The following is a 55,317-nucleotide window of genomic DNA, read 5'->3' as shown; positions in this document are numbered from 1 at the left end:
GCAGGGCGCTGCAACACCCTTGCGATTATGGGGAGTTGACGATGAAGACCTCCTGGCGGAGCGCCTCACTCGTGGCGAGCGCCGCGGCGGTCCTGGCGCTGACGACGGCGTGCGGTCAGGACAGCCCACCGGCGGCCAGCCAGAACGTGGGCGCCACGGCCGCGCCCGGCGACTACGGAAACATCGGCTCGGGCACCGCGGGCGCGGCGGGCGGCACCGCGACGGGCCAGCCGGCGGCACCGAGCGCCTCCAGCCCGTCCAGCCCCGCCGGCAAGCTGTCCGTTTCCACCGCCGAGAAGGTCGGCAAGGTGGTCACCGACAGTCTCGGCCTCACCCTGTACCGGTTCGACCAGGACACCGAGCAGCCGCCCAAGTCGAACTGCGACGGTGACTGCGCCAAGACCTGGCCGCCGGTTCCGGCCGATGACGCCGAGGCCGGCGAGGGCATCGACAAGGCGCTGCTCGGCTCGGTCACCAGGGCCGACGGCACCAAGCAGCTCACGGTCGCCGGCTGGCCCGCCTACCGCTATGCCAAGGACGTCAACGCCGGTGACGTCAAGGGCCAGGGCGTGGGCGGCAAGTGGTACGCGCTCGCCCCCGACGGCAAGAAGGCGCAGGGAGGTGCCGGGGCCGGAGCGGAGGGCGGCGGCGAAGCGGTCCAGGCCGGGCTGTCCACGCGCAAGGACCCCAAGCTCGGCGAGATCGTCGTCGACAAGAACGGCATGACCGTCTACCGGTTCAAGAAGGACGAGGCCTGGCCCAAGCCGGTCTCCAACTGCACCGGTGAGTGCCTGGCAAAGTGGCCGCTCGTGGAGCCCGTCGACTTCTCCGACACCAAGGGCATCCAGAAGAAGGGCTACATGATCTTCGACCGGACCGACGGGGAGGGTCAGCAGCAGACGATCAACTGCTCGCCCATCTACACCTTCGCCGGCGACAAGGCTCCCGGCGACACCAACGGCCAGGGCGTGGGCGGCACCTGGTACGCCGTCCGGCCCGACGGAAAGCTGGTCGGCGCGTCGGAGTAGCAGGGAAACCTCCCCAGGGTTGATCAGCTCGCCCACCCGAAGCGCAGACCCGGTCCGCCCCTCCGTGCCCCACGGAGGGGCGGACCGTTGTGCTGTGCTTCACCTGAACTCAGCGAACCGCTGACACTCTCCCCCTCCCGCACCGGAACTCTCCGGAACGCCCCGGACACTGTTCGTCATATGTTCGAAGGGCATGCGCAGGGGTATCAATTCGGCACGTGCCGCAGGCAGTGACCGGGAACGGATGGTCAATTTCCGTTTCGGGTCGCTCCGTTGGCGGGCGATCAGTAGCCTCTGCTCGAACACCGGATCGCCTACGCCTTGGAGAGATAGATGGAGCGTCCCGCCTGGGCCCCACGAAGCATCGACATCTCGGTGCCCAGCGTTTCCCGGATGTACGACTACTACCTGGGCGGATCGCACAACTTCGAGGTCGACCGGGAAGCGGCCCGCAGGGCCATGGAGTTCATGCCGGGACTCCCCAAGATCATGCAGGCGAACAGGGCGTTCATGCGTCGCGCCGTGCGCTACGCGGCCGACCAGGGCATCTCCCAGTTCCTCGACATCGGCTCCGGCATCCCCACCTTCGGCAATGTGCACGAGGAGGCCCAGGCCGCCCGTCCCGGCGCCCGCGTGGTGTACGTCGACCACGACCCGGTGGCCGTGGCGCACAGCCAGGCGGTCCTGGAGGGCAACGAGGACACGGGGGTCGTCGCCGCGGACCTGCGCAAGCCCCAGGAGATCCTGCGCAGCCCCGAGGTGGAGCGGCTGATCGACCTGAATCAGCCAGTGGCGCTGCTCCTCGTTGCCATACTGCACTTCGTGGAAGACGAGGACGACCCGCACGGGGCCGTGGCCGAACTGGGCGAGGCGCTCGCGCCGGGCAGCCTGCTCGTGCTCACCCACGCCTCCTACGAGGGGATCCCGCTGCCGCCGGAGCGGGCCGGGGGTGCGGTGGACGTGTACAGGGACATCCGCAACCCGCTGATCATGCGCTCGCGCGAGGAGATCGCGCGGTTCTTCGAGGGGTACGACATGGTGGAACCCGGACTGGTGGCGATGCCGCGCTGGCGGCCCGACACCGCACCGGAGGACGAGGATCCGTATGCGTTCTCCGGGTTCGCGGGCGTGGGGCGTACGGCGTGACCGCGGAACCGGACGGGCCGGAGGGCAGACTGCGCCGGTTCGCGACGATCTGGAGCCGGGCCGTCTTCCCGGTGACCTCGACGTCGTCGACCCGTACCGAGTTCGAGGCGCAACTGCTGCCCCAGGCACGGCGGCTGAGCGAGGGACTCCTGGCCCGGACCTTCGACTCCGAGGCGGGCAGGGCGGTCGGAGCCGCCCTGGTGAACGCGCACTGCACCGACCCGGAGGCGCTCAGCCGCACCCTGGACTGCGTCGACGCCTACCTGGTCCTGTACTGCGGGGGTGACGGCGACCAGGAGGACCTGCGGGCCCGGTGCGCGCGGCTCCAGCACGCGATGGCGGCCGGTTTCGCCCGGGCGCTGCGCGAGCGGACCCTCGCCGAGCAGGAGGCCATCGCGCAGGCCGCCCTCCAGGCGCAGGGCGTGGTGGCGCAGGCCCTGCACGCGAGCGAGGCGCGTTTCCGCGCCGTCTTCGAGGGCGCGGCCATAGGAATCGGCATGGCCGACCTCGAGGGGAACATACTGCAGGTCAACGGCGCGCTGCTGCGCATGTTCGGGGTCTCCGAGCAGACGCTGCGCAGCCGCAACGTCCGGGAGTGGACCCATCCCGACGACGCTCCCCAGACCTGGCGGCTCTACGACGAACTCGTCCGCGGCGAACGCGAGCACTACCACCTGGAGAAGGCGTTCTACCGCCCCGACGGAACCGTCCTGTGGACCAATCTGACGGTCTCCCTGCTGCGCGACGCCGACGGCGATCCGCAGTACCAGCTCGCCCTCATGGAGGACACCACCGAGCGGCGGCTGCTCAACCTGCGGCTGCGCTACGAGGCCACGCACGACGCGCTCACCGGGCTGCCGAACCGCACGTTCTTCTTCGAGCGCCTGGAAAAGGCACTGGGCGCCGGGGAAGGCCAGCGGTTCGGGCTGTGCTACCTGGACCTCGACGGCTTCAAGACCATCAACGACAGCCTCGGCCACGCGGCCGGCGACCGGCTGCTGGTGGAGGTCGCCGACCGGCTGCAGTCCTGCGCCACGGCACCGGGCGAGATGGTCGCGCGGCTCGGCGGTGACGAGTTCGTGGCCCTGACCACCGGGCCCGACACTCAGCGGGACGTCGACGAACTCGCCGGGCGCATCATGAACGCGCTGCTGGCGCCGATCAGTGTGGACGGCCGGGAGCTCACCGTGCGCGGCAGCATCGGCATCGTCGAGGGCCCGGCCGGGGAGCGCAGCCCGGCGGAGGTGCTGCGCAGCGCCGACATCACCATGTACCGGGCCAAGTCGGCGGGCGGCAACCGCTTCGAACTCGCCGATCCGGAGGCCGACGCCCGGGCCATCACGCGACACGGGCTGACCACGGCGCTGCCTACGGCGCTGGAGCGGGGCGAGTTCTTCATCGAGTACCAGCCGCTGGTGCATCTCGGCGACGGCAGTGTCCGGGGCGCCGAGGCCCTGGTGCGCTGGCTGCACCCGCAGCACGGGGTGCTCGGGCCGGACCGGTTCATCCCGCTCGCCGAGCACACCGGCCTGATCGTGCCGCTGGGCCGGTGGGTGCTGGAGCAGTCGGTGCGCCAGGCCCGCGAGTGGCGGGAACTGCAGGGCGGCGCCGAGGCGGTGGGGCCGCTGCGGATCAACGTGAACCTGTCGCCGTGCCAGTTGACGCATCCCGGCCTGGTGCAGGACACGGTCGACATCCTGGAGCGCACGGGCGTCGCGCCGGACGCGCTGTGCCTGGAGGTCACGGAGTCGGCGCTGATCGGGGCGGACGACGATCTGCTCAAGCCGCTGCGGCGGCTGGCGGAGATGGGCGTCGACATCGCCCTGGACGACTTCGGGACGGGCTACTCCAACCTCGCCAACCTGCGCCGGCTGCCGGTCAGCATCCTGAAGCTGGACCGGTCCTTCACCCAGAGCATGCAGCAGTTCCCGGCGGATCCCGTCGACCTGAAGATCGTCGAGGGCATCGTCTCCCTGGCCCACAGCCTGGACCTGGCGGTGACGGTGGAAGGCGTGGAGACGGGAGCCCAGGCCGACCAACTGCGCATACTCGGCTGCGACACGGCCCAGGGCTGGTACTACGCGAGGCCGGGCCCGCCGGAGCGGCTGCACGAACTCGCGCTGGTGGACGCCACGGGGTGATGCCCTCGGGCCGCTGCGCGGAGCCGGGTCAGGCGCCCAGCCCGCGCAGCAGCAGCGCGAGTCCGCCCGTGAACTCCCGGTCGGCGCTGACCTTCCGGGCGTGACGGGCGGTCTCGGCCATGAGGGTGAAGGCGTCGGACGGCAGCTCGGCGATGGCGAGCGTGCCGTCTCCGGACAGCGGCCCGAGGTGCTCCAGCTGGATGGCGCCGATGAGGTACCCGAGCAGGCCCCGCAGCGCGATCACCCGCCGATCGCCGTCGAACCCCGCCTCGGTGAGCACGCCGAGCACGGACTCCGACCAGCGCAGCCCGGCCAGGGACCGGTGCCGGTGGGCGACGGTCAGGGGGACGATCTCCGGATGGGCGGCCACGGCGTCGCGCAGCCGCCCCATCAGCACCTCGATCCGCTGCTGCCAGGGCGCTTCGGGCCCGGGCGGTTCGGTGTCCACGGTGCCGAGCACGAGGTCGACGACGAGCCTTTCCAGCTCCTCCCGGTCGTCCACGTAGCGGTAGAGCGCCATGGTGCTCATGCCGAGTTCCTTCGCGACGGAGCGCATGGACAGCCCGGCGAGCCCGTCGCGGTCGATCACGGAGAGGGCGGCCGAGGCCAGCTGGGCGTGGCTGAGTGAGCGGGGACGTGGCATGACGACAATCAGCGTACGCCATACGCCTACCTTGTGAGAGCGTGCGGCACACGCCTACACTCCGTAAGAGTACGCCGTACTCCTACGAGGGAGCGACCATGCTCATGCGTATGCCCGCACGGCCGTTACGGCCCGGCTCCACCGTCGCCGGACGACACATCGCCACGGTCTCCGGCGGTCCCGTCGCCGTCCCCGACCCCGAGCGTCTGGTGCACCTGCAGTTCCGGCGGTTCGCCGGGTGCCCGGTGTGCCATCTGCATCTGCGGTCGGTGGTCCGCCGGCACGCGGAGATCGAGGCCGCCGGGGTGCGCGAGGTCGTGGTCTTCCACTCGCCCGCCGAGGAACTGCGACGGCACACCGGCGACCTGCCCTTCGCGGTCGTCGCCGACCCCGAGAAGCGGCTGTACGCCGAGTTCGGTGTCGAGTCGGCTGCTCGCGCGCTGCTCAGCCCACGTGCCTGGGGGCCGGTGATCGCGGCGGTGTTCCGCAGCGGGTGGGAGGTCGTCCGAGGCCGCGAGCGGCTCCCCGCGGCCGACCAGCCCGGTGGCAGGCTCGGGCTGCCCGCCGACTTCCTGATCGGCACCGACGGCAGAGTCCTCGCGGCCAAGTACGGCGAGCACGTCTACGACCAGTGGCCCGTCGACGAACTCCTGCACCTGGCGTCCTCTCACCGGCCGGCCGCCGGCCCCCCGGCGCGCTAGCCGCAGCCGTACGGCAAGCAGGGCGTCCGGTGCCGTTACGCTCCGCGAGGCTCACCGCTCCAGCAGCATGCGCTGCAACTCCCGCGCGGCCCGGGGCGGCGCCACGTCGCTGCGGTGGGCCAGCGCGATCGTCCGGTGCAGGCCGGGCCGGGCGAGGGGCGTCACCCGCAGGCCGCGACCCGACCTCGCCGCGACCATCCGGGGCACCACGGCGACGCCCAGCCCGGCTCGCACAAAGCCCAGCACCGCGTCCATCTCCCCGCCCTCGACGGCGAAGTCGGGTTCGAACCCCTCGGCCCGGCACGCCGCCACGGTCAGCTCGCGCAGGTCGTACCCGTGCCGGAACATCACCAGCCGCTCACTCTCCAGGTCGGAGACCCGGACGGTACGCCGTCCCTGCCCCGGCCTCGGCGCGTCCGGGGAGGAGACCACGACCAGGTCCTCCCGCAGCAGCTCCACCGTCGTCAGAGCCGGTGACGGCGTCGGCAGCGGAAGCACCACCAGCGCCAGATCCAGCGCCCCGCGCGCGAGTTCCCGCACCAGGTCGTGCGAGCCGCCCTCCTCGATCAGCAGCCGGATGCCGGGGTAGCGGTCGTGGAAGGCCCGCAGGACGTCCGGCAGCAGGCCCGTGCACACACTCGGCGTGGCGCCCAGGCGCACCCGGCCGCTGCGCAGCTGCGCCAGTTCCTGCACCTCGTGCCGGGCCGTGTCCGCGTCGGCCAGGATGCGGCGGGCGAGCGGGAGGAGCGCCTCCCCGGCGTCCGTGAGCGTGATGTTGCCCCGGGCGCGCAGGAACAGGTCCGCGCCCAGCTCCCGCTCCAGCGCCTTGATCTGCTGCGACAGCGACGGCTGGGCGACGTGGACCAGGTCGGCGGCCCGGGTGAAGTGCCGGGTCTCGGCGACGGCCACGAAGTACTGGAGCTGCTGGAACTGCATGCTCCCACCATAGAGGCAGCCTATGGAGTCAAGCCGGACCATGTCTTGGACCGATCGGGCGCCGATCCGTAGCGTGCTGTTCCATGGCTCTGGCAACGCGGACGGACCGGCGGCCGTCCTTCGCACGCACCGTGTGGGACTCCACCGTCGGCAAGAAGACCGTGATGGCGGTCAGCGGTCTGATCATGCTGCTGTACCTGGTCGTCCACATGATCGGAAACCTGAAGATCTTCTTCGGGGCGGGCGAGTTCAACGCGTACGCGCACTGGCTGCGCGTCGTCGGCGAGCCGTTCATGCACTACGAGTGGACGCTCTGGCTCGTCCGGATCGTGCTGGTCGTCGCCGTCGTCGCCCACGCCACCTCGGCGTACCAGCTCAGCCGCCGCGACATCAGGGCACGGCCCGGCAAGTACGTGCACAAGAAGGCACGGGCGAGCTACGCCACGCGGACCATGCGATGGGGCGGCGTCATCCTCGGCCTGTTCATCGTGTGGCACATCCTGGACCTGACGACCGGCACCGTGCACTCCGGCGGCTTCCAGGAGGGCCACCCGTACCAGAACGTCGTGGACACCTTCTCCACCTGGTACGGCAACGTCGTCTACATCGTCGCGATGCTCGCGCTCGGCCTGCACGTCCGGCACGGCTTCTGGAGCGCGGCCCAGACCCTCGGCGCCGGCAGCCGCACCCGCGACCGCGCCCTGAAAACCGTCGCAGGCGTCCTCGCGCTGCTGCTCACGGCCGGTTTCATCGCCGTACCCGTGGGCGTCATGACCGGAGTGGTGAGCTGAAGATGACTTCCTACACCGACTACACGACCGGGGAACCGGTCGCCGACACCAAGGCCCCCTCCGGCCCCGTCCACGAACGCTGGGACAAGCGCCGCTTCGAGGCCAAGCTGGTCAACCCCGCCAACCGGCGCAAGCACACGGTCATCGTGGTCGGCACCGGCCTCGCCGGCGGCTCCGCCGGGGCCACCCTCGCCGAACAGGGCTACCACGTCGTCCAGTTCTGCTACCAGGACTCGCCCCGCCGCGCCCACTCCATCGCCGCGCAGGGCGGCATCAACGCCGCGAAGAACTACCGCAACGACGGCGACTCCGTCCACCGGCTGTTCTACGACACCGTCAAGGGCGGCGACTTCCGGGCCCGCGAGTCCAACGTCCACCGGCTCGCGCAGATCTCCGTCGAGATCATCGACCAGTGCGTGGCCCAGGGCGTGCCCTTCGCCCGCGAGTACGGCGGGCTGCTCGACACCCGCTCGTTCGGCGGCGTGCAGGTCTCGCGCACGTTCTACGCCCGCGGTCAGACGGGCCAGCAGCTTCTCCTCGGCGCCTACCAGGCCCTCAGCCGGCAGATCGCCGCCGGGAACATCGAGATGCACCCGCGCACCGAGATGCTCGACCTCATCGTCGTCGACGGGCGGGCGCGCGGGATCGTCGCCCGGGATCTGGTCACGGGCACGATCGACACGTACTTCGCGGACGCCGTCGTGCTCGCCTCCGGCGGCTACGGCAACGTCTTCTACCTGTCGACGAACGCCATGAACTCCAACGCCACCGCGATCTGGCGGGCCCATCGGCGCGGCGCCCACTTCGCCAACCCGTGCTTCACCCAGATCCACCCCACCTGCATCCCGCGCACCGGCGACCACCAGTCCAAGCTGACGCTGATGAGCGAGTCGCTGCGCAACGACGGGCGGATCTGGGTGCCGAAGGCGAAGGGCGACCAGCGGCCCCCGAACGAGATCCCCGAGGATGAGCGCGACTACTACCTGGAGCGCATCTACCCGTCCTTCGGCAACCTCGTCCCGCGCGACATCGCCTCCCGCGCCGCGAAGAACGTCTGCGACGAGGGCAGGGGAGTGGGGCCCGGCGGCCAGGGCGTGTACCTGGACTTCGCCGACGCCATCGAGCGGATGGGGCGCAAGGCCGTCGAGGCCAAGTACGGCAACCTCTTCGACATGTACCAGCGGATCACCGACGAGGATCCGTACGAGGTGCCGATGCGGATCTACCCCGCCGTGCACTACACGATGGGCGGCCTGTGGGTCGACTACGACCTGCAGACCACCGTCCCCGGGCTGTTCGCGATCGGCGAGGCCAACTTCTCCGACCACGGCGCCAACCGGCTCGGCGCCTCCGCGCTGATGCAGGGACTCGCGGACGGCTACTTCGTCCTCCCCTCCACCATCAACGACTACCTGGCCCGCAACCCGCACCACGAGGCGGTGACCGACGAACACCCCGTCGTCCAGGAGGTGCTGGCCGAGACCCAGGACCGGCTCCACCTGCTGCTGTCCGTGGACGGCGACCGCACCCCCGACTCCTTCCACCGCGAGGTCGGTGAACTCATGTGGGAGTTCTGCGGCATGGCACGCACCGAATCGGGACTGCGCAAGGCACTGGAGCGCATCCCGCAGATCCGCGAGGAGTTCTGGCGGCGCATCAAGGTCCCCGGCACCGGCGAGGAGTTCAACCAGTCGCTGGAGAAGGCCAACCGCATCGTCGACTACCTGGAGCTCGCCGAGCTGATGTGCCTCGACGCGCTGCACCGCGAGGAGTCCTGCGGCGGCCACTTCCGCGAGGAGTCCCAAACGCCCGACGGCGAGGCCGCCCGCAAGGACGAGGAGTTCTCCTACGCCGCCGCCTGGGAGTTCACCGGCACCGGCGAGGCTCCCGTCCTGCACAAGGAAGACCTGGTCTTCGAGTACGTCCACCCCACCCAGCGGAGCTACGCATGAAGCTCACCCTGCGCGTCTGGCGGCAGAAGAACGCCGACGCCGACGGCACGATGTCCACGTACGAGGTGGACGGCATCTCGCCCGACATGTCGTTCCTGGAGATGCTCGACACGCTCAACGAGGAGCTCATCGTCAAGGGCGAGGACCCCGTCGCCTTCGACCACGACTGTCGCGAAGGCATCTGCGGTGCGTGCTCGCTCGTCATCAACGGCGACGCGCACGGGCCCGAGCGGACCACCACCTGCCAGCTGCACATGCGCTCCTTCGAGGACGGCGACACCATCGACGTCGAGCCGTGGCGGGCATCGGCGTTCCCGGTGATCAAGGACCTGGTCGTGGACCGGTCGGCGTTCGACCGCATCATCCAGGCCGGCGGGTACATCACCGCGCCGACCGGAGCGGCTCCCGAGGCGCATGCCACGCCGGTGCCGAAGCCCGATGCCGACCTCGCCTTCGAGCACGCCGAGTGCATAGGGTGCGGGGCGTGTGTGGCGGCGTGTCCCAACGGGGCGGCGATGCTGTTCACGTCCGCCAAGATCAACCATCTGAACGTGCTGCCGCAGGGGGCGCCCGAGCGGGAGACGCGGGTGCTGGACATGGTGGAGCAGATGGACGAGGAAGGGTTCGGGGGGTGCACGCTCGCGGGTGAGTGCGCCACCGCCTGCCCGAAGGGCATCCCGTTGATGTCCATCACCAGCATGAACAAGGAGTGGTTGCGGGCTGCGCGGAAGGTGAAGCGGTAGCACCGCTGCGGGGACGGTAGTCCGGCGGCTGCGGGTGGGGCGTGGCTGGTCGCGCAGTTCCCCGCGCCCGCTAGTGTCCCGGTTTTGAGTTCTGGTCTCGCCTCGTGAGTCGCCTTCCGTTTCAGATTCGGGCGTTTGCCAGTCGCGAGGTGGCTGGGGGCGGTGTCCTTAAGGCATGGGGGACACCAGGCTGGAGCCGCTCGTGCTGTCCGGGGAGGAGCGGTCGATCTTGCGGAACTGGGCCCGGGGCCGGTCGACGGCGCAGGGCCTGGCCCAGCGGGCCGCGATCGTGCTCGCCTGCGCGGACGGGCTGAGCAATACCGCGGTGGCGGCCCGGCTGGAGACCGACCGCAAGACGGTGCGCCGGTGGCGGACCCGGTTCCTGGCCGGGCGGCTGGACGGCTTGTCCGACGAGTCGCGCCCCGGGGTGCCAGATCATCGACCGGATCTGCCGCTACTGCGAAAGGATCTCCGGACCAGCTCACTAGGCCATCCGGGCCGCACCCGGGGCGCGAGCCGTTCAGCAACCTCACACCCGTTCTCTCTGCACATGACACGTGGCGGTCAGGCGGTGTCGGGAGAACAGAGGCGAAGGCCCGCACGACACCGCTCAGCGCCCCGCCCCGCCTCAGCGAACCGGCCCGTGACCAGGAGAGAGCCATGACCGGCGTACTGACCGTCGACCGCCCCGCGCAGCCCGCGGCCCCCACCCGCTACACCGTCACCCTCGCCCGCGACGAGGAGGACGTGCGGGCCGCCCAGCGGCTGCGGCACGACGTCTTCGCCGGGGAGCTGGGCGCCCTGCTGGCCGGCCCCCAGCCGGGCCTCGACGCCGACTCGTTCGACGCGTACTGCGACCACCTGCTCGTACGGGAGGAGACGACCGGCCAGGTCGTCGGCACCTACCGGCTGCTGCCGCCGGAGCGCGCGGCGGTGGCCGGACGGCTCTACTCCGAGGGCGAGTTCGACCTGAGCGCCCTCGACGGGATCCGCCCGCAGCTCGTCGAGGTCGGCCGCTCCTGCGTGCACCCCGACCACCGTGACGGCGCGGTCATCAGCCTCATCTGGGCCGGCATCGCCCGCTACATGGTCGACCGCGGCCACGAGTGGCTGGCCGGCTGCTGCTCCGTACCGCTCGCCGACGGCGGCACCCTCGCGTCCGCCACCTGGGACCGGGTGAGCGGCCGGCACCTCTCCCCTGAGGAGTTCCGGGTCCGGCCGCTGCTGCCGTGGACACCGGGCCCGGCGCCCGCGTCCCGCGTCGAACTGCCCGCCCTGCTGCGCGGATACCTGCGCCTCGGTGCCTGGGTCTGCGGCGAACCGGCCCACGACCCGGACTTCGGCGTCGCCGACCTGTACGTGCTGCTGCCGATGAGCCGCGTCAACGGGCGCTACCTGCGCCACTTCCTCTCCCTCGTTCCGGCCTGATGAGCGCCTGGCTGCCCACCGCGCCCTGCACGCCCGAGGCCTGTGTCCGGGTGCCGGCGGCCGTGCGGGCGCGGGATGTGCCGCGGGCCGTGCTGCGGCTCGGCGCGGTCGTCCTGCTCCTCCTCGCGGGGATCGCGCTGACACCCTTCGGCGCCCGGATACCGGCGTCGCTGGTCCGGCGCTGGTGCCGGTGGATCGTACGGGCCGCCGGCGTCCGGGTCCGGGTCACCGGCGCAGCCGTCCCCACCGGGGGTCTGCTGCTGGTCGCCAACCACATCTCCTGGCTGGACATCCCGCTGCTCGCCGCCGTACGCCCCGCCCGGATGCTGGCCAAGACGGAGGTGCGGCGCTGGCCCGTCGCCGGTGCGCTGGCCGCGCGCGGCGGAACCCTGTTCATCGACCGGGACCGGCTGCGGGCCCTCCCGGACACCGTCGCCCGGATCGCCGCGGCGCTGCGCGAGGGCACCGCGGTCGCGGCCTTCCCCGAGGGCAGCACCTGGTGCGGCCGGGCCCAGGGCACCTTCCGCCGGGCCGTCTTCCAGGCCGCCCTGGACGCCGGGGTGCCGGTCCAGCCGGTCCGCCTCGGCTACCGGCTCACAGACGGCAGGGCCACCACGGCCCCCGCGTACGTCGGCGAGGACACGCTGCTGGCGTCCCTGTGGCGGGTGACGACCGCCCGCGGCCTGATCGCGGAGGTCGAGGTACGCGACGCCCTCCCGCCGGGCGGCAGCCCCGACCGCCGCGCTCTCGCCCGAGCGGCCCAGTCGCAGGAGACGGCCGCGCCGGCCTGGACGCACACGGTGCTGGTGGCCTAGGGGGCTCCCGGACTTCGGCGGTAGAGGCGCCCGGATCTCGACGGGGCCCGTCGCGTGCGTCCTCGCCGCGCCTCGGTTTCCCCCTGCCGCCGGCGCGGGTGCGCGCTGCCGGACCTCAGCGGCCCCCGGACAGAGCGCGCGCCAGATACGGTGCCGTCCGGCTGTCCGCCGAGCGGGCGACGTCCGGGGGCGGGCCCGCCGCCACGATCCGGCCCCCCTCGTCGCCGCCGCCCGGGCCGAGGTCGATCACCCAGTCCGCGCCCGCGACGACGGACATGTCGTGCTCGACGACGACCACCGTGTGCCCGGCGTCGACGAGTCCGTGCAACTGGCGCATCAGGACGTCCACGTCCGCCGGGTGCAGCCCGGTCGTGGGCTCGTCGAGGAGGTACAGCGTGTGGCCGCGCCGGCCGCGCTGCAGTTCGCTCGCCAACTTGATGCGCTGGGCCTCGCCGCCGGAGAGCTCGGTCGCGGGCTGGCCGAGGCGGAGGTAGCCCAGACCGACGTCGAGCAGGGTGGCGAGGCTGCGGGCCACGGCCGGGGTGTCAGCGAAGAACTCCGCCGCGCTCTCCACCGTCAGATCCAGTACCTGCGCGATGTTCCGCCCCCGGTACGTCACCTCCAGCGTCTGCGGGTTGTAGCGGGCCCCGCCGCAGTCCGGGCAGGGCGCGTACGTGCTCGGCAGGAACAGCAGCTCCACACTGACGAATCCCTCGCCCTGACAGGTTTCGCAGCGCCCGCCCGCCACGTTGAAGGAGAACCGCCCGACGCCGAAACCGCGTTCGTGGGCCCCGTCGGTGGCCGCGAACACCTTGCGCACGACGTCGAAGAGGCCCGTGTAGGTGGCGAGGTTGGAGCGCGGAGTGCGGCCGATCGGCCGCTGGTCGACCGAGACCAGCCGGCCCACTCCCGCCGAGTCCTCCGTGATCTCGCCGATGAGCGTGGACTTGCCGGAGCCCGACACGCCGGTCACCGCGGTGAACACGCCGAGTGGGAACTCCGCCGTCACCCCGCGCAGGTTGTGCCGCGAGACCGGGCCGGTCTCGAGCCACCCGGTCGCCTCGCGCACGTCCCGGGCCGGGGTGGGGGAGTGGTCGAACAGGTAGCGGGCCGTCGCCGACTCCTCGACACCGGCCAGCTCCGCCACCGGGCCGCTGTGCAGCACCCGCCCGCCGTGCTCGCCGGCGTCCGGACCCACGTCGACCAGCCAGTCGGCGCCCCGCATGACGTCGAGGTGGTGCTCCACCACGAACACCGAGTTCCCGGACGCCTTCAGCCGCTCCAGCACCGTGAGCAGCGCCTCGGTGTCCGCCGGGTGCAGTCCGGCCGACGGCTCGTCGAGGACGTAGACCACGCCGAAGAGGCCGGAGCGCAGCTGGGTGGCGAGGCGCAGGCGCTGCAGTTCGCCCGCGGAGAGGGTGGGGGTGGGCCGGTCGAGACTGAGGTAGCCGAGCCCCAGCTCCAGGACCGGCGCGATACGGGACCGCAGGTCGTCGGTGAGGACCCGGGCGGCCTCCGAGGTCCCGTCGAGACCGTCGGCCAGCTCCACCAGCGGCAGTGCCGCCAGCTCGGCGATGGTCCGGCCGCCGAACGTCACCGCCATGGCCTCGGGCCGCAGCCGGCTGCCGCCGCACGCCGGGCAGGGCGCGCTGGTGAGGAACCGCTCGGCCTTGGCCCGCAGGGTCGGGCTCTTGGAGTCCGAGAACGTCTTCATCACGTACCGGTGGGCGCTCATGTACGTGCCCTGGTACGGCCGTTGGATGCGGTCGGCGTCCCGCACCGGGTGCACCGTCACCACCGGCTGTTCGGCCGTGAACAGGATCCACTCCCGCTCGTTGGCGGGCAGTTCCCGCCACGGCCGCTCCACGTCGTGGCCGAGCGCGTCGAGGATGTCGCGCAGGTTCTTGCCCTGCCAGGCTCCCGGCCACGCCGCGATCGCCCCGTCGCGGATCGACAGCGACGGGTCGGGGACCATGAGTTCCTCGCTCGTACGGTGCACCCGTCCCAGCCCGTGGCACTCCGGGCACGCCCCCACCGCCGTGTTGGGGGAGAAGGCGTCGGAGTCGAGCCGCTCGGCGCCGGGCGGGTAGGTGCCGGCCCGGGAGAACAGCATCCGCAGCGAGTTCGAGAGGTTGGTGACGGTGCCGACGGAGGAGCGGGAGGTGGGCGCCGCCCGGCGCTGCTGGAGCGAGACGGCCGGGGGTAGGCCGGTGATCTCCCCGACCTTCGGCGCGCCGACCTGGTGGATCAGCCGGCGTGCGTACGGCGCAACCGACTCGAAGTAGCGCCGCTGCGCCTCCGCGTAGATCGTGCCGAACGCCAGCGACGACTTGCCCGAGCCGGACACGCCGGTGAACACGGCCAGCACGTCCCGGGGGATGTCGACGTCGACGCTTCGGAGGTTGTGCTCCCGGGCTCCGCGGACACGGACGAACGGGTCATGGGGGTCGCGGGCGTGCATGGAAGACGACTCTAACCGGAGCTAACCGGAGGTGATCGCGGCCAGCCGCCGGTAGGAGTCCAGCAGGGCCTCACGGTCGTACGTGCTGGTCGTGACGAGGACCTCCTGGGCGCCCGTCTCCTTCAGCAGCGTCTCCAGCTCGTGCGCGACCTGCTCCTCGGTGCCGGCGATGTGGCCGGTCAGGCCGGACTCGTAGAAGTCGCGCTCCTTGCCGGTCATGGTGAGTGCCTCCACGCGCTCGGCGGGCGGCAGCGGCGGGAAGGTGCCGCGGGTGCGGGAGTGCGCCATGGACCAGGCCTCGGGGATGAGCAGCCGCCGGGCCTCCTCGGGGGTGCCGGCCACGGCGATGCTGCCCGAGACGACGACGTAGGGCTCCGGGGCCCAGACGGAGGGGCGGAACCGGTCGCGGTAGTGGTCGATGCCGCGCCGCATCTTCTCGCGGTTCCTGAGGTCGCCGATCACCATGGGCAGGCCCGCTCGGGCGGCGATGCCGGCGCCCTCGCCCATGGCCAGGACGAACGGCGGCACGGTCAGGCCCTCGGATGGGCGGGCGTGCACGCCGGTGGGGGAGGTGCCCCGGAACCAGCCGAGCAGCTCGTCGAGCTGGCCTTCGAAGTCCTCGGCGTCGCCCTTGTCGCGGCCGAGAACCCGGCGCACCCCGTCCGTGAAGCCGACGGACCGGCCCAGACCCATGTCGATCCGCCCGGGGAACAGCGACTCCAGCACCCCGAACTGCTCGGCCACGACCAGCGGCCGGTGGTTGGGCAGCATCACCCCGCCGGTGCCGACCCGGATCGTCCTCGTGGCGCCCGCGACGGCGGCGGCCAGCACGGTCGGCGCGGAACCGGCGACCCCGGGCACGCCGTGGTGCTCCGAGACCCAGACGCGGTGGTAGCCGAGCCGCTCCAGCTCCCGCGCCAGCCGCACGGTGTCGCGCAGCGCCTCGGGGTGGGTGTGCCCCTCGCGGGTGCGGGAGCGGTCGAGGACGGACAGGCGCACGAAATCCATACCAGGTTCTACGCCGGGCGGCCCCGCCGGTATTCCGCCGGCCGGCGTGGACCGTCGCCGGAAAACCGGGTGACCGCGTCCCGGCACGTCAGGACAATGTTCCGGTACCTCGTAACGAAAGGCGGCCGACCGTGACCGTCCCCAACGTCCTGCTCTCCGGCATCGTCGGATCGACCGCCTACGGCCTGGCCCGCCCGGGCTCGGACATCGACCGCCTCGGCCTGTTCGCCGCGCCGACCGAGGAGCTGCACGGTCTGCACCGGCCGAAGGAGTCCCACGTCAGCACGGCGCCGGACCGGACCCTGCACGAGGCCGCCAAGTGGTGCCGGCTGGCCCTCGGCGGCAACCCGACCGCGATGGAGCTGGTGTGGCTCCCGGACGACCTGTACGAGGTGCGCACCCCGCTCGGCGGTGAACTCATCGGCATCCGTTCGGCGTTCCTGAGCGCCAAGCGGGTCCGGGACGCCTATCTCGGTTACGCCACCCAGCAGTTCCGGCGGCTGGAGGCGCGCGGTGACGGTTCGTTCTCCGCCGACACACGCAAGCGCACGGCGAAGCACGCCCGGCATCTCAAGCGGCTGTGCGGGCAGGGCCTGGAGCTGTACACCACCGGGCGGTTGACGATCCGCGTCGAGAACCCGGACGAGTACCACGCCTTCGGCGAGCGCGTCGCCGCCGACCCCGCGGCTGCCCTGCCCCTGCTCCGGCACTACGAGGCCGCCTTCGACGAGGGCCCCACGGCACTGCCGGACGAGCCCGACGAGGCGCCGGTCGAGGCCTGGCTGCGCCGGGTCCGGGCGCACTTCTGGGCGGAGAGGGCGTGCTCAGCCGTCGGGGCGTAGCAGGCCGCGTTCGTAGGCCTTGACGAGGTTCTGCGGCACGAGGTGACGGACGCCGTCCACGGTGACGGGGACCAGCGCCGGCGTGGCCGCCTTCCACTGGGCGCGACGGTGACGGGTGTTGCTGCGGGACATCTTCCGCTTGGGGACGGCCATGGGACTCCTCCTCGGTGGTCGGGCACCGACGCTACATGAAAATGGATCCCATTAACAATATGCGTCCCGGTGCCGGCCACCGCCGCCCCGCGGACCACTTAGGCTGGGCGGCGTGAGCGACGACCGCAGCAAGGCCCCGCTGGCCGTGTTCGACCTGGACAACACCCTTGCCGACACCACGCACCGGCAGGGGTTCCTGGAGCGCAGGCCGAAGGACTGGGACGGCTTCTTCTCGGCGGCACCGCAGGACCCGCCCGTCCCGGAGGGCGTCGCGCTGGCCCGGGAGCACGCGCGGGAGTGCGAGGTGCTCTACCTCACCGGCCGGCCCGAACGCTGCCGGCGCGACACGCTCGACTGGCTCGCCGCCCAGGGGCTGCCCGAAGGGCGCGTGTACATGCGGCGGGACGCCGACCGGCGGCCCGCCCGGTTCACCAAGCTGGAGATCCTGCGGCGGCTCGCCCGCACCCGCGAGGTCCGCGTCCTCGTCGACGACGACGAACTGGTCTGCGCCGACGCCCGCCGCGCGGGCTTCACCGTCGTACGGGCCGACTGGGTGACCCGGTCCGCCGAGATGAAGACGGCGCAGGAGCGCGAAGGGCGCACCTGAGCCCTCCTGCCGGGGGAGAGCCCGCGTCCCCGGGCTACTCGGATTCGTCCAGCCGGAAGCCCACCTTCAGGCCCACCTGCCAGTGCGCGATCTGCCCGTCCTCGAGCTGGCCGCGCACCTGCGTCACCTCGAACCAGTCCAGGTTGCGCAGCGTCTGGGAGGCCCGGTCGATGCCGTTGCGGATCGCCTCGTCGACGCCGTCCGGTGAGGTGCCGACGATCTCCGTGACCCGGTAGGTGTGGTTCGACATGCCGCAGCTCCTCTTCGATGAGGTTCCAGTGACGGGAGTGTCACGCGTCATTCCACCGTGCCCCAGGCGGCGGCGAAGCGCGAGACGTCGTCTCCCGCCGTCGCCGCCGCCCCGGGCTCACCGGTTCAGCGCGCCACGCTCAGCGACAGCGCGAAGCGGCCCGGAGCGTCCGTCCACCAGTGGGTCAGGTCCAGGCCCGCCGTCGACAGTTCGGCGCGCACGCCCTCCTGCCGGAACTTCGCCGACACCTCGGTCCGCATCTCCTCGCCTGCCGCGAAGTCGACGGCGAGGTCGAGCGCCGGCACCTTCACCGTCTGTGCCGTACGGGAGCGCAGCCGCATCTCGATCCACTCGTGCCCGGCGTCCCACAACGCCACATGGTCGAACGCGGCGGGCTCGAAGTCGCCGCCCAGCTCGCGGTTGATCACGGTCAGGACGTTCTTGTTGAACGCGGCGGTCACCCCGGCCCCGTCGTCGTACGCCCGGACCAGCACCTCCTCGTCCTTGACCAGGTCCGTGCCCAGCAACAGGGCGTCGCCCGGGGTGAGCAGGGCGCGTACGGACGCCAGGAACGCGGCGCGTTCGGCGGGCAGCAGATTGCCGATCGTGCCGCCGAGGAACGCCACCAGCCGGGGCCCCGGCGTGTCCGGCAGGGTCAGTTCCGCGGTGAAGTCGGCGATCAGCGCGTGCACGTCCAGGCCCGGCCGCTCGGCGGCGAGTGCCTGCCCGGCCTGGGCGAGGGCGCTCTCGCTGACGTCGACCGGGACGTAGGTGTGCAGGTCCGTGAGGGCGTCGAGCAGATGCCGGGTCTTCTCCGACGATCCGGAGCCGAGCTCGACCAGGGTGCGCGCCCGGGTCGCAGCGGCGATGTCGCCGGAACGCGCGAGGAGGATCTCCCGCTCCGCGCGCGTGGGGTAGTACTCCGGCAGTTCCGTGATCTTCTCGAACAGGTCGCTGCCGTGGGCGTCGTAGAACCACTTCGGCGGGAGCGACTTGGGGCGGCCGGTCAGACCCCGCTGGACATCGGCGCGCAGCGCGGCGTCCGTGGCGTCCTCGGGCAGGGTGCGGGTCAGACGGAACGGGCTCACGTACGGGGCTCCTTCGCGAGTGCGGGCACGGAGGCGTCGGCCGGCTCCTTCAGCGGCGTGAGCAGCACGTCGGTGCGGCTCGCCACGAGCAGGGTGCGGTCGGGGACCTCCTGCCAGTGCGGATCGTCGTCGTAGGGCTCGGAGGCCACGACGGTGCCGCCGCCGGGCCGGGCGAGGTACCACAGGGCGTCGCCCCAGGCGGTCGCGGTGATGGTGTCGCCGTTGGTGAGGAGGAGGTTGAGCCGGGAGCCGGGGGCCGCGGCGGCGACCTCCAGGACCGTGTCGGCCATCGCCTGGCCCTCCTCGTCGCCGCCTCGCAACCGGGCCAGCACCAGCGCCCACACGAGCGCCGAGTCGTTGCGGGCCTCCAAGGACAGCAGCTCCTCGTGCGGCAGCGTCCGGGACACCGAGGCCAGCGAACCGGGCCACCCCTGCACCGCCCCGTTGTGGCTGAACAGCCAGGTCCCCGCGGCAAAGGGGGCCGCCGCGGCCTCCGCGTCCGCGCCGGACAGGGTCGCGTCCCGCACCGCGGCGAGCAGCCCCGTGGACCGTACGACCCGGGCGAGATCGGCGAACGACAGGTCCGCCCAGATCGGCCCGGCCCGGCGGTAGCGGGCCGGCACCGGATCGCCCTCGGCGTACCAGCCCACGCCGAAACCGTCGGCGTTGACCGTCCCGTACCTCTGGTGCCGGGGCGCCCACGACTGCCGGTACAGCCCGTGCGGGGGCTCCACCAGGAGCCGGCCCAGCGCCTCCGGTGGCCCCACGTACGCCACATGACGGCACATCAGACGCCCTCCGAACGGGCCGTGCGGAACCCGGAGAAGATCTGCCGCCTGATCGGGTAGTCCCAGTTGCGGAAGGTGCCCCGGCAGGCCACCGCGTCCACGGCGAACGAACCGCCGCGCAGCACCTTGTGCTCGGGCCCGAAGAAGACCTCCGAGTACTCCTTGTACGGGAACGCCTTGAACCCGGGGTACGGCAGGAAGTCGCTCGCCGTCCACTCCCACACGTCGCCGATCAGCTGCCGTACGCCGAGCGGCGACTCACCGGCCGGGTAGCTCCCGGCGGGCGCCGGACGCAGGTGCCGCTGGCCGAGGTTGGCGTGCTCGGGCCCCGGGTCGGCGTCGCCCCAGGGGTAGCGCATCGAGCGGTCGGCGGCCGGGTCGTGCCGGGCGGCCTTCTCCCACTCGGCCTCCGTGGGCAGCCGGCGTCCCGCCCAGCGGGCGTAGGCGTCGGCCTCGTACCAGGACACGTGCACCACGGGCTCGTCCGCCGGCACGACCTCGGTGACGCCGAACCGGCGCCTGAGGAACTGCTTCCCGTCGCGCCGCCAGAACAGCGGGGCGTGGATCCCGTACTCGCGGATGTGCGCCCATCCGCCGGCCGTCCACCACCGCCTGTTGTCGTAGCCGCCGTCCTCGATGAACGCCTGATAGGCGCCGTTGGTCACCGGCGTGGTGTCGATGTGGAAGGGCGCCACCTCGCGCCGGTGCGCGGGGCGTTCGTTGTCCAGGGCCCACGGCTCGCCGGAGGTGCCCATCGTGAACGGGCCACCGGGTACGAGGACTTCGGACGGACCGGTGAACAGCGGCGCCGGCTCCGGGTCGGGTGCCGTCAGGGCCGGCGGGCCGGTGCGGAGCTGATGGGTGATCAGCATGGTTTCGTCGTGCTGCTGCTCGTGCTGCGCGATCATCCCGAAGGCGAACCCGGCCTCCGTCAGCCGCGTGCCGTGGAACGCGTGCCGCTCCAGCACGTCCAGTGCCCGGCCGCGCACGTCGGCCGCGTAGCTGCGGGCCTCGGCCGGGGAGAGCAGCGGCAGCTTCGGCCGCTCGGCGCGCGGGTGCTCGAAGGCGTCGTAGAGGCCGTCTATCTCCGGCCGTATCGCTTCGTGCCCGGCGACCGCCCGCAGCAGCCACTGCTCCTCCTGGTTGCCGATGTGCGCGAGGTCCCACACCAGCGGCGACATCAGCGGCGAGTGCTGTGCGGTCAGGTCGGGATCCTCCACGCAGCTCGTCAGCAGGGTGGTGCGGTCGCGGGCCACGACGAGTGAGGCGACCGCCCGCTCCCGGAGCACCTCGGGGTCGACGGCCTGGGCGTCGACAGCGGGATCGGTGTCGGTCATGAGCGGAAGTCCTTCCCGTGGGCGCGGCCGTCCGCGCCGCGCTGTCGGTCGAGCAGGTCGTCGGCGGGGCAGCGGCCCAGGACGACATAGCGGTCCAGATAGGCCGAGACGGCCTCGATGACCTCGGGGCGGGCGCCGAGCCGGGGCAGGGCGTCCAGCGCGGTCGTGAAGCACGTGACGGCCACCTCGCGCAGTTCCGCGTCGGCCAGACCGCCGCGGGCCGCGTCGAGCCACAGCGGATTGTGCGGCGCGGGCAGCCCCAGTGTCCGCTCGGTCAGCGGCTTCACGGCCCGGTAGGCGGTCTCGGCGGCCTCCGGGTCGTCGAACAGCGCCGCCGTCACGGCCAGCGGCACGATCCATCCGTCGTCTCCGGGCTGCGCGTCGATCATGCGCAGTTCGAGATGGCCGCGCGGCCTGACCGGCGGGAAGAGCGTCGTGACGTGATAGTCGAGATCCTCCCGGGTGGGCGGCCGGGGCGCGCCGGTGCGGATCCAGTCCCGGAAGGTGAGCCCCTCGGGGACGTTCCAGGGGCCGCCGTCCCGTCGAATGCACATCACGGGGGAGTCCAGCACGTGCCGGGCCCAGGCGCCGCGCGGGTCGGTGTCCAGCCGCGGTCCGCCCGCCCGGCCGGCGCCGATCCGGGTCCACGTCAGCTGCCGGGTCGACAGCCAGCCGGTCGGCCGGTTGCCGGCGAGCGGGGAGTTGGCGAACGCGGCCACCAGGACCGCGCCCAGATGGTGGGCCAGCCACCAGCGGCGCACCAGGCCGAGCGGCCCGGGCTCCTCGTGACCGGCGTCCAGGCACACCTGCACGGAGGCGGAGGTGCACATCATGGAGCGGCCGGCGGGACCTGTACGGTCCAGGCACGCCTCCATGGCGTCGTAGCGCGGTTCCCGCAGGAACCGGCGGGGTTCGTGCCAGGGATCCTGGCCGAGGCCGACGAGGGCGAGGCCCCTTTCGCGCAGCACCGCACGGACGGCGTCGAGGTCGGCGGAGACGGTGGTGATGACTTCCGTCAGCGATGCGGCGGGGAGCGAGCTCAGCTCCAGCTGACCGCCGGGTTCCACGGTGAGCGCCGACTTCAGAGGAACGGTACGCAGCGCGGCATAGGCCGCTTCGAGTCGTTCGGGTGCGACGGGGAGCTGCGGTGCGCGCAGCTCGTGGACGAGCCATTCCACCTCGACACCGAGGCGGCGCGGGGGGCCGGTCTTGAAGCAGATGCCCCGGACCAGGGCCTCGACCTCGGCTTCGGACAACGACGTGCGGGTCCGGGTACAGCCACTTACCGAATCGGACATGTCGGGATCCTCCTGAGATTCCACCATGCCATTGGTCCGGGCTCTTCGGCGGCCCGGGCCGGGATCACCCGTCCCACCCAAGACGTTCACGCCGCTCGGCACAAGGGGGCGGAGCGGGGCGTTCCCGGGCGGTCATACGGCCTGACCCGGCATTTCAAGAAACTTTCCCCGGCGTTCTCCCAAAGCGAAAACTCTGTTGCACCGGGGATCGGGCATCACGCACGATGCCTGCGTGAGCACGACAAGGCGAACCGCGCGGTGCGCGCTCACGGCGCGTACGGGGGTCGCGCCGTGAGCGCGCGTCTGCGGGGTATCGCGCGGGAGACCGAGCAGATCGTCGCGGCCGGGGCCTACCGCGCGCCGGACGGGCGCGAGGTCTCGATCGCGGCGGAGCTGCGGGCGGCGCGCGAGGGCACCCGCCTGCACGGGCCCGAACCGGTGCCGGTGTCCGCCGATCGGGTGACGGGCGCGCGGAAGACACTGGTGGACGTCACGGGCGAGAGCAGCCTGGAGGCGGCCCGCCGGCTGGGCGGGCCCGTGGCCGTGCTGAACTTCGCCTCGGCCCGCAACCCCGGCGGCGGTTACCTGAACGGCGCCCAGGCCCAGGAGGAGGCCCTCTGCCGGGCCTCGGCGTTGTACACCTGCCTCCTTCAGGCCCGCGCCTTCTACGACCACCACCGGGCCCACCGCGACCCGTTCTACACGGACCGTGTCATCCACTCACCGACCGTGCCCGTCTTCCGTGACGACCGGGGCGGCCTGCTGGCCGAGCCGTACACCGCGGGCTTCCTGACCTCGCCCGCGCCCAACGCGGGCGTGGTGCTCCGCACGGCGCCCGAACGGGCCCACGAGCTGCCGCGGGCCCTCGCGGTCCGGGCCGAACGCGTCCTGGAGACGGCCGTCGCCCACGGCTACCGCGCACTCGTCCTGGGCGCCTGGGGCTGCGGGGTGTTCCGCAACGACCCCGTGCAGGTGGCGGAGGCCTTCCGGGCGCTGCTGGGGCCCGGCGGCCGGTTCGCGGGGGCCTTCGAGCAGGTGGTGTTCGGGATCCTGGACCGGACGCGGGACCGAGCGGTGCTCGGAGCCTTCGAGGAGACGTTCAGCTCCAGCCGTAGCGCTCCTGCAGGCGGCGCCTGACCCGGTTGAACCGCATGCGGTCCAGGGCGCAGGCCTCCCGGCGCATGCCGTCCTCGTGCAGGCGCAGCACCCGCTCCACGGAAACCCAGGAGAACCGGCCCGACCGGTCCCACGGCCCGCTGCCGATCCCCACCCACTCCCGGTCGCCGTCATGCTCCTTGCTGGACAACTGCACGGCCAGGAAGGTGCCGCCGGCCTCACGCGCGACCACCAGCACCGGGCGGTCCTTGCCTCGGCCGTCGTTCTCCTCGAAGGGCACCCACGTCCAGACGATCTCCCCGGGATCCGGGTCGCCGTCGTGCGCGGGGGAGTACTCCGTGCGCACCGGGCCCACCTCGTGCGGGTCGGCCTGGACGGTGGCGGAGGGGCCGTGGCGGCCCGGGACGTTCTCATCGCTAAACGGAGTCACGGGGGCACCCTAGAGGCTGCCCCCGTGAGCACACCGCCCGGGTCACTTCGGGTCCGACGGCACTTTCCGGGTCTGCCCGTCAGGGGGCAGGGGTGAAGCCGCCCGGGTCACTTGTCGTCCACCGGCACTTTCCGGGTCTGCCCGTCACGGGGCAGGGGTGAAGCCGACCGGGTCACTTGTCGTCCACCGGCACCTTCTGGGCCTGCCCGTTGAGGGACGCGGTGCCCTGCGGTGCCTGCCCGTTGCGGTCCATCGACGCGAGCAACTGGCGGGCGAGGCCCAGCCCCGTGCCGCCCATGGTCAGCGCCTTGGCGAACATGTCGGCCATACCGTCGGCGCCGTTGAGCAGCACCATGTTGTCCACGTTGCCGAAGGCGGACGCGCCGGCCTTCACGATCTCCGGCCAGTTCTCGGCGAGTTGCTGGGCGACGACGGCCTCCTGGTTCTCCGCCAGGGCGGCGGCTCGGGCCTTGATGGCCTCCGCCTCCGCGAGGCCCTTGGCCTTGGCCGCTTCGGCCTCCGCCAAGCCCCTGGCCTGTGCCGCTGCCGCCTCGGCCTCACCGGTGGCCCGGGTCGCCTGCGCGGCCGCCTCGCCCCGCGCCTTGGTCGCCTCGGCCTCGGCACCCGCGGCCGTCTTGACCCGGGTCGCCTCGGCGGCAGCCGCCAGCTCCGTCTCCTTCGCCTGCGCCTGGGCGGATGAGATCCGCGCGTCGCGGTCGGCTTCGGCCAGGGTGCGCGTCTCGTAGGCCGCCGCGTCGGCGGGCTTGCGGACGTCCGCCTGGAGTTGCTGCTCGCGCCGGTGCGCCTCCAGCTCCGCGACCCGCGTCTCCTGGACGACGACCTCCTGCCGGGCACCGGCCTCGGCGAGCGGCCCGGCCTGCCGGGCCTTGGCGGCCGCCTTGTCGCGCTCGGCCTGGTAGCCGGCCTGGAGGATCTCGCTGTCCCGGGTCGCCTCCGCCATCCGGGCGAACGACTGCTGCTCGGCCTCGGTGGCCAGCCGGTTCGCCTCCGCCTGCGCGATGCGCGCGTCGCGCTGCACGGCCGCCGCGTGCGGCATGGCGAGGTTCTGGATGTAGCCGGTCGGGTCCTCGATCTCGTGGATCTGCAGCGAGTCCACGATCAGGCCCAGCTTTTCCATCTCGGTGCCGCACGCGGCACGCGTCTGCCCGGTGAGCTTCTCCCGGTCCCGGATCATGTCCTCGACCGTCAACCCGCCCACGATCGACCGCAGATGACCGGCGAAGACGTTGTGCACCCGCTCCGACATCAGCTTCTGCTGGTCGAGGAACCGGCGGGCCGCGTTCGCGATCGACACGAAGTCGTCGCCCACCTTGAAGATGACCACGCCCCGCACCTTGAGCGGAATGCCCTGGTGGGTCACGCAGTCCACCTGGAGTTCCGTCTCGTTCAGGTCGAGCGAGAGCTTGCGCACCGCCTGCACCCCGGGCAGCACCAGCGTGCCGCGCCCGGTGACGATACGGAAGCCCATGCCCTCCTCGATGCCCTCCGTGCGGTGCTTGGACCCCGAGATGATGAGTGCCTCGTTGGGTTCGGCGACCCGCCACATGAGCTTGAACAGACCGATCAGAACGAGGACGGCGGCAACCGCCACCCCCGCAACGACGCCGACGACCATCGGCATTCGCCCCCTTTGCATGGTGCCCTCTCGGCACCGAACGAAGGGGAGTGTGCTCCTCGGCGGAGCCCGGGTACAGCCACCGGCCCATCCTTGGCCGAAGCTTGACGCGTACGGCTCTCACCTGCGTCGCAGCGGGCTCAACTGTCGTACGCCGCCGTGACGTAGACGGTCCTCGGGGGCAGGTACTCGACCACCATCACGACCGTGCCCGTCTCGATGCGGTCCGTCGCGGAGGCGGGGTGGGCGAGGAAGTGCTCGGCACCGCCGCGCACCCGGACGATCACCTCGCCGACCAGCCCGGGCCCGATCGTTCCGGTGACCCGCCCCATGAGCCCGACCATCGACGCGTCCGCCATGAGGACAGCGTACGGTCGCTCAGGCGGCAGCGGAACGTGCCGTGACCGGCGGCGACGGCCACTTCTCGGACCAGCGCAGCTCCGCCTCCAACTGCGCGGCCACCTGTACGAGGAGCGGCTCGCTGTTCGCCGGTCCCAGCAACTGCGCGCCGACCGGCAGCCCGTCGGGCGTGAAACCGGCGGGCACGTTGACCCCCGGCCAGCCCAGCACGTTCCACGGCCAGGCGTACGGACACGCGGCGATCATCGCCCGGTCGGTGGCGAACCCGCTGAGTTCGAGCAGGGCCCCGATGCGGGGCGGGGGAGCGGCGGTCGTGGGGGCGAGGACGACGTCGTACGAGGTGAAGAACCCGCCGATACGCCGGTGCAGCACGCTCTCCGCGCGCCGGGCCGCCCGCAGCGGGGCGCCGCCGAGCAGCCGTCCCAACCGGGCCGCGCCCAGGGTGCGGCGGTCCAGCAACGCCGGGAAGGGCGCCTCGCCCACGCGCTCGGCGATGCCGGCCGTGGCACGGGGCACGAAGGTCAGCCCGATCTGCCCGTACGGCGGGTCCGCCTCCTCGACGGTGTGCCCCAACGCGGCCAGCCGCTCGGCCAGTTCGACCACCCGGGTGCGCACCTCCGGCAGGAGCCGGGCGGGCACCGCCGTGAAGGGCGGTTTCAGGGAGAGCGCGATGCGCAACCGCCCGGGGTCGCGGCCGACGGCCCCGGACACGTCGAGGTGCGGGGGCTGGTGCGGGTCCTGTGCGTGGTTGCCGCCGGCCGCGTCCAGCAGCAGGGCCGCGTCGGCCACCGTGCGGGCGAGGGTGCCGTTGACGGTGATGCCCTGGAAGGACTCGCCGCGCGGCCAGGTCGAGACGCGGCCGCGCTGCGGCTTGATGCCGACCAGATGCGTCCACGCGGCCGGGATGCGCACCGAACCCGCGCCGTCCGAGCCGAGCGCGGCGGGCACCAGACCGGCGGCGACCGCGGCGGCCGAGCCGCCCGAGGAACCGCCGGGCGTGTGGTCGGTGCTCCAGGGGTTGCGGGTCGCGCCGAAAGCGGGCCCCTCGGTGAAGGGCCACTGCCCGAACTCGCAGGTGTTGGTCTTGCCGACGATCACGGCTCCGGCCGCGCGCAGCCGCCGCACCGCCTCACCGTCCTCGGCGACCGGAGGGAACTCGCCGCAGCAGCCGAACGCGGTCGGCTCACCGGCGACGTCCATGTCGTCCTTCACCGCGACGGGCACGCCCAGCAGCGGTTTGCGTGGGCCTTTCGAGGCCAGTTCCCGGTCCGCGGCGTCGGCTTCCGCGAGCGCGGCCTCGGCGCGGACGATCCGGAAGGCGTTCAGGCTCCCCTGGGTCGCCTCGATGCGCGCCAGCGTCCGCTCCACCAGCACCCGCGACGTCACCTCGCCGGCGGCCAGCGCGCGGGCGGTCTCCGCCAGGCCTTCGCAACGGTCGAGCGTCATACGGACACCTCCGGAAGCAGCTTCTCTACCGAACGGTAACGTCCGGCGGCCGGGGGTGTAATGCCGACGACGGGAGTGGATGTTCACCCAGCGGCCGCTTCCTCCTCACTGGGCGCGTCAGCCCCTGTTCAAACCATTGACCGCCCACCGTCTCGCCCTTACCTTCTGAGCCCCCACGAATGATCGATTTGCCGAACCCTGTCCGGTATATCGAACCCGGTGTACAAGGGAGAGTCGCCCGTGACCCCACACCCGCACCCCGCTGCCGCGTCCCGCCGTACGCTGCTGCGCGCCCTGGCCGCCCTGCCCGCCTCGGCCGTCCTGCTCGGCGAATCCCCCGGACTGCTCGGCGGCGCCCTGGCCGCAGCACCCCCGAACGGCTCGGCCACCCGCTACACCATCGTGCCGTTCCTCAACAGCGACGACGGCACGGTCGACGTCTACCAGTCGGACGACGCCACAGACTTCCGGCTGCTGCGCTCAGCCGCGTACACCCCGCCCGCGAACCGGATCCGCGATGCCAGTGTCATCAGACACAGCGACGGGTTCTACTACCTCACCTACACGACGCACACCTGGCAGGACCCCAGCACGACCATCGGCTTCGCCCGCAGCCAGGACCGCGTCAACTGGACGTTCCTCTACGACTACACCGTGCCGATCGCGGGCCTCTCCCGCGCCTGGGCGCCGGAGTGGTTCGTCGACGGCGACGGCAGCGTGAACGTCATCGTGTCCTGCTCCACCACGAACGACGAGTGGATCTTCACGCCGTACCTGTTGAGGGCGGCGAACTCGGCGCTCACGGCATGGAGCGCGCCGGTCGCCCTCTCCGGCATCGGCGCCAACCACATCGACACGTTCATCGTGAGGATCGGTTCGACGTACCACGCCTTCCCGAAGAACGAGACGACGAAGTACATCGAGTACGCCACCGCCTCGAACCTCACCGGCCCGTACACCATCCGCCGGACGGGTGACTGGGCGGGCTGGGGCAGCTACCGCGAGGGCCCGGCCCTGGTGCAGCTCGACAACGGCGGCTGGCGGATGTTCTTCGACGGCTACGGCGACGGGAACTACTACTACAGCGACAGCTACGACACCTTCGCCACCTGGTCGGCCCCGGCCGCCCTGCCCGCGATCTCCGGCACGGCACGGCACTTCACAGTCGTCAAGGAGACGGTCGCGGGCGGCCCGGTTCTGGCCCGGAACGGAACCCGCTCCTTCCGCTCGGTCAACTACCCGAGCCGCTACTGGCAGCAGCAGTCCTCGCTGCTCAACCTGCCCGTGGTCAGCGCCTCCAGCACCACCGCCGAGAAGCGGTCCGCCACCTTCACGGTCGTCGCCGGCCTAGCCGACGGCACCGGCTGCTCCTTCCGGGACGCGACCGGCGCCTACCTGCGCCACTGGGACTTCCGCGCCCGCTTCGACCCGAACGACGGCACGAGCACCTTCGCCAGGGACGCCACGTTCGTCCTGCGGGCCGGCACGGCTTCGGGCTCCGTCCGCTTCGAGTCGTACAACTACCCCGGCCGATACCTGCGCCACTACGCCTACGAGCTCCGTGTGGACCGCTCCGACGGAACGGACCGGTTCCGGCAGGACAGTTCGTTCGTGCCGGTGACGGCCTGGGCCTGATGGCGGCCTGTCCGGGCTCACCCCCGCATGGGCCCCACCTGGGGATACGCCTTCGCTGAGTATGGGCGGGCCGGGCGACAGAGGGTCCGGGAGCTGGGCCAGGTCCAGGCGGGCCCATGATGTCGCCCAGGTCCGTGGCCCCGCCCCGGAGGCCACGAACCCCGCCGCCCTTCAGGACGAGGTCGGCCCTGAGACCCTCTGCCGTCCCGGCTTCCTCCTCACTCCCGCCCGGCGACGTTCCAGGGTGAGAAGGCGTTCTTCACTCCGGCCAGTGCGGCCCGCAGATCCGGGTGGTGGCGCAGCAGTACGGTCCCCATGGTGTTTTCGTCGATCCAGCGCAGCCCAGCCTTCGAATAGACCTCGGGCGTGTAGTACTCGGTGAAGAACCGATCGCTGTTGAGCCGGCGCGAGGCCATGAGGATGAAGATGCGGAACGCGGTGTCGCTGAAGGCGAATCCGGCGGGGAGTTTCTCCGCGTACAGGCCCACGGTCAGGTCCACCTTCTCGATGTCGCCCCCGTAGACCCGCTTGATCTGCTCGGCCCAGTCCCGGTTGTCGGTGAGCTCCTCGAAACTCGCGGCGGGCTTCAGGCGCAGCAGTCGGCGGAACTCGTTGTAGCGGGGGACACCGAGTTCCCTGCTGCGCAGGATGTCCGTGGCCGCGAGGTCCTGCAGGTGACCGTCCGGCCGCTCGAACTCCTGCAGGAACTTCGGGAAGTTGTGCATGGTGACCAGGCCCGGGTGCAGCGTGCCGAAGCTGTACAGCAGGTCATGCATGGGGATGGTGTCCATGACCTTCAGTACCTCGGGACCGGCGAGATCGCGCAAGGTGGCCTCCCGCAGCGTCGAGTCGTCGGCCGCGGCCCGCAGATGCCAGTCGTCGCGGACCAACGGGTGCATACGGTAGACGGCGACGAACTCCTCGGTGAGCGTGTACGGAACGCTGTAGTGGTCGGTCTCGGCACCGGGGATGCCGCTGATCACCTCGGAGTTGCTGATCCGTCCGAAGAGGTTGTGCGCGCGCTCGCCGGCGAGCCCCCACCAGTTGGTGCGCAGCGCGGTGACGGTGGTCGGGTGACTGATGACTGCCGGGGTCCACTCCACGGTGTGGATCTTGGCGAGGAGGGCGGCGTTGACCAGCCTGGCGCGCTGGAAGAGCTCCTCGTCGTCCCAGCCGGGGTACTGCGTGTGGAGGTGGTCACAGATGGCGTTGTGCTCCTTGGCGAACAGCGTCTGCATCATCGCGAGCCCCAGCCAGAAGCCGGGCACCCGCGAGGGGTCGCGGTCCGGGTCGGACGGGAAGGGTGTTCCGTCGTCGCCCCACAGACGCAGCTTGCCGTTTTCCCCGGTGCGCAGGGCACGCTGCTCCTCCTCGCTCGACCCGTATACCTGGGAGGCGTCCCACCAGTGCGAGGAGACGTTGACGCGCGTGTCGGGGGTGCCGGCCGGGGCCTGCGGGTCGCGTGTGGGGTCGTCGGGGGTGCGCATGATCTGCATGGGGCGTTCGGGCCAGGGGTCGTCGTCGCGTAGAGGGACGGTCCACGGCCGCTCTGCGGGGCTTGTGCCATGGCTGAACCAGTCGCGCACCATGAACTGCAGCCAGGCCGCCACGAGGGAGTTCACCGTCTCGGCGGGGATGAACTCTTCCCGGGTGAGCAGTTCGCGGCTGACCACGCGCGGGTCGGGCGAGGAGAGCACGTCCGCGGCCGAGACCGGAGGGATCTGCTCCAGCGGGATGTTGCGGCCGAAGCGGGTGCCGGCCATGCCCATCCGCGGCTGGTCGAGGTCGTTGTAACTGCCGTCGGCCGTCCGGTTGACCAGGTATGACCTGCCGTTCCCCGGTGCCGGCTCGGGAACGTTCACCGCGGGGATCCGGTTGGTGTCGTGCAGGTTCTCCTGCCGCAGCTTCACCCGCAGCCCGAGCAGGGTGCCGAGTCCGAGCGGGACGGGCAGTTTGTCCCAGCCGATCCTGCGGTCCAGGAACTCGGAGACGCCGGTGACGACACGCCAGGGCAGTGTGCGTCGGTAGCCAGACCTCGCGTTGCGGGCGGGCGGTCGCTTGTCAGTCATCGGATCCTCCTGGCAGACGGTTCGACGGTGCTTGTGACGCTGGGTGGCGGGGCTTCGGCGAGGATCACGTCACTGGCCTTCTCGCTGATCATGTAGATCGGAGTGGCGACGAAGCATCCGGGAATCCGGGGGAAGACGGAGGCGTCCACGACGCGCAACCGCTGCACGCCGCAGACCCGGAACCGGCTGTCGACGACGGAGGCGGGATCGTCGGGACGCCCCATCGTCTGGAATCAGGCGCAGCGCTGATGGGACGGATCGAGAAACCCACGAGCCCGCGCATGCAATCGACGGCGTTGCAATCGACGGCATCCGACCAGCCAGGACATGCCCTTCCGGGCGATGCGGACGTGCCACACAGCTTTGACCATGTCACGGTATGTGCGGGAGCCGAAGGGGCGCGATCAGCCGTCGGCCCGGTGCGCCACCCGTGTGAGTGGAATGGTCAATTGGAGAAGCGAGGAAGCCTCGAGGGCCCGGCTCTCTGTTCCCAGGCGACGCCGGGATTCGCTGGCGCGCCCTACAGGAAGTACATCAGCCAGATCTGCCCGTCCGGGCCGAAGGAGAATTCGACCTCTCCTGCTCCTTGTGCAGGCTCGAAATTGACGAAGTTGACGGCTTCATCCATCGTTGAGAAGGACAGTGCGTGCCAGGTTTTCACATCGGACCTGAGCGCATTCTTGAACGTCTTGGCGTCAGCAGTGGTGACGGTCATGGAACGTCCTTTCCAGGTGAGGTATGGCGACTTCGATTATGAGTATCAGCCGTAATCATGGTCTTTTGCGATTTCACTTCCTCCAAATGGCTGACGATTGTGGCTCATTCCAAGAACCTGCCTGTGGAGCCTGCTTCGTGGTGTCGAGTTGGACTCGAGGTCGACCAGGCCCGGGACAACTGGCCGGTGGCAAGGAAAGAAGAAGGAATGGCAGGAAGCGGTGGACGAACTCATCTCGTTCCTGTCGCGGGGTGATGGCGCATCGGCAAAGGTGGAGGGAGCAGCGCAGGTTGCGAGCTGAGAGTAGGCGGTGGACGTGTCGGTCCGTGTCATTGTCAAGCTTGCCCAGGACGGGGACTGGTCAGCTGTCGCCGATGGGCTGGAAGCGGTAGGAGCCGAGCGGGTGCAGGCTCCGCGTGAGTCGCTGCCCGACCGGGCGGTGGCGCTGTTTCCGGAGGAGATCGGCGTTTCGGAAGCCGTGGAGAGCGCTCGTGGCGTCGAGGGTGTCGCCGAGGCAGAGCCCGATGTGATGCGCTACTCCGACGGTCCGGGCATGTGAAGCGCGGCTCGGGGCGAGGGTGGGCAACCGGTTGACGCTGCCCACCGAGGGGCCCCGGCGCGTCGGCGGGCAGCGGAAGGCAGTGGTTCCGGGGGCGGCCCTCAGACCAGGGCGAGCGCCGAATCGGCGTCGACGAGGCCGAAACCGAAATCGTCGTTGGGCACTGGGTCGTTGGGACGCCGGCGCAAAGGCTTCGCGGTGGTGCGAAGGATCTGGCGGACGTCCCGAGCGCTCAATCCGGGGCCGAGAGAAAGCAGCAGAGCCGCGACTCCGGCCACGTGTGGGCAGGCCATCGAGGTACCGTCCGACGGGGAGAACGTGTCGTCCAGGAAGGTGCTGAGGATGTTGACCCCGGGCGCCGACACATCGATGTGTGGGCCGGTGTTCGAGAAGATCGCCTTGCGGTCCAGCGGGTCGGTGGCGCCCACGGCGATGACGTCGTCGAAGGCCGCCGGGAAGCTCTGCGTCCGCCGGCCGTTGTTGCCCATCGCAGCCACGACGACCACGTCATGGTTGATGGCGTGCGCGATGGCATCACGCTCGACCTCGGTCGCTTGAGGGCCGCCGAGGCTGAGATTGAGAACCCGGGCACCATGGTCGACCGCCCACCGGATGCCTGCCGCGATGTCGGCCGCGCTGCCAGTGCCGCTGATGAGGTTGTCGCTGAGCCGACGGATACGAGCGAGTACCCGTACCGGCATCAGACGGCACTCCCACGTCACACCGGTCACTCCCTCACGATTGTTGGAGCGGCAGGCGATGGTTCCGGCTACGTGTGTGCCGTGCCCGACCTCGTCCTGCGGGAAATCGTCGACTCCCAGGAAGTCACCCTCGAAGACCCAGCCTGGGCTTGCCATCGGATCTGGTCCGAGATCGACGAAGTCCTTGCCCTGTTTCAGGAGCGGCGCCAACTCGGGATGGTCCAGGTCGACTCCGGTGTCGATGATGGCGACGCTGACCGAGTCGCTGCCCCTGTTCCGTTCCCATGCCTCGGGACACTTGATCCTCTTCAGTCCCCATTGCTGTGCGAAGAGCGGGTCGTTGGGAATCACGGATGCCTGCTCCCGCCAGCGGTTGGGCTCGGCGACAGACACCTCCTCCAAGGCGTTGAGGCGCTGGACGGCGCGGGAGACGTCCTGTGCGGGGTCGAAGCGGACGCGGTAGGCGGCACTGAGTTCGGTCTGCTCCGCGACGGCCGCGATCCCTGCGGGGATGGGTGCAGGTGGTGGGTGCAATCGGGTCACGGAGCGGACTCCGATGTCCGTGAAGACTTGGTCGAGCGGTTCGAGCCCCAGATGGGTGGCTGCGGCGAACACCCCGCGCACAGGACCGGTCGGCACGGCTGCAGAGACCCCCTTCGCCGCGTCTGGCTGCACCTTGATGAGCACTTCGCCCGGTACCTGGTTGTCCTGATCCGGAGCGAAGACGCTTGAGCGCTCGTCGGGAGCTTCCGCATGCGGAAACTGGTCTTTGTCGGGCATGGTGCCTCCTTCAAGGGGAAAGCACTTGAAGTTGAGGTAGCCCCCTCTGACCACTATCACCCGATTGGGTCCATGACGCACCCCAGTCACTGCTTGGCAGCAACTACCACCTCGGCGCGCTGAGATGGTGCTCATGTTCTTGTTCCTCGTGCACGAAGCGGGCGGCGGTTGCAGCGACTCAACGTACCTGAGGAAATGCATGGCCTACGAGACGGACGTAAGCTGAATGCGGGCCGGGGGACACGCTGCGAAGCGATCAATCATGCTGGAAGTTGAACTGATGGATGTCTCCGGCGTGCCCAACCCCCGAGAGCCTTGTCGCGAAGGCGAACAGGGGGAGCGATAAGCCCTTGAGGCTGGGCCCCGCCCGGAATCATCGTGCGCACGCTGAATTCCGAGGACGACGCTTGCGAAGGTGACAATCGCCCTCGTCCCGGAGCATCGGTCCCGAGTGACGGGGTGTACGCACCGCCGGCTCTGGGTGGTCTGTGGCCCAGCGGCTCGTTGAAGCACTGGCCGGCCGTATGGGCCTCGTCGGCGAACAGCCCAAGGAAGAACAACTGCTCCTGCATCGCGGCGAACCACGTTGCGACGGCCGCTATGCCGGGCCGGGACGACGGGAAACCACATGACTGAGGTAGTCAACTATCGAAGCAACGCGATCGTCGAGCTCATGCGCATGCCCGCCGAGGAGCACGACGAGCGTTGGCTGCAGCAGGCGCTGCAGCAGGCCATCATGCTGGAGCTGGCCACGCTTCCTCCCTACTTGTGCGCCCTCTGGTCGATCGAGGAATCGGACCAGAACTCGGGAGTCTTTCAAACGCTCCACGCGATCATCTTCGATGAGATGTCGCACATGGGCCTGGCCTGCAACATGCTCACCACCATTGGAGGGGAACCGCGCATCGCCGATGAAAGTGTCGTCCCGAAGTATCCAGGCCGACTCCCTGGTGGCGTGCAGCCGGACTTGTCGGTTTCGCTCATGCAGTTGAGCAAGCAGTCGCTCGAGATGTACTCCCGCATCGAGAGGCCCGACGACCCCGTGGTTGAGGACCTGGAAGTGCACACGTCCATCGGCGCCTTCTACGCGGCGATCCTCGAAGCCTTCCGCTCACAACCGGAATTGATCAAGGGCACGCGGCAGCTCATCAAGAACATGTCGTCGTCCCACGGCGAAGGGAACGACATCGTCGCTCTCAACTCACTCGATGCGGTCGAGGCGGCCGTGAAGATTATCAAGGAGCAAGGTGAGGGCACTGCCGCGTCGCCAGACAACCCCTTCCCCGGCGAGACCGGAGAACTCGCCCACTTCTACTCGTTCCGGGAGTTCTTCCACGGACGTAGGCTGATCCGTGTGTCGGACGATCCGCCACGGTTCGACTTCCAGGGTGAAGAGATTCCCCTGCCCCGAACCTTCCCCATGGGCACGGTTCCGGCGGGCGGCTGGGCCCAAGGCGGCGTACCTGTGTCCAGTGACGTGCTCACGGAACTCGACACCTTCAACCGCCACTACAGCTCAATGCTCCGGCTCCTGGAGCGTGCGTGGAAGGCGGAGCAGCCGAGTACAGCCAAGCAAATGCTGAGCCAATCGATCGGGCAGATGCTGCAGTTGCAGGAACCTGCTCAGAACCTCATGCGAACGCCATTGCCCGACGGGACCGGTAAGACCTACGGGCCGGAATTCCGATACGTTTCGGACGAGCCGTGAGGCGACAGTACGTCGGCGCAATAGTACCTCGGCGCCGCGGCGCCGTCAGGGCTGTGCGGTCGGTGGCTGTGTACGGCGATTTTGGCCGCAGCGGTATTCGACGCCGCCGCGGCCGGCACCTCGACAGAGGCCCTGTGCGGCCACTCCACCAGCCGCCTTCGTGTCGCCTTCCCTGTACAGCGGGACGGACGCGCAGCGATCACAGGCTGCGCAGGAACGGCAGCGAGGGCATGAAGAAGTACTCGCCGCCCTTCATCGTCACGGCCTGTACAGGAGCGGGGACTTCCTGAGTCTCGTCGTTTCCCCAGGCCTTCGGCCATGTCTGCGGCGGCCGGTCGCCCTGACCGATCACGGCGTCGAGCCCGGGCTGGGGGGCGGCGCCGTGATGGGGGAACCCGGAGTTGTTGGCCCACCTCCGCTGCATGAACTCGAACTGCTGACCGAGCTCGGAGTTGAAGGCCATGAACAGGAGACCGACGCCGCCCTCGGGCTCGTCGCCTTCGGTGCGCTCTCCGTAGGTCTGCCCACGCCGCGCCAGCAGGTGCAGCTTCTCCTCGTCCGGTGTTTCGAAGCCGCCTGACCCGCGTGGGTTGGTCTTGCGGATGTGCGCCTGGAACGGGCACTTGTGGGCGCCGGTGTCGCTGGCGTAGGTGAAGTCGTTCATCACCGGCTTGTCCGCTCCGGCCTCGGCCTGGAGGGTGAGCGGGGTGCCGTCCCGGAAGCGGCCGACGAGCATGGCACCGGCGCGCTCGCGGTCGTTGTTGTCGAGCTTCAGCGCGGTGGCGAGCGCTTCCTCGGCAGCTTTGAAGGCTCGTACGTTCTGCTCCAGCTTGCGCAGCACGAAGTAGCTGCCGAAGTCTGTGCCGGGGTTGGGGGCACCCGGGTCTGCGACCAGCAACCGTCCCAGCGGCAGGAACGGATTCCATACGGAGGTTCCGTCCAGCGTGTCACGCTCGGCTTCCAGGTCCTCGGCGAGGAACAGCGGCAGGCTCCGCCCGTCGACATACCCGAAGTGCTCGATCGCGCGGCCCGCGGCGTCGTGCTGGGTCTTGCCGGTTTCCCTGGCGAGCACGGTGATCGAACCTGTCAGCAGCGCCTCGACCTCGGCGAGCCGGGCGTCGGCGGGAGGCGAATCGGCGTCGCCTACCAGGACGACGGCGTGGATTTCCTGCTGGTAACCGGCCTCCCACTGCATGGGATCAGGGTCTTTCAGATTGGTCAGGGAATCGGGGTGTCGCATTCCCCGCTGGAAGACAGGGTCAGAGGGCACCGCACCTGTCAGGCCCAGCCTGCCGTAGCCCGCGTTCGTCAGCCCCACACCGACATAGGGCGTGCCCTGCGAGCCGTGCTGTTTGAAGGCTTCCACTTCTTCGAGAGCCGTCTTGGCCGACTTCATCAGCGGGACCAGTCCGGCCAGGAACGCCCGGGCCTCCGCGGCGCCCTCTGGGCCCTCGGAGAATTGCAGGAGGAGGATGTGCAGACGGTCGCGGACATGGCCCTTCAGGAGGTTCGCCTGCAGGTTCTGCAGCATGCTGTCGTTGTCGCCGGTGGCGTTCTTCCACGACAACGGCACTGTGTCATTGAGTTCGACGGGCAAGTCAGCTCCCTTTGTCGGGTCCGGGAATCGCCGAGATTGCGGTAGCGGCCTACAGGCCGGTCGGCACCCGTTCAGTCTGAGGGGGCCGGATACGGTATGCGACTCGACCGAGGCCATCGGGGGCCCGCGGCTCCGTTGGTTACTGGGTGGGAAATTGAAGGGTAAAAGTCTCGGTTGACGGTAAAAGTAATGAGTCATGCCTTTGCCGAGCTGCGTTACGACATGCGCCACCCAGATGATTTGACACGCTGTCAGAGTTTCACCCTCGCCATGTGGAATGCGTCGACAGCCGCCGGCCTGGCCCGGGGACGCGTTCGTGCGCCGCACCGGCGAGTGCGGTGCACACTCCACGCCGGGGGTGGGCACCGGATGAGCATCAGGTGCGGGTGCGCATAGAGAACCTGAGCAGCTCGCGGGTCACGCACCTTCGGGCGCGCTGCGCCCGGCCGACCACCGGTCAGCCGTCGTCCTGACGTTCAGCCGCAGGGGGGGGCCACGCCAGTGGCGTCGGCACGGGGGCCCGCGCCGAGCGCCGGTGCGGTGCTGGGATGGGCCGTGCGCCGACTGTGGGGCTGCCGCCAGACGATTGAGGTGCGACACGGTGTTCCCGATGGCCTGCGCGTCCCGGAAGCGCTTGGACCGCAGAGCGAGTGCCGAGTTCGGAGGAGTTGTACGGCATCCCGGCTCCTCCGGGTCGAGGCGGCGCTGACAGCACGTGCACAGCGGATCAGGCGACAAGCCGAAGTGGCACGTGACCACCGGCCCGGCACGCGAAGCGAGCGTGCGGCGAGTTCGACTGCCAAGACTCAGAAGGGCGGGAGGAAGTCATGATCCGCAAGCGCAGCCCGCCCAGCCATCGCATCATCATTCGCTGTCGCCCATGTGCATGCGATGTGCTCGTTCCTGCCGGTGACGGCCTGGGCGTAGGCCCGGCACGGAGAAGCCGGGCCCCACGGTCGCCCGTGGAGCCCGGCCGGAGGGGGGTCAGCGGGTGAACGTGACCCTGTGCTCCTTCAGGGAGCCGCAGTTGGAGCCGTACACCTGCACGTACGTGTTGGCGATGCTGCCGCCCCAGTCCACGCAGTGGCCCTTGCCGTAGGCGTAGGTCGGCCCGGCGTACGACGTGAACAGGCCCTCGTCGTAGTCGCTTTGCTCGGTGTCCGGGACGGAGACCCAGGCCGACATGCTCACGGCATTGCCCGGGTTGTTGCGGATGGTCGTGACGCAGTTCTTGCCGTTGGAGGCGTTGTAGGTCAGGTAGACGGTCCCCAACGAGCCGACGGTCGCCGAGTTGACCGTCTTGTACCCACTGCCACAGACCTTCTGCGGAGTGGTGTTGGGCGCGGCCGAGGCCGGCGACGCCAGGGCGGTCATGGTTCCCACGGACAGTGCCGCCACTGCGGACGCTGCCAGGACGGAACGGGTGAATCGCATATTTCCCCCATGCAACTCTTCGAGGTGGTTGCTCCTGCATGGTGTGACCCGCCGGATGTCCAAAGGGTTGTGCGTCAGTCGGCAGGAAAATCAGGGGAGTTGAGGGGCGACACGAGTGGAGGGGCGGGCTCCGTGACGGTGGGGGCCCGAGCGTTCCCACGTTGCGACTCTTTTACTCGTGAGTCACTTGTGGCACACGTGAGATCCCGAGGATCTGTGCAGAGGCGTCACACAGACTGCACACCGCCCTTTCAAAGTCTCGTTAGCGTTACGGCTCGATCCCACGTGCGAACGTGACCAGGCCGCGGCCGGCGAGCCGCCGGAACAGCCAGATCGGGAACACCACACATGGACTACTGCTCGTCGTGCCGTCGGCACCTCAACGGCGCCTTGGTCTGCCCGGGGTGCGGCGCCTACGCCCCGGACATCGACCCCTCCGTCCTCGGCGGCCGTCCCGGCCCGGACCCCGTGGCCGCCACGGACCCGGGCGGACCGGCCTCCTGGGAGTACCCGGCGGGCCCCGGCACCTGGCACGACGGCACCGTGTGGGACGAGACCCCCGCGCCGACGCAGAACGGCCCCGGCTCGGCCGCCGCGCACGACGCCTCGGACGCCCACGACCCCTCGGACGCCGGCGCGGGGGAGGGGTACGAAGCCCGGCCGGCAGGGCGCGCGGCCCGGCGGCGCCAGCTGGCCCGCTGGAAGAAGAACCAGCGCCGGGCCGTGGTGGCGACGGCGGTCGCGCTCGTCGGCGGCGGTCTGACGGTCGCAGCGATGAACGGCAACGCGAAGCCCGGCGTGCAGGCCTCCGCGACGCCGGAGGACACCACCATGGGCGGCGCCCTGGGTGAGGCGCCGACGTTCTCCGAACCGACGTCGAGCCGGCAGGACACCCCGCGCTCCGCCTCCACGGCCCCGTCGCACAACGACCGCGCCTCGCGCCACCAGCAGTCCCGGGCCGCCGACCCCCGCACCACGCCGACGGACACGCGGACGGACGCGGCCGCCGCGCCCCGCGAGCTCCCGCTGACGACCGCGCCCCGCAAGACCGTCAGGGACACCGTCGGCACGGTCACCGGCAGCGTCGGTTCATCTGGTTCATCCGGGTCGTCGGGTTCGTCCGGCTCGACGGCCACCGAGCCGACGGCACCCCCGGCCGCCGCGTCCGGCTCGGACGCACAGCAGCCGACCTCCCCCTCGACACCCCCGCCCGCGGCGACCACTCCGCCCGAGACGTCCCCCTCCGACCCGAAGTCGAAGGAGCTCTGCCTGCTCGTCATCTGCCTCGGAGGCTAGGCCGGCGGCCGGTGGCCCTGCGCAGCCGCCCTTCGTATCGTCGGGCCCATGGCTGACGAGTGCTTCCGGCATCCGCGGCTCGCCGCGGTGTACGACCCGCTCGACCCCGACCGTCGCGATCTCGATCCGTACCTGCGCATGGCGGCGGACATCGGGGCGCGCCGGGTCCTCGACATCGGCTGCGGAACAGGGGCGTTCGCGCTGCTGCTGGCCGCGCGCAGCACCGATGTCGTCGGCGTCGACCCCGCCGAGGCGTCCCTGGAGGTGGCACGCGGCAAGCCGGGCGGCGAGCGGGTGCGCTGGATCCACGGCGACGCGACGGCCCTGCCACCGCTCACCGCAGACCTCGCGACGATGACGGGAAACGTCGCCCAGGAGATCACCGGACCGGAGGACTGGCAGCGGACCCTGCGAGGGATCCGGGCCGCGCTGCGGCCCGGCGGGCGCCTGATGTTCGAGACGCGGATACCGGCCCGTCGCGCCTGGGAGCAGTGGAACCGCGAGGCCACGTACGGCGTGACAGAGATTGCGGGTGTGGGTGCCGTCGAGTCCTGGGTCGACCTGCTCGACGTGAACGGACCGCTGGTGACGTTCCGCTGGACCTATGTGTTCGCCGCGGACGGGCAGACGCTGACGTCGGACTCGACGCTGCGTTTTCGCGAGCGGCAGGAGATCGAGGCGGAACTCGCCGCGCAGGGTTATGTCGTGGAGGACATACGTGACGCACCGGACCGGCCCGGCCGGGAGTTCGTGTTCCTCGCGCGACGCCCGGAAAGCGTCCGCTGACGCGGCCCCGCCGTCTCCGTGGCACGCGAAGAGCGCCCGTACAATCCTCGCGACCAAATCGGGGGCGACATCAGCGGGGGAGTCCGCGTGGAAACGATCATCGTGCAGTTGCCCGGTACCGCCCAGTGGGGCGGGGACGAGACGGGCAGTCCCGAACTGATCCACCTGGGGCCGGGGGACATCGCGGACTTCGGACGCGGCGGGGCGGGGGTCCGCATCGTCCTGGCCGATCCCGGGATCTCCCGCAGAGCCGGGCAGCTGGAAGCCGCGGGGGACTACTGGCGGCTGTCCAACTTCAGTCGCAGCGTGTCGTACGTCGTGGAGAATCTGGAGGGGGCCGGCGAGTACCTCACCGTCGCGCCCGGGCGGCTCGGGGCGCCCGTGCCCTTCGAGTTCTCCCGCGTGGTGCTGCCCGCCCTGTCCGGCACCGCCACGTTCAAGGTGTTCGCACCCCAGCACGCCTACCTCGGCGAGCAGTCCGTGCCGGGCGGCGGCGAACAGACCGTCCACCCCTTCGCCCTGGACCCGACGTCGAAGTACTTCCTCGTCCTGGTGGCCCTGTGCGAGCCCCGGCTGCGCGACCCCTCCGACTCGGCGCTGCCCGGGGTCGGCCAGATCGTGGAGCGGCTGCGGCCCCTGGAGTCCTGCCGGGACCTGACGCGCTCCGCCGTCAACTACCACATCGACTACCTCGCCTTCGCCAAACTGCGCCTGGACCTCGGCGAGGAGGCCACCGCCACGGCCGACGGCGCCCGCACCGGCGCCAAGCGCACCCGGCTCGCCTCCGTCGCCCTGCGCTTCGGCCTGGTCCGCGAGGAGCACCTCGGCCTGCTGCCGCCCCGTGGCGCCGCCCGCCTCACCGATCCACAGGCGGCAGACGCATGACCACGCCGGAGGAGCGGGACGACGAGCTGGAGGCACCCCGCCCGGCCCGCCTCCCGGAAGGCTTCCGCATCGACGGCTGGGAGGTGGGCGCGGTCATCGGCTCCGGAGGCTGGGGGACCGTGTACGAGGCCCGTACGGTCGCCGACGGAAGGCCCGTCGCGGTGAAGGTGCTCCCGACCGGCGCCCTGGGCCCCGGGCAGCGCGCGGCGCTCGGTGAACTCATCGCGCGAGAGGTCCGGTTCAGCGCCGAGGCCGACCACCCCCACCTCGTCCGCACCCACGCCGTGTGCACCGTCGACGCGCCGGAACTGCCCGCCCTGGACGGCGCGATCGCGTTGGTCATGGACCGGGCCGAGGCCAGCCTGAAGGACGTACTGGACGCCGCGGAGACGGGCGGGCCGATCGCGGACGCCGACCGCGTCCTGCGTGGGGTCGCCGCGGGACTCGCCCACATGCACGACGCCGGCTGGGTGCACGGCGACCTCAAACCCGCCAACGTCCTGCTGGGCCCGGGCGGTCGGGTGTGGCTCGCGGACTTCGGCCTGGCCGCCGAACTCGACGGCACCCACGCCCACGTGCCGCCGCTCGGCACCCTCGACCACCTGCCGCCCGAATGGTGGTCGCAGCGCACCGGCACCCAGGGCGCCGTCGTCCGGCCCACCGCCGACATCTGGGCCTTCGGTGTCCTCGCCCACCAGGTCCTCACCGGCGGACTCCACCCCTTCCCGGGTGCGACGGCCCGCGCCCGCTCGCTCGCGGCCCAGTCCTACGCACGCGGCACCGCACCCCTGCGGCTCGACGCCGGTCTCGACGAGGAGATGCGCCGGCTCATCGCCGACTGCCTCGCCCCGGACCACGCCGCCCGCCTCCCGCACACGGCCGACGGTGTCGTCGGCCGGATCGAGGACATCACCGGCGGCCCCCACCGCCGCCGAAGACGCATGGCGCCGGTTGTCGCGGCGGGGCTCGTCGTCCTGACCGCCGCCGCGGTCGCCGGGGCGGCCCTGCTCGGGGGAGGGGGCGGTCAGGACGACGAGCGCGACCGCGACACCCCCACCCTCTCCGGTACGCCCAGCCCGCCGGCCGGGGAGATACCCGAGGATTCCGACGTACCTGAGGCGCTGCGACCCGTCATCGCCCGCGCGGCCCACCGCTGCACCGACGAGGAGATCACGCCCGCCCTGCTCGCCGCGCTGATCAAGGCGGAGAGCAACTTCGACCCGAAGGCCTCCCGCCCGCAGAGCGAGGAGTACGGCATCGCCATGTGGACGCCGTCGGTGTTCCGCGCCTGGGCGGTGGACGGGGACGGCGACGGCGACAAGGACCACATGTCGCCGCCGGACGCGATCTCCACCATGAGCCTGTACGTGTGCTGGCTCGACCAGCGCTTCAAGCAGGCCGGCCTGCCGAAGAAGGACCTGCCCGCGCTCGTAGCGGCCGGCTACCGCACCAGTGACCGCACGGTCATCGAGGAGCGCGGCGTGCCGGAGCGGGTGAAGCCACACGTGGACAAGGTGATGCGTTACCTCGCCGAGTACGAGCGCTGAGCCGCGCGGACGCGGGCGAGGCGGGGCTGACGGTGACGAGCGGGGAGGGCCCGGCCCCGGAGGCCGACGACCTGCGGTGCGTCGCCGGCCCGCCGCCGGCGGGCCGTACGAACGCGAGCGGTGGGCAGGGCCGCAGCCCCGCCCACCGCTCGTCCCCCGTTCCCGTCACGGCTGCGGTCAGCCGCACTCCGGGACGTTCGGCAGCCGGTTGTCCGGCGAGCTGATGTAGATGTTGGAGATGTAGCCGCCGTACTGGGGCAGATAGGCCCACCACTCGTTGGTGTAGGGCGGCACATCGACCACCTCGCCCCTGATCTGGCAGCCCACCAGCACCTCGACCCCGGCGGGGAGTTGCGTCATCCGGCCCGCGCCCGTGGCCGGTCCCCTGCGGACGTTCACGAAGTCGCCCCAGGTGCCGAACCAGGTCCCGGCGGGCCGTGCCCCGCCCGGCACGTTCAGCGAGCGGGTCAGCCTGCCGATGTCGGTGTACGCCTTGCCGTACGAGGTGCCGACCTGATGCAGCGTCAGCACGGCGACGATCGTGCGGTCGTCCGCGCCCACCGTGCCGGTGGTGTGCAGGGCGGGCCGGGTGAGGTCGACGGCCGCGGCGGCGCGAGGAGCGGGGGCGGCCGACTCCGCCCGTGTCCCCGAGGACGTGGTCTGGGGGCCGCAGGTGCCCTTCGCGTACTTCCCGGACCAGCCCTGCTTCACCGCCCAGGGCTTGTCGAACGACCCCGCGATGCCGAAGTGCTGGTCGAAGTGGTCGGTGGCGGAGCAGCGGGTGGAGCGGCGCAGGTTGTCCATGACGAAGTCCCGGACGGGCGCGGGGGCCTTCTCCAGGATGTACCGGTAGATCGCCACCGTGTCCCGGGCGGAGATGGCGGTGTAGCCCCAGAAGCCCTCGTACCCGGGAGGCGGTGGCGCCGTGTCGCGCAGACCGAGTGCGGGCTGGGCGGTCATCCGGTCGATGATCGCCGAGCCTCCGTACGTCGACCAGTAGTGGTTCGCGGCGTCGTCGTCGCTGCCGCGCAGCATCGGCTCCAGTCGGGCGCGGTCGGCCGGGGGGATGGTGTAGTCGGGCCCGCGGTCCCACAGGAAGTCCAGCACCAGCAGGAGCTTGACGACCGAGGCGGACCGGAACTGCTTGTTCGCGTCGACCTGTTCGGTGAACGTGCCGGTCCGGCGGTCGAAGACGGCCACGCCGGCGGTGACGCCGGGCGGGATCTGGGCGGCTGCCGAGGTCCGGGCGGTCCCGGCGCCCTCCACCGCCCCGCCCGTCCGGGGCTGTGCCGACGCACCGCTCGTGAGTGACGCGACCGTGACGACGGCCGCGAGCGCGGCGGCGCCGCGCAGGAGCATGCGCATGGTTGCCCTTCCTGGATGGCCCGGTGGTCCGACGGGGCCTTGGCCCGCGCAGCCACGATAGGAGCGGGGGCGGGGTGGGCGGTCCTGACGAATGTCAGGGCTCCGGCGGAGCGCGGAGTCCGCAGGCGCCGACCCTGATAAGTGTCAGGTGCCGGTGGTGCGGTGATGCCCCGTACGGTCACGACCAGCGAGCGACGGCCGGCCGGGGGCCGGTCGCCGCGCACGACCGTTTCACCCGCCGACACGAAAGAGGGCTCATGAGCCGCCGATCACTCACGACATTGCTGGCCGCGGGGGGCGCCGCCGCGGTGATGGCGCTCCTTCCGACCACCGCCCAGGCCCAGCCGTACTCGGGCGGCAACTACGGCATCTACGGGCAGGAGGGGCAGTACCCCACCACCACGTTCTGCTCGGGCACGTTCCGGCAGATCGGGGCCACCAAGTACTTCGAGGGCATGGCCCTGAAGTACTTCTACTCCGACAAGTGCGGCTCGTTCGCCCGGATCGAGAACTCCCGGCCCGGCTGCGCGGCAGTGCTGCAGCGCTCCGACAACGGCGCGGGCCGCAACGACGGCTGGGTCTCCGAGACCGTCGACTCCGGCATCAACTACGCCTACACGAAGATGGGCAACAACCTCAACGGCCGCGTCTCACGAGCCCTGCTCGCGTGCGACGGCCATGACCTGGTGAACACCGGCTGGTACTGAGCCGCACCGCACGCCGCACGAGGGCGGGCCGCTACGGCGGTCCGCCCCCGTGCGGCGCGATGGGCTACTGCTGACCCCGCACAACCCTGCGGCGGGCCGCCGGTCTCACGGTGGCCCGCCGCAGGGTTGTGGAGGGGAGGTGGGTCAGCAGTCCGGAACCCCGGCGATCTTCTCGCCGCCCCGGATGTACAGGTTGTTCACCCAGGCGATGTCGCTGCCGGAGAACTCCATGACGGCGGTCCACCAGTTGTTGGTGCCGACCGCCGGGTCGTGCACGGTCTGGCCCTGCTTCTGGCACAGGGCGTCCGCATACCACTGCGAACGGACCGCGAGTCGCGGGGAGTCGGTGGTCGGCTGCTGGCGCAGGTTGACGTCGGTGGCCCAGATGTAGACGTCGGTGAGCGTCGGGTCGCCGCCGTTGGCGGTGGCCGGGGCCGCCTGGGCGGTGGTGGCGAGACCGCCGACGGCGAGCGCGGTCACGGCGAGGCCCATGGCGGTACGGCTGATCAGTCGCTTCATGTGTCTGTCCCCCGAAGGACGAAGGCGAGAAAGAAGTGCCGGACGTGGTCCTGATCCGGCTCGGACGGTCGCCGGGACGGGCGGCCTGCCGACGTTCAGAACTGTAGGGAGCTCCGGGCCGACGCGGTCCTGACAATTGTCAGGATCGGCTGGGACGGCGGCGATGGGAGCACTGCGCCGGCGGACCCGAACTCGGCCGAAAACAGCTCGACGACCCAGCCCACCGCTGCCTACGATCCACCGCGCGGCATCGCGTGCCGGTCACCGTCCGGGTGAGGCATGGAGGCGCCGCGGAGATGCCCGTGGAGGCATTCAACCGTGTCAGTCGAGTTCGATCACACCATCGTCCTGTCCCGGGACAGGGAGAAGTCCGCTCGTTTCCTCGCCGAGATCCTGGGACTGGAGGTCGGGGCCCCGACCGGGGTCTTCCTGCCGGTGACCACCGCCAACGGCGTCACCCTGGACTTCCTCACCATCGACGCCGAGATCCCCATGCAGCACTACGCGTTCCTCGTCTCCGAGGACGAGTTCGACCAGGCCCTGGCCCGCCTGGTCGAGGCCCGTATCCCCATCCAGGCCGACCCGCACGGCAACCACCCCCGCCGTATCAACCGCAACGACGGCGGCCGGGGAGTCTACTTCCTCGACCCGGCGGGCCACGGCCTGGAGATCCTCACCCGCCCCTATGGCACGGACCCGGAATCCGAGCTGAACGGTGTCACGGAGGATGTGCCCGGGGCGGTCTGAGCCGGACCCGGGCGGTCCGGGGCGGGCGCGCTGCCGCGTCCGCCCCGGGACCGACCCGGTGAGCGGGCCACGGCGGTCAGCCGCCGTCCGACTCCACTGCGACGGCCGCCCGTTCGGGGTCGGCCCCCCGCGTGTGATCCCGGCGGGGCAGCAGCAGCGGTGTGAGCAGGAGCAGGGCACCGGCCAGTGCGATGGCCGACCGGGGACCGGTCCAGGCGGCCAGTACGCCCCACAGGGCGGTGACCGTCGCGGTGGCCGCCTTGCCGGTGGCCGACCAGGCGGCCAGGGTGCGGGTGACCCGGCCGGTGGGGGTGCGGTCGAGACGGTGGGTGGCGAGGACCGGGTTGTACACGCCGCAGCAGGTGATCAGGCCGAACTCGACCAGCATGACCAGCACCAGACCGGGCGTGCCGGGGCCGGTGAAGGCCAGGCCGATCGACCAGCAGGCCCGCAGCACCCCGGCGGTGAGCAGGACCCGGTATCGGCCATGGCGCGCGACGAGGCGCGGGGCCAGGCGGGAGCCGAGCAGGCCGCCGGTGCAGGGCACCGCGAAGGCGAGGGCGTACTGCCAGGGCGCGAAGTGCAGGTCGTCCACCATGAGGATCAGCAGCGGTGGAGATGCCGCCATGATCAGGGAGTTCACCAGGAGCGAGTTGAAGAAGAGCGGGCGCAGTGCCGGATCGGTCAGGATGTGGCGCCAGCCCTCCAACAGGTCCCCGGGCCGGGTCACCGTGGATTGCGGTCGCACGGGGCGCTTCTCGGCGTCGCCGATCGCCCGGAGGCCGAACGCCGAGAGCAGATAGCTCACCGCGTCGGCCACCACCGTCGTCACCGGACCCAACAGGCTGATCGCGGCGCCGCCCAGCGGCGGGCCGACCATGCTGGCGGTCCAGGTCGTCGCCTCGAACCGCCCGTTCGCCACGAGCAGGTCCTGCCGCGGCAGCAGATCCTTCAGGAACGCCCCGGCCGCCGCGTTGAACGTGATGTCGGCCGCCGCGACGGCCACCGACACCAGCAGCAACTGGCCGAAGGTGAGCCGGCCGAGCGCGAACGCCACGGGGATGCTCAGCAGCACCGCGCACCGCACCAGGTCGGCCGTCATCATCACCGGCCGTTTGCGGCGGACCTCCACCCACGGCCCGAGAGGCACCGACACCGCCGCCCCGACCGCCGGTCCCACCGCGGCCAGCAGCGACACCTGCGCCGGACCGGCGTCCAGTGCCAGGACCGCGATCAGGGCGAACGCGTCGAACGCGAGCCAGGTGCCGGCCGTGCTGACCGCGTACGCGCCCCACAGCCACCCGAAACGCCGCCCCAGCGACCGCCTGCCCGCCATACCCGGCGCACTCCCCGCTCCCGTGGACGACCCGGCGTCGTCCGGAAGTCATCCAAGCGAGATCGGGAGGGCCGGGCAAACAACCGCCCGGCGCCCCCGCCACAACCGACCGTTGTGACGCGGCGGTACGAGAGGGAAGGCTCAGCGCTGGTACAGCCCCACCAGCGTCCCGTCCGCGAGGCGGCGCTTCTCGACCTCCTCGTGCACCTGGTCCGCGCGCGGCGCGTCGGGCAGGACAGCCGGCTCGGACAGGGCGTAGAGCCGGAAGAAGTAGTGATGGGCGTCGTCACCCGGCGGGGGATGCGGACCGCCCCAGCCGTGCTGGCCGTAGCCGTTGACCAGTTCCGTGCCGCCCGGTGGGATCTGCCCGGCCTCGACGCCGTCGCTGTGCGGGTCGATGCCGACCACGACCCAGTGCGCGAAGGTGCCCGACGGGGCGTCGGGATCCTCGCACAGCAGGACCAGTTCCGCCGCGTCGTCCGGTACGCCGCTCCAGGTCAGCGGCGGAGAGACATTGGGTCCCTCGTACGCGTACCGGCGCGCGATGAAGGAATGGTCGTTGAACGCGTTGCTGCTGAGTTCGATGCCGGTCATGGGCCACGGGGTACCCCCGAGGGCTCCGGGGCACACGGTTCGGCAACGATTCCCCCGGGTACTCGCCAGGGCGAGCCGGAACGAGACGGGAGAGGGAGGAACCCGACGATGTCTCCCCTGGCAGAAGACCCCGCGGCGGGCACCCGGGAGGACCGGCGCGCCCCCGCCCGCACGGCCCGGCTGCGCAGCCGCATCCCCGAGCCGGACGAGGAGCCGGATCTCCTCGGCCAGTACCTCGCGCAGATCTCGGCGACGGCGCTGCTCACGGCGGAGGACGAGGTACGCCTGGCCCGGCGGCTGAAGACCGGCGTACGGGCGCTGGAGGAACTCGGCCGGGCCGACGCCGGCGAGCACGACCTCACGGCGAAGAGGCGCCGCGAACTGGAGGAGGCCGTCCGCGACGGGCAGGCTGCCAAGGACCACATGGTCCGGGCCAACCTCCGGCTCGTCGTGTCGATGGCCAAACGGCACGCCCATCGTGGTCTGCCTTTGCTGGACGTCATCCAGGAGGGCAACCTGGGGCTGATCCGGGCCGTGGAGAAGTTCGACCACACCAAGGGCTTCAAGTTCTCCACGTACGCCACCTGGTGGATCCGGCAGGCGATCGAACGGGGCCTGGCCGCGCACGCGCGCTCCGTCCGGCTGCCGATGCACGTCGTGGAGCAACTGCAGAAGATAGCCAAGATCGAGCGGCGACTGCGGCTCGACCTGGAGCGTGAGCCGAGCATCGAGGAGGTGGCCCGGGAGAGCGGCCTCGCCGAGGACCGGATCGGGTGGCTGCGCCACGTCGGACGGGACGCGGTCAGCCTGGACACCCCGGTCGACGAGAAGGGCGAGACCGTCGTCGGCGACCTCATCGCCGACACCGAGGTGCTCCAGGCCCCGGAGGTTGCCGAGTTCCGGGCGCTCGCCGAGGAACTGCGTGAGGCAGTCGGCACGCTCGCGCCCCGTGAGGCCATGATCCTCAGCCTGCGCTACGGGCTGCACGACGGGCACACCCGCACGCTGAACGAGGTCGCCTCCCGGGTCGGGCTGACCCGGGAGCGGGTGCGCCAGCTCGAGAAGGAGTCGCTCGCCCGGCTGCGGGAGCCGGAGAGCCGCGAACGGCTGGTGGCGTGGGCGGGCTGACCTCCGGAGTCGGCTCCCACGTCGGCTTTCGCTCGGCCGCCCACGTCACACGACCGGCGCCGCGAGCCCCAGCGAACCGTCCGCCGCATCCCGCACCGTCACCCCGCCGCTGATCCGGTCCAGCGTGGCGCGCAGCCAGGCACGGTCCTCCCCGGAGGCGGGCTCCAGCCGCATCCGCCGAACCCGCAGCGGCACCATGCGCAGGCCCGCCAGCCGCCCGCTGTCCGCCTCGACCGACACGAGGAAGGCCAGGCGCAGGTCGTCGCGGTACTGCTCGTGACCGGAGATCCCTTCGTAGTCGTCGACGAAGTCCCCGCAGCCATAGAGGATCAGCCGGCCCCGGTACACCTCCAGCGGGCGGGGATGGTGCGAGGAGTGCCCGTGGACGACGTCGGCTCCGCCGTCGATCAGCGCGTGCGCGAAGCGGACCTGCTCCCGGGGCACGCGATACCCCCAGTTCGATCCCCAGTGCACGGACACCACGGTGAGGTCACCGGACCGGCCCAGCCGCCGCACCACGGCCTGGGCCACGGCCCGTGAGAGCTCGGGAAGGTACGCGACGCCCGGCCGGTCCGCCGTCGCCGCCCAGCCGGACGGGATGCCGCTGGAGTACGCCCCGAGGGCGAACACCCGCAGACGGCGGCCGCCGGCCAGCGGGACGACGGCCGGTGCGTACGCCTCGTCGGCGTCCCGTCCCGCGCCCGCCGTCCGCAGGCCCGCCCGGGCCAGGGAGTCCAGAGTCTCCAGCAGTCCCCTCCGGCCGAAGTCCAGGACGTGGTTGTTGGCGAGAACCGTCACGTCCGGCCGGACCACCGCCAGGGCCGGCAGATTCGCCGGGTGCATCCGGTAGTGGATCTCCTTGCCGGGCGCGAACGTCCCGGCGCGCGTCACCGAGGTCTCCAGATTCACGATCCGGGCGTCCGGAGCGGCCTCGTCCAGCACCCGCAGCGCCGCGCCCCACGGCCATGACGCGGCCACCGGCACGGGCACCGGGCCGTGCGCCGACTCGGCCAGCCGGACATAGGACCGGGCGTCGTCGACGTACGCCTCCCGCAGTGCCGGGTCTCCGGGGTGCGCGAGGACCTGGTCGACGCCGCGCCCGAGCATCACGTCACCGCACAGGAACAGCGTCACGACTGCGCCGCCCACCCCTCCACGGTAGGCGCACCCCGGCCGCCGGGGTCAGGCGTCGACCCTCACCGCACACGACCACCCGTACGGGTCCGGCCCGATCCGCAGCGTGTCCCAGGCCACCGCCGTCGGGACCGCGCCCGTGATCTCCACGTCGGAGAGGCCGGTGACCGCCAGCCGTACGTCCAGGCCGCCGTCGGCCTCGTCGGCCTCCACGTCCACGGGCACCTGGCCGTACGCCTCCAGGCGGAAGATGACCTCGTCCAGCAGCGCGGCGAGCAGGTCGTCGTCGCTGGCCTCGGGCAGACGGACCCGGTCCACGGCGGTGGGCCGCACCCGGGAGACGTCCGCGAAGCACTCCACCATCGCCAGGACGGCCTCCGCCAGACAGTGCTCTCTGCACGCCGCCCACGCCTCGATCCGGATGTCGCCGGGGTGCGGCACCGCCCGGTGTCCGAACTCGCCCGGCTGCCGCCCTTGCCCGCCGTCACCCGTGTCACCGCCCATGAACATCGCCTGCCCGAGGACCGCCGACCCATGCGGCCCCGTGCCGCACGGGTGGATCAGAGCGGCTCGTCCGCGAGGTACGGCGGCGCAGGGTCGTACTGGATGAAGCGCCGCACGGCCCGCGCGTGCTCTCGGCCGTGCAACCGCCCGACCAGCCACAACGCGCTGTCGATACCGGCCGAGACACCCTGGCTGGTGACCAGGTTGCCGTCGACCACGTAGCGGGCGTCCCGGACCACGGTCACGTCCCCCAGCGCCTCCAAGGTGTCCTCCTGGCTCCAGTGCGTGGCCACCCGGCGCCCCCGGGCGGGTCCGGCGGCGTGCAGCAGGAAGGTGCCGGTGCACACGCCGTGCACCCACGCGGCCCGCTCAGCGGTCTTTCCGATCCAGTCGGCGACCACCGGGTTGCGCAGCTGAGTCTCCCGGGCGCCCAGCCCGCCCGGCACGTGCAGCACGTCCAGCGGCGGATGGTCGTCGAGGGTGTGGTCGGGCAGGACACGCAGGCCCTTGTTGCAGCGCACGGGCCCGGGGTGCTCGGAGACGAGCACGGCCGTGTCGGCGCTGTCCCGGAGCCGGGCGGAGACGGTGAAGACCTCCCAGGGCCCCACGAAGTCGAGCTCCTCGGCGTCCTCGAACACGAGCAGGCCGTAGGTCGTCATGCGGTTCGTCCTTCCTCTGCGAAATCTGCCAGGGATCCCAGGGGTCCTGCGGTGGAGCGGAACCTGGCGCGGTAGTCCGACGGCGCGACACCGAGCCGGCGGTGGAACGTGCGGCGCAGTGTCTCGGCGGTGACGAAGCCGCAGCGGCGCGCGATGGCGTCGACCGGTTCGTCCCCGTCCGTGAGCGCCCGCTGGGCCGCCTCGACGCGCACCCGCTCGACGTACGCCGCCGGGGGCACACCGATTTCGGCGGTGAAGCGGCGCTGCAGGTGACGCGGGCTCAGTCCGGCGTGCGCGGCGAGGCCGGCGATGTCGTGCCGGGCACCGGGGTCGGCGTGGATCGCGGTGACGGCGGCCCGCACCGGGTCCGTCGCCGGCTGCCGCGACCACAGCGCCACGCTGAACTGCGACTGGCCGCCCGGGCGGCGCAGGAACAGCACCAGCCGACGGGCCACCTCGTGCGCGGCGTCCCGGCCGAGGTCGTCCTCCACCAGGGCGAGCGCCAGATCCATCCCCGCCGTCACTCCGGCCGAGGTCCACACCCGCCCGTCCCGCACGAAGATCGGGTCGCAGTCCACCCGCACCCCGGGATGCTCCCGGGCCAGCTGCTCCGCGCGGGCCCAGTGCGTGGTGACCCGCCGCCCCTCCAGCAGCCCCGCGGCCGCCAGCAGAAAGACACCGCTGCAGACCGACGCCACCCGCCGGGCACCCGCCGCCGCGGCGGCGACCCAGGCGACCAGGCCCGCGTCCTGCCGGGCCCGGTCGACGCCCTGGCCGCCGACCACCACCAGGGTGTCCGTGCCGCCCGGATCGAGGCCGTCCACGCCGTGCGCGGCCTCCATGACCAGCCCGCTGACCGACCGGACCGGCCCCGCCCTGGTCCCCACGACCTCGCAGGCGTACCCGCCCGCACTGTGGAACACCTCGTGCGGTCCGGTGAGGTCGAGCGGCTGGAAGCCGTCGAAGACGACGAAGACGATGCGGCGATCGGTCACGTCCCTCACGCTCCATCGGCGCGCGGTACGGCGTCAACGACACGCATCCCACAGATCGCGCCATGGGACGTCCGGCCGGGCGTGGGTACCACGGGAAGCGGGGGAGAGAAGGCCGACGATGATCTCCCGGACGGTCACCCTGCCTGCCGGCGGCGCGAGCCTCACCGGTGATCTGACCGTGCCGCCGGACGCCCGCGCGGTCGTGCTCTTCGCGCACGGCAGCGGCAGCTCCCGGCACAGTCCCCGCAACCGCGAGGTCGCCGCCGGCCTGCGCACCGCCGGGCTCGGCACCCTGCTCATCGACCTGCTCACGGAGGACGAGGAACGCCGGGACGCCGTCACCGCCGAACTCCGCTTCGACATCCCTCTGCTGGGCCGCCGGCTGGTGACCGCCCTCGACTGGCTGGCGCGCGATCGCGGCACCTCGGGCCTGCCCGTCGTCCTGTTCGGCGCCAGCACCGGCGCGGGCGCGGCCCTGGTCGCCGCCGCGCAACGCCCCGACCGGGTCCGGGCGGTCGTCTCGCGCGGCGGACGGCCCGACCTGGCGGGCGACGCCCTGGCCGCCGTTCACGTCCCGGTGCTGCTCATCGTGGGCGCCAGGGACACACACGTGCTGCGGCTCAACGAGGAGGCGGCCCGGCGACTGCCCGCCCCGCACACCCTCCACGTTGTGCCCGGCGCCACCCACCTGTTCGAGGAACCCGGCGCACTGGACCAGGTCACCGAGGCCGCCCGTCAGTGGTGCGACGAGCAGCTCAGGACGGCCCCGGGCCGATGACCGCCGGGTCCGGAAGGCGCGCATCGTCCGGCGGGCGCGGGGGTACGCGGGAGCCGGACGGACGGGGCGGGGGCCGGAGCGGACCGGCCGGGGCGGGAGCCGGATCGTCCGAGGGCGGAAATGGGCGGAAACCGGACCGTCCGAGGGCTGGAGCCGGACCGTCGAGGGCTGGAGCCCTCTTTCGTGCGGGAAGCAGAGGTGACCGTCATGCGGTTCCGTGATCGCGGGCAGGCCGGCGGGGAACTGGCCGGAACACTGCGCACCCGGCAGCGCGCGGGAGACCTGCCCGACCCCCTCGTCCTCGCCCTGCCCCGGGGCGGGGTCGCCGTGGCGCGCGAGGTGGCCGCCGCGCTGGACGCCCCGCTCGACGTGCTCGTCGTACGGAAGATCGGGGCGCCCCACCAGGAGGAGCTCGGCGTCGGCGCGATGGCCGGGGACGAGGTGCCGCTCCTCGACGAGGACGCCCTGCGCCATCTCGGTATCGGCGAGGCAGCCCTCGCCCCCGTCATCGAGCGGGAGCGCGTCGAACTGCGGCGCCGCGAACGGCTGTACCGGCAGGGCCGACCGGCCCCGGACCTGCGCGGCCGGACCGTGATCGTCGTCGACGACGGCTTGGCGACCGGCTCCACGGCCCGGGCCGCACTGCGCTTCGTGCGCCGTCAGGCGCCCGCGCGGGTCCTGCTGGCCGCGCCCGTCTGCTCCCCGGAGGGCGCCGAGTCGATGCGCGCCGAGGCCGACGAGGTGATCTGCCTGCACCGGCCGGCCGCGTTCATGGCCGTGGGCCTGTGGTACGAGAACTTCGACCAGCTGACGGACGAGGACGTGATGGAAGCGCTGCACGTGCAGCTTTGACCCGTTGTTCACCCGGCAGGGGTGGCGAGAACCAGCCACACCGGACAAGGATGTCCCCTCCCCACACCTGCATCAGGAGTAACAAGTGAACGTCTCGCCGTCCGTGTGGCTGCTGACCGTGGCCGCCCTGTGCGTGCTCGTCGCCGTCGACTTCTTCGTCGGGCGCAAGCCGCACGACGTGTCCATCAGGGAAGCCGGGACGTGGACGGTGGTGTGGGTCGTCCTGGCCGTGCTGTTCGGCGCGGGGCTGTGGTTCGCGGGTGGGAGCGGGCCCACGGGCGAGTTTTTCGCCGGGTACATCACCGAGAAGTCGCTCAGCGTCGACAACCTCTTCGTCTTCGTCCTGATCATGGGGAAGTTCGCGGTGCCGACGCAGTACCAGCAGCGGGTGCTGATGATCGGCGTTCTGGTGGCCCTGGTGCTGCGGGCGGTGTTCATCGCGGCCGGGGCGGCGATCATCTCCGCCTTCTCCTGGGTCTTCTACCTCTTCGGCGCGTTCCTGATCTGGACCGCCTGGAAGCTGGTCCAGGACGCCCGTAAGCAGGACCACGACGAGGAGTACCAGGAGAACAAGCTGCTGAAGATGGCGGAGCAGCGCTTCGGCGTTGCCGACCGCTATCACGGCACGAAGCTGTTCATCACCGAGAACGGCAAGCGGATCATGACCCCGATGCTGGTCGTGATGCTCGCGATCGGCTCCACCGACGTGCTGTTCGCCCTGGACTCCATCCCGGCCATCTACGGCCTGACGCAGGACCCGTACATCGTGTTCACCGCGAACGCCTTCGCCCTGATGGGCCTGCGCCAGCTGTACTTCCTCATCGGCGGCCTGCTGAAGAGGCTGGTCCACCTCTCCTACGGCCTGTCGATCATCCTCGGCTTCATCGGCGTGAAGCTGGTGCTGCACGCGCTGCACGAGTCGGGCGTCCACGTTCCCGAGATCGGCATCCCGTTCTCGCTGGGCTTCATCGTGCTGGTCCTGGCGGTCACGACGTTCACGAGCCTGCGCGCGTCGAAGCAACAGCAGGCCGGGGCGGCGGGAGAGCCTGCCGCGGAGACCCGCCGGGCGGCGGGGGAGTCCCGCTAGCGTGTATCGAAAGTGGATCAAGGTACTCGTTCTAACCCTGGCATGTGTCATGCGAT

General features: G+C 71.3%; 54 protein-coding genes. 26 read left to right on the top strand and 28 right to left on the bottom strand.

What is annotated here, in order from left to right; translation table 11 throughout:
- The first annotated feature begins 41 nt into the window (after positions 1-41).
- The 3 genes from FDO69_RS35885 to FDO69_RS35875 all read left to right on the top strand — a co-directional run bounded on the left by FDO69_RS35885 (position 42) and on the right by FDO69_RS35875 (position 4,315).
- The gene (locus FDO69_RS35885; RefSeq protein ID WP_104786979.1) at positions 42-1,028 is read left to right on the top strand and encodes an SCO0930 family lipoprotein; all 987 of its coding nucleotides are present in this window, start codon (positions 42-44) and stop codon (positions 1,026-1,028) included.
- 333 nt (positions 1,029-1,361) lie between these two features.
- Positions 1,362-2,174 carry an SAM-dependent methyltransferase gene (locus FDO69_RS35880; RefSeq protein ID WP_104786976.1) on the top strand — a complete coding sequence of 271 codons (813 nt, stop codon included), beginning with the start codon at positions 1,362-1,364 and terminating at the stop codon, positions 2,172-2,174.
- Positions 2,171-4,315, top strand: coding sequence for a putative bifunctional diguanylate cyclase/phosphodiesterase (locus FDO69_RS35875; protein WP_104786974.1), 2,145 nt, complete (start codon positions 2,171-2,173; stop codon positions 4,313-4,315). The genes FDO69_RS35880 and FDO69_RS35875 overlap by 4 nt, the downstream gene beginning before the upstream one ends.
- 28 nt (positions 4,316-4,343) lie before the next feature.
- Here the strand turns inward: FDO69_RS35875 and FDO69_RS35870 are convergent, their stop codons facing one another.
- Positions 4,344-4,958: a TetR/AcrR family transcriptional regulator gene (locus FDO69_RS35870; protein ID WP_104786972.1), complete on the bottom strand. Its 615-nt coding sequence runs from the start codon at positions 4,956-4,958 to the stop codon at positions 4,344-4,346.
- Between the two features lie 104 nt (positions 4,959-5,062).
- On the opposite strand from FDO69_RS35870, the gene FDO69_RS35865 reads away from it, so the two are divergent.
- A complete protein-coding gene (locus tag FDO69_RS35865) occupies positions 5,063-5,659 on the top strand; it encodes a peroxiredoxin-like family protein (RefSeq protein ID WP_104787142.1) in 597 nt (198 codons plus the stop codon).
- A gap of 51 nt (positions 5,660-5,710) precedes the next feature.
- On the opposite strand, the gene FDO69_RS35860 is transcribed toward FDO69_RS35865, so the two are convergent.
- The gene (locus FDO69_RS35860) at positions 5,711-6,595 is read right to left on the bottom strand and encodes a LysR family transcriptional regulator (RefSeq protein ID WP_104786970.1); all 885 of its coding nucleotides are present in this window, start codon (positions 6,593-6,595) and stop codon (positions 5,711-5,713) included.
- An 83-nt stretch (positions 6,596-6,678) separates the two neighbouring features.
- Between FDO69_RS35860 and FDO69_RS35855 the strand changes: the two genes are divergently transcribed.
- From FDO69_RS35855 to FDO69_RS35830, 6 genes are all read left to right on the top strand, one after another.
- Positions 6,679-7,386, top strand: a complete 708-nt coding sequence (locus tag FDO69_RS35855) for a succinate dehydrogenase (RefSeq protein WP_104786967.1) — start codon at positions 6,679-6,681, stop codon at positions 7,384-7,386.
- 2 nt (positions 7,387-7,388) lie between these two features.
- A complete protein-coding gene (locus FDO69_RS35850) occupies positions 7,389-9,338 on the top strand; it encodes a fumarate reductase/succinate dehydrogenase flavoprotein subunit (RefSeq protein ID WP_104786964.1) in 1,950 nt (649 codons plus the stop codon).
- Complete coding sequence (locus tag FDO69_RS35845; RefSeq protein WP_003994568.1) at positions 9,335-10,081, top strand: succinate dehydrogenase/fumarate reductase iron-sulfur subunit; 747 nt, start codon at positions 9,335-9,337, stop codon at positions 10,079-10,081. Before FDO69_RS35850 ends, FDO69_RS35845 begins: the two co-directional genes overlap by 4 nt.
- A 175-nt stretch (positions 10,082-10,256) precedes the next feature.
- Positions 10,257-10,745 (top strand): helix-turn-helix domain-containing protein, encoded by a 489-nt coding sequence (locus FDO69_RS43160; RefSeq protein WP_420878569.1) that lies wholly within the window; start codon positions 10,257-10,259, stop codon positions 10,743-10,745.
- Complete coding sequence (locus FDO69_RS35835) at positions 10,742-11,509, top strand: GNAT family N-acetyltransferase (RefSeq protein WP_104786962.1); 768 nt, start codon at positions 10,742-10,744, stop codon at positions 11,507-11,509. The genes FDO69_RS43160 and FDO69_RS35835 overlap by 4 nt, the downstream gene beginning before the upstream one ends.
- Positions 11,509-12,324, top strand: a complete 816-nt coding sequence (locus FDO69_RS35830) for a lysophospholipid acyltransferase family protein (protein WP_104786959.1) — start codon at positions 11,509-11,511, stop codon at positions 12,322-12,324. The genes FDO69_RS35835 and FDO69_RS35830 overlap by 1 nt, the downstream gene beginning before the upstream one ends.
- A gap of 115 nt (positions 12,325-12,439) precedes the next feature.
- Here the strand turns inward: FDO69_RS35830 and FDO69_RS35825 are convergent, their stop codons facing one another.
- Positions 12,440-14,785, bottom strand: coding sequence for an ATP-binding cassette domain-containing protein (locus tag FDO69_RS35825; protein ID WP_104786957.1), 2,346 nt, complete (start codon positions 14,783-14,785; stop codon positions 12,440-12,442).
- A 21-nt stretch (positions 14,786-14,806) separates the two neighbouring features.
- Positions 14,807-15,793 carry an LLM class flavin-dependent oxidoreductase gene (locus tag FDO69_RS35820; RefSeq protein ID WP_104786955.1) on the bottom strand — a complete coding sequence of 329 codons (987 nt, stop codon included), beginning with the start codon at positions 15,791-15,793 and terminating at the stop codon, positions 14,807-14,809.
- Between the two features lie 131 nt (positions 15,794-15,924).
- Here FDO69_RS35820 and FDO69_RS35815 point away from each other — a divergent pair, with 131 nt between their 5' ends.
- Complete coding sequence (locus FDO69_RS35815) at positions 15,925-16,635, top strand: nucleotidyltransferase domain-containing protein (RefSeq protein WP_104786952.1); 711 nt, start codon at positions 15,925-15,927, stop codon at positions 16,633-16,635.
- Here FDO69_RS35815 and rpmF read toward each other — a convergent pair.
- Complete coding sequence (gene rpmF, locus FDO69_RS35810) at positions 16,618-16,788, bottom strand: 50S ribosomal protein L32 (RefSeq protein WP_104786949.1); 171 nt, start codon at positions 16,786-16,788, stop codon at positions 16,618-16,620. The two genes, FDO69_RS35815 and rpmF, sit on opposite strands and share 18 nt — an antisense overlap.
- Before the next feature lie 112 nt (positions 16,789-16,900).
- Here rpmF and FDO69_RS35805 point away from each other — a divergent pair, with 112 nt between their 5' ends.
- Positions 16,901-17,395, top strand: a complete 495-nt coding sequence (locus FDO69_RS35805) for a phosphatase domain-containing protein (protein WP_104786946.1) — start codon at positions 16,901-16,903, stop codon at positions 17,393-17,395.
- Positions 17,396-17,429: 34 nt separating this feature from the next.
- On the opposite strand, the gene FDO69_RS35800 is transcribed toward FDO69_RS35805, so the two are convergent.
- From FDO69_RS35800 to egtA, 5 genes are all read right to left on the bottom strand, one after another.
- Positions 17,430-17,645 (bottom strand): dodecin, encoded by a 216-nt coding sequence (locus tag FDO69_RS35800; RefSeq protein WP_104786943.1) that lies wholly within the window; start codon positions 17,643-17,645, stop codon positions 17,430-17,432.
- Between the two features lie 125 nt (positions 17,646-17,770).
- Positions 17,771-18,733, bottom strand: a complete 963-nt coding sequence (gene egtD / locus FDO69_RS35795) for an L-histidine N(alpha)-methyltransferase (protein WP_104786940.1) — start codon at positions 18,731-18,733, stop codon at positions 17,771-17,773.
- Positions 18,730-19,521 (bottom strand): ergothioneine biosynthesis protein EgtC, encoded by a 792-nt coding sequence (gene egtC / locus FDO69_RS35790; protein ID WP_104786937.1) that lies wholly within the window; start codon positions 19,519-19,521, stop codon positions 18,730-18,732. Before egtC ends, egtD begins: the two co-directional genes overlap by 4 nt.
- Positions 19,521-20,858, bottom strand: a complete 1,338-nt coding sequence (gene egtB / locus FDO69_RS35785; protein ID WP_104786934.1) for an ergothioneine biosynthesis protein EgtB — start codon at positions 20,856-20,858, stop codon at positions 19,521-19,523. The genes egtC and egtB overlap by 1 nt, the downstream gene beginning before the upstream one ends.
- Entirely contained in the window at positions 20,855-22,156 is a 1,302-nt protein-coding gene (gene egtA / locus FDO69_RS35780) for an ergothioneine biosynthesis glutamate--cysteine ligase EgtA (protein ID WP_104786931.1), read from the bottom strand. The genes egtB and egtA overlap by 4 nt, the downstream gene beginning before the upstream one ends.
- 291 nt (positions 22,157-22,447) lie before the next feature.
- On the opposite strand from egtA, the gene FDO69_RS35775 reads away from it, so the two are divergent.
- On the top strand, positions 22,448-23,293 hold the full coding sequence (locus tag FDO69_RS35775; protein WP_167526748.1) for a TIGR02452 family protein: 846 nt from the start codon (positions 22,448-22,450) through the stop codon (positions 23,291-23,293).
- Here FDO69_RS35775 and FDO69_RS35770 read toward each other — a convergent pair.
- The 4 genes from FDO69_RS35770 to FDO69_RS35755 form a co-directional block, all read right to left on the bottom strand.
- Complete coding sequence (locus tag FDO69_RS35770) at positions 23,256-23,702, bottom strand: type II toxin-antitoxin system PemK/MazF family toxin (RefSeq protein ID WP_104786929.1); 447 nt, start codon at positions 23,700-23,702, stop codon at positions 23,256-23,258. The genes FDO69_RS35775 and FDO69_RS35770 overlap by 38 nt on opposite strands.
- A 172-nt stretch (positions 23,703-23,874) precedes the next feature.
- Complete coding sequence (locus FDO69_RS35765; RefSeq protein WP_104786926.1) at positions 23,875-25,344, bottom strand: SPFH domain-containing protein; 1,470 nt, start codon at positions 25,342-25,344, stop codon at positions 23,875-23,877.
- A gap of 134 nt (positions 25,345-25,478) precedes the next feature.
- Complete coding sequence (locus tag FDO69_RS35760) at positions 25,479-25,697, bottom strand: hypothetical protein (protein ID WP_031111877.1); 219 nt, start codon at positions 25,695-25,697, stop codon at positions 25,479-25,481.
- A 19-nt stretch (positions 25,698-25,716) separates the two neighbouring features.
- Positions 25,717-27,144, bottom strand: coding sequence for an amidase (locus FDO69_RS35755; RefSeq protein WP_104786924.1), 1,428 nt, complete (start codon positions 27,142-27,144; stop codon positions 25,717-25,719).
- A 240-nt stretch (positions 27,145-27,384) separates the two neighbouring features.
- On the opposite strand from FDO69_RS35755, the gene FDO69_RS35750 reads away from it, so the two are divergent.
- On the top strand, positions 27,385-28,779 hold the full coding sequence (locus tag FDO69_RS35750; RefSeq protein ID WP_104786922.1) for a glycoside hydrolase family 43 protein: 1,395 nt from the start codon (positions 27,385-27,387) through the stop codon (positions 28,777-28,779).
- Positions 28,780-28,997: 218 nt separating this feature from the next.
- On the opposite strand, the gene FDO69_RS35745 is transcribed toward FDO69_RS35750, so the two are convergent.
- From FDO69_RS35745 to FDO69_RS35735, 3 genes are all read right to left on the bottom strand, one after another.
- A complete protein-coding gene (locus FDO69_RS35745) occupies positions 28,998-30,848 on the bottom strand; it encodes a peroxidase family protein (protein ID WP_104786919.1) in 1,851 nt (616 codons plus the stop codon).
- Positions 30,845-31,072 carry a GMC oxidoreductase gene (locus tag FDO69_RS35740; protein WP_104786917.1) on the bottom strand — a complete coding sequence of 76 codons (228 nt, stop codon included), beginning with the start codon at positions 31,070-31,072 and terminating at the stop codon, positions 30,845-30,847. The genes FDO69_RS35745 and FDO69_RS35740 overlap by 4 nt, the downstream gene beginning before the upstream one ends.
- A 296-nt stretch (positions 31,073-31,368) precedes the next feature.
- On the bottom strand, positions 31,369-31,563 hold the full coding sequence (locus tag FDO69_RS35735; RefSeq protein WP_104786915.1) for a hypothetical protein: 195 nt from the start codon (positions 31,561-31,563) through the stop codon (positions 31,369-31,371).
- 310 nt (positions 31,564-31,873) lie between these two features.
- Between FDO69_RS35735 and FDO69_RS35730 the strand changes: the two genes are divergently transcribed.
- Positions 31,874-32,122 (top strand): hypothetical protein, encoded by a 249-nt coding sequence (locus FDO69_RS35730; RefSeq protein WP_104786912.1) that lies wholly within the window; start codon positions 31,874-31,876, stop codon positions 32,120-32,122.
- Positions 32,123-32,223: 101 nt separating this feature from the next.
- Here FDO69_RS35730 and FDO69_RS35725 read toward each other — a convergent pair whose 3' ends face one another.
- Positions 32,224-33,603 carry a peptidase S8 gene (locus FDO69_RS35725; protein WP_159030681.1) on the bottom strand — a complete coding sequence of 460 codons (1,380 nt, stop codon included), beginning with the start codon at positions 33,601-33,603 and terminating at the stop codon, positions 32,224-32,226.
- A 628-nt stretch (positions 33,604-34,231) separates the two neighbouring features.
- Here FDO69_RS35725 and FDO69_RS35720 point away from each other — a divergent pair.
- The gene (locus FDO69_RS35720) at positions 34,232-35,311 is read left to right on the top strand and encodes a ferritin-like domain-containing protein (protein WP_104786907.1); all 1,080 of its coding nucleotides are present in this window, start codon (positions 34,232-34,234) and stop codon (positions 35,309-35,311) included.
- 199 nt (positions 35,312-35,510) lie between these two features.
- Here the strand turns inward: FDO69_RS35720 and FDO69_RS35715 are convergent, their stop codons facing one another.
- A complete protein-coding gene (locus FDO69_RS35715; protein ID WP_104786904.1) occupies positions 35,511-36,908 on the bottom strand; it encodes a Dyp-type peroxidase in 1,398 nt (465 codons plus the stop codon).
- A gap of 984 nt (positions 36,909-37,892) precedes the next feature.
- The gene (locus tag FDO69_RS35710; protein WP_104786902.1) at positions 37,893-38,342 is read right to left on the bottom strand and encodes a spore-associated protein; all 450 of its coding nucleotides are present in this window, start codon (positions 38,340-38,342) and stop codon (positions 37,893-37,895) included.
- 348 nt (positions 38,343-38,690) lie between these two features.
- Between FDO69_RS35710 and FDO69_RS35705 the strand changes: the two genes are divergently transcribed.
- The 4 genes from FDO69_RS35705 to FDO69_RS35690 all read left to right on the top strand — a co-directional run bounded on the left by FDO69_RS35705 (position 38,691) and on the right by FDO69_RS35690 (position 42,856).
- Positions 38,691-39,638: an SCO2400 family protein gene (locus FDO69_RS35705; protein WP_104786899.1), complete on the top strand. Its 948-nt coding sequence runs from the start codon at positions 38,691-38,693 to the stop codon at positions 39,636-39,638.
- Positions 39,639-39,686: 48 nt separating this feature from the next.
- Positions 39,687-40,424 (top strand): class I SAM-dependent methyltransferase, encoded by a 738-nt coding sequence (locus tag FDO69_RS35700; protein WP_104786896.1) that lies wholly within the window; start codon positions 39,687-39,689, stop codon positions 40,422-40,424.
- An 87-nt stretch (positions 40,425-40,511) separates the two neighbouring features.
- A complete protein-coding gene (locus tag FDO69_RS35695) occupies positions 40,512-41,309 on the top strand; it encodes a serine/threonine protein kinase (protein ID WP_104786893.1) in 798 nt (265 codons plus the stop codon).
- Positions 41,306-42,856, top strand: coding sequence for a serine/threonine-protein kinase (locus FDO69_RS35690; protein ID WP_104786891.1), 1,551 nt, complete (start codon positions 41,306-41,308; stop codon positions 42,854-42,856). The genes FDO69_RS35695 and FDO69_RS35690 overlap by 4 nt, the downstream gene beginning before the upstream one ends.
- A 177-nt stretch (positions 42,857-43,033) precedes the next feature.
- On the opposite strand, the gene FDO69_RS35685 is transcribed toward FDO69_RS35690, so the two are convergent.
- The gene (locus FDO69_RS35685; protein WP_104786888.1) at positions 43,034-44,221 is read right to left on the bottom strand and encodes a hypothetical protein; all 1,188 of its coding nucleotides are present in this window, start codon (positions 44,219-44,221) and stop codon (positions 43,034-43,036) included.
- Between the two features lie 257 nt (positions 44,222-44,478).
- On the opposite strand from FDO69_RS35685, the gene FDO69_RS35680 reads away from it, so the two are divergent.
- Complete coding sequence (locus FDO69_RS35680) at positions 44,479-44,928, top strand: hypothetical protein (RefSeq protein WP_104786886.1); 450 nt, start codon at positions 44,479-44,481, stop codon at positions 44,926-44,928.
- 144 nt (positions 44,929-45,072) lie between these two features.
- On the opposite strand, the gene FDO69_RS35675 is transcribed toward FDO69_RS35680, so the two are convergent.
- Positions 45,073-45,447 (bottom strand): peptidase M23, encoded by a 375-nt coding sequence (locus FDO69_RS35675; RefSeq protein WP_104786883.1) that lies wholly within the window; start codon positions 45,445-45,447, stop codon positions 45,073-45,075.
- A gap of 318 nt (positions 45,448-45,765) precedes the next feature.
- Between FDO69_RS35675 and FDO69_RS35670 the strand changes: the two genes are divergently transcribed.
- Positions 45,766-46,194, top strand: a complete 429-nt coding sequence (locus FDO69_RS35670; RefSeq protein WP_104786880.1) for a VOC family protein — start codon at positions 45,766-45,768, stop codon at positions 46,192-46,194.
- 76 nt (positions 46,195-46,270) lie between these two features.
- Here FDO69_RS35670 and FDO69_RS35665 read toward each other — a convergent pair whose 3' ends face one another.
- Together FDO69_RS35665 and FDO69_RS35660 are read right to left on the bottom strand one after the other, a co-directional pair.
- Positions 46,271-47,530 carry an MFS transporter gene (locus FDO69_RS35665; protein ID WP_104786878.1) on the bottom strand — a complete coding sequence of 420 codons (1,260 nt, stop codon included), beginning with the start codon at positions 47,528-47,530 and terminating at the stop codon, positions 46,271-46,273.
- Between the two features lie 141 nt (positions 47,531-47,671).
- Positions 47,672-48,124, bottom strand: a complete 453-nt coding sequence (locus FDO69_RS35660; protein ID WP_104786875.1) for a YbhB/YbcL family Raf kinase inhibitor-like protein — start codon at positions 48,122-48,124, stop codon at positions 47,672-47,674.
- Positions 48,125-48,232: 108 nt separating this feature from the next.
- On the opposite strand from FDO69_RS35660, the gene FDO69_RS35655 reads away from it, so the two are divergent.
- Positions 48,233-49,252, top strand: a complete 1,020-nt coding sequence (locus FDO69_RS35655) for a sigma-70 family RNA polymerase sigma factor (protein WP_104786872.1) — start codon at positions 48,233-48,235, stop codon at positions 49,250-49,252.
- Positions 49,253-49,297: 45 nt separating this feature from the next.
- Here the strand turns inward: FDO69_RS35655 and FDO69_RS35650 are convergent, their stop codons facing one another.
- From FDO69_RS35650 to FDO69_RS35635, 4 genes are read right to left on the bottom strand one after another with little or no spacing between them, the layout of a single operon-like run.
- On the bottom strand, positions 49,298-50,401 hold the full coding sequence (locus FDO69_RS35650) for a CapA family protein (RefSeq protein ID WP_104786869.1): 1,104 nt from the start codon (positions 50,399-50,401) through the stop codon (positions 49,298-49,300).
- Positions 50,402-50,434: 33 nt separating this feature from the next.
- The gene (locus tag FDO69_RS35645) at positions 50,435-50,890 is read right to left on the bottom strand and encodes an archease (protein ID WP_104787138.1); all 456 of its coding nucleotides are present in this window, start codon (positions 50,888-50,890) and stop codon (positions 50,435-50,437) included.
- 56 nt (positions 50,891-50,946) lie between these two features.
- Entirely contained in the window at positions 50,947-51,549 is a 603-nt protein-coding gene (locus FDO69_RS35640) for a DJ-1/PfpI family protein (protein WP_104786867.1), read from the bottom strand.
- Positions 51,546-52,544: a GlxA family transcriptional regulator gene (locus tag FDO69_RS35635; RefSeq protein WP_104786864.1), complete on the bottom strand. Its 999-nt coding sequence runs from the start codon at positions 52,542-52,544 to the stop codon at positions 51,546-51,548. Before FDO69_RS35635 ends, FDO69_RS35640 begins: the two co-directional genes overlap by 4 nt.
- A gap of 118 nt (positions 52,545-52,662) precedes the next feature.
- Between FDO69_RS35635 and FDO69_RS35630 the strand changes: the two genes are divergently transcribed.
- The 3 genes from FDO69_RS35630 to FDO69_RS35620 all read left to right on the top strand — a co-directional run bounded on the left by FDO69_RS35630 (position 52,663) and on the right by FDO69_RS35620 (position 55,261).
- Positions 52,663-53,322, top strand: coding sequence for a dienelactone hydrolase family protein (locus FDO69_RS35630; protein ID WP_104786862.1), 660 nt, complete (start codon positions 52,663-52,665; stop codon positions 53,320-53,322).
- 207 nt (positions 53,323-53,529) lie between these two features.
- Positions 53,530-54,174, top strand: coding sequence for a phosphoribosyltransferase (locus FDO69_RS35625; protein ID WP_104787135.1), 645 nt, complete (start codon positions 53,530-53,532; stop codon positions 54,172-54,174).
- 85 nt (positions 54,175-54,259) lie between these two features.
- On the top strand, positions 54,260-55,261 hold the full coding sequence (locus tag FDO69_RS35620) for a TerC family protein (RefSeq protein WP_104786859.1): 1,002 nt from the start codon (positions 54,260-54,262) through the stop codon (positions 55,259-55,261).
- The last annotated feature ends 56 nt before the right edge of the window (positions 55,262-55,317 follow it).

Origin of the sequence: Streptomyces tibetensis (genome assembly GCF_007655005.1) — a bacterium.
GTDB classification, from domain to species: domain Bacteria; phylum Actinomycetota; class Actinomycetes; order Streptomycetales; family Streptomycetaceae; genus Streptomyces; species Streptomyces tibetensis.
This window is presented reverse-complemented; position numbering and strand designations above follow the sequence as displayed.

Coding starts and splice junctions, on each gene's coding strand:
- FDO69_RS35885 (WP_104786979.1), top strand. CDS start 42: ATGAAGACCTCCTGGCGGAGCGCCTCACTCGTGGCGAGCGCCGCGGCG.
- FDO69_RS35880 (WP_104786976.1), top strand. CDS start 1,362: ATGGAGCGTCCCGCCTGGGCCCCACGAAGCATCGACATCTCGGTGCCC.
- FDO69_RS35870 (WP_104786972.1), bottom strand. CDS start 4,958: ATGCCACGTCCCCGCTCACTCAGCCACGCCCAGCTGGCCTCGGCCGCC.
- FDO69_RS35865 (WP_104787142.1), top strand. CDS start 5,063: ATGCGTATGCCCGCACGGCCGTTACGGCCCGGCTCCACCGTCGCCGGA.
- FDO69_RS35860 (WP_104786970.1), bottom strand. CDS start 6,595: ATGCAGTTCCAGCAGCTCCAGTACTTCGTGGCCGTCGCCGAGACCCGG.
- FDO69_RS35855 (WP_104786967.1), top strand. CDS start 6,679: ATGGCTCTGGCAACGCGGACGGACCGGCGGCCGTCCTTCGCACGCACC.
- FDO69_RS35850 (WP_104786964.1), top strand. CDS start 7,389: ATGACTTCCTACACCGACTACACGACCGGGGAACCGGTCGCCGACACC.
- FDO69_RS35845 (WP_003994568.1), top strand. CDS start 9,335: ATGAAGCTCACCCTGCGCGTCTGGCGGCAGAAGAACGCCGACGCCGAC.
- FDO69_RS43160 (WP_420878569.1), top strand. CDS start 10,257: ATGGGGGACACCAGGCTGGAGCCGCTCGTGCTGTCCGGGGAGGAGCGG.
- FDO69_RS35835 (WP_104786962.1), top strand. CDS start 10,742: ATGACCGGCGTACTGACCGTCGACCGCCCCGCGCAGCCCGCGGCCCCC.
- FDO69_RS35830 (WP_104786959.1), top strand. CDS start 11,509: ATGAGCGCCTGGCTGCCCACCGCGCCCTGCACGCCCGAGGCCTGTGTC.
- FDO69_RS35825 (WP_104786957.1), bottom strand. CDS start 14,785: ATGCACGCCCGCGACCCCCATGACCCGTTCGTCCGTGTCCGCGGAGCC.
- FDO69_RS35820 (WP_104786955.1), bottom strand. CDS start 15,793: ATGGATTTCGTGCGCCTGTCCGTCCTCGACCGCTCCCGCACCCGCGAG.
- rpmF (WP_104786949.1), bottom strand. CDS start 16,788: ATGGCCGTCCCCAAGCGGAAGATGTCCCGCAGCAACACCCGTCACCGT.
- FDO69_RS35800 (WP_104786943.1), bottom strand. CDS start 17,645: ATGTCGAACCACACCTACCGGGTCACGGAGATCGTCGGCACCTCACCG.
- egtC (WP_104786937.1), bottom strand. CDS start 19,521: ATGTGCCGTCATGTGGCGTACGTGGGGCCACCGGAGGCGCTGGGCCGG.
- egtB (WP_104786934.1), bottom strand. CDS start 20,858: ATGACCGACACCGATCCCGCTGTCGACGCCCAGGCCGTCGACCCCGAG.
- egtA (WP_104786931.1), bottom strand. CDS start 22,156: ATGTCCGATTCGGTAAGTGGCTGTACCCGGACCCGCACGTCGTTGTCC.
- FDO69_RS35765 (WP_104786926.1), bottom strand. CDS start 25,344: ATGCCGATGGTCGTCGGCGTCGTTGCGGGGGTGGCGGTTGCCGCCGTC.
- FDO69_RS35760 (WP_031111877.1), bottom strand. CDS start 25,697: ATGGCGGACGCGTCGATGGTCGGGCTCATGGGGCGGGTCACCGGAACG.
- FDO69_RS35755 (WP_104786924.1), bottom strand. CDS start 27,144: ATGACGCTCGACCGTTGCGAAGGCCTGGCGGAGACCGCCCGCGCGCTG.
- FDO69_RS35745 (WP_104786919.1), bottom strand. CDS start 30,848: ATGACTGACAAGCGACCGCCCGCCCGCAACGCGAGGTCTGGCTACCGA.
- FDO69_RS35740 (WP_104786917.1), bottom strand. CDS start 31,072: ATGGGGCGTCCCGACGATCCCGCCTCCGTCGTCGACAGCCGGTTCCGG.
- FDO69_RS35735 (WP_104786915.1), bottom strand. CDS start 31,563: ATGACCGTCACCACTGCTGACGCCAAGACGTTCAAGAATGCGCTCAGG.
- FDO69_RS35725 (WP_159030681.1), bottom strand. CDS start 33,603: ATGCCCGACAAAGACCAGTTTCCGCATGCGGAAGCTCCCGACGAGCGC.
- FDO69_RS35720 (WP_104786907.1), top strand. CDS start 34,232: ATGACTGAGGTAGTCAACTATCGAAGCAACGCGATCGTCGAGCTCATG.
- FDO69_RS35710 (WP_104786902.1), bottom strand. CDS start 38,342: ATGCGATTCACCCGTTCCGTCCTGGCAGCGTCCGCAGTGGCGGCACTG.
- FDO69_RS35705 (WP_104786899.1), top strand. CDS start 38,691: ATGGACTACTGCTCGTCGTGCCGTCGGCACCTCAACGGCGCCTTGGTC.
- FDO69_RS35700 (WP_104786896.1), top strand. CDS start 39,687: ATGGCTGACGAGTGCTTCCGGCATCCGCGGCTCGCCGCGGTGTACGAC.
- FDO69_RS35690 (WP_104786891.1), top strand. CDS start 41,306: ATGACCACGCCGGAGGAGCGGGACGACGAGCTGGAGGCACCCCGCCCG.
- FDO69_RS35685 (WP_104786888.1), bottom strand. CDS start 44,221: ATGCGCATGCTCCTGCGCGGCGCCGCCGCGCTCGCGGCCGTCGTCACG.
- FDO69_RS35680 (WP_104786886.1), top strand. CDS start 44,479: ATGAGCCGCCGATCACTCACGACATTGCTGGCCGCGGGGGGCGCCGCC.
- FDO69_RS35675 (WP_104786883.1), bottom strand. CDS start 45,447: ATGAAGCGACTGATCAGCCGTACCGCCATGGGCCTCGCCGTGACCGCG.
- FDO69_RS35665 (WP_104786878.1), bottom strand. CDS start 47,530: ATGGCGGGCAGGCGGTCGCTGGGGCGGCGTTTCGGGTGGCTGTGGGGC.
- FDO69_RS35660 (WP_104786875.1), bottom strand. CDS start 48,124: ATGACCGGCATCGAACTCAGCAGCAACGCGTTCAACGACCATTCCTTC.
- FDO69_RS35655 (WP_104786872.1), top strand. CDS start 48,233: ATGTCTCCCCTGGCAGAAGACCCCGCGGCGGGCACCCGGGAGGACCGG.
- FDO69_RS35645 (WP_104787138.1), bottom strand. CDS start 50,890: ATGGGCGGTGACACGGGTGACGGCGGGCAAGGGCGGCAGCCGGGCGAG.
- FDO69_RS35640 (WP_104786867.1), bottom strand. CDS start 51,549: ATGACGACCTACGGCCTGCTCGTGTTCGAGGACGCCGAGGAGCTCGAC.
- FDO69_RS35630 (WP_104786862.1), top strand. CDS start 52,663: ATGATCTCCCGGACGGTCACCCTGCCTGCCGGCGGCGCGAGCCTCACC.
- FDO69_RS35625 (WP_104787135.1), top strand. CDS start 53,530: ATGCGGTTCCGTGATCGCGGGCAGGCCGGCGGGGAACTGGCCGGAACA.